50 protein-coding genes and 2 pseudogenes (2 of these 52 cut by a window edge) are annotated in these 56,499 nt (G+C 70.4%); 21 read left to right on the top strand and 31 right to left on the bottom strand.

Annotation, left to right across the window (positions count from 1 at the left end):
- Positions 1–129, bottom strand: partial view of a YchJ family protein gene (locus tag PWG71_RS18195; RefSeq protein WP_274811006.1) — the start only. The gene continues 294 nt to the left of window position 1, outside the view; 129 of the gene's 423 nt are visible here — the first part of the coding sequence; the start codon lies at positions 127–129; its stop codon lies off the left edge, out of view.
- A gap of 256 nt (positions 130–385) precedes the next feature.
- Here PWG71_RS18195 and PWG71_RS18190 point away from each other — a divergent pair, with 256 nt between their 5' ends.
- Positions 386–859, top strand: coding sequence for a hypothetical protein (locus PWG71_RS18190; RefSeq protein WP_274811005.1), 474 nt, complete (start codon positions 386–388; stop codon positions 857–859).
- Between the two features lie 76 nt (positions 860–935).
- On the opposite strand, the gene PWG71_RS18185 is transcribed toward PWG71_RS18190, so the two are convergent.
- A complete protein-coding gene (locus PWG71_RS18185) occupies positions 936–2,507 on the bottom strand; it encodes a hypothetical protein (RefSeq protein ID WP_274811004.1) in 1,572 nt (523 codons plus the stop codon).
- A 135-nt stretch (positions 2,508–2,642) separates the two neighbouring features.
- The gene (locus PWG71_RS18180) at positions 2,643–4,277 is read right to left on the bottom strand and encodes a hypothetical protein (RefSeq protein WP_274811002.1); all 1,635 of its coding nucleotides are present in this window, start codon (positions 4,275–4,277) and stop codon (positions 2,643–2,645) included.
- A 593-nt stretch (positions 4,278–4,870) separates the two neighbouring features.
- Between PWG71_RS18180 and PWG71_RS18175 the strand changes: the two genes are divergently transcribed.
- From PWG71_RS18175 to PWG71_RS18165, 3 genes are all read left to right on the top strand, one after another.
- Positions 4,871–5,602 (top strand): class I SAM-dependent methyltransferase, encoded by a 732-nt coding sequence (locus PWG71_RS18175; protein WP_274811001.1) that lies wholly within the window; start codon positions 4,871–4,873, stop codon positions 5,600–5,602.
- Positions 5,603–6,079: 477 nt separating this feature from the next.
- Positions 6,080–7,300 (top strand): chromate efflux transporter, encoded by a 1,221-nt coding sequence (gene chrA / locus PWG71_RS18170; protein WP_274811000.1) that lies wholly within the window; start codon positions 6,080–6,082, stop codon positions 7,298–7,300.
- Between the two features lie 106 nt (positions 7,301–7,406).
- A complete protein-coding gene (locus PWG71_RS18165) occupies positions 7,407–7,841 on the top strand; it encodes a hypothetical protein (protein WP_274810999.1) in 435 nt (144 codons plus the stop codon).
- A 287-nt stretch (positions 7,842–8,128) separates the two neighbouring features.
- On the opposite strand, the gene PWG71_RS18160 is transcribed toward PWG71_RS18165, so the two are convergent.
- Complete coding sequence (locus PWG71_RS18160) at positions 8,129–8,413, bottom strand: hypothetical protein (protein WP_274810998.1); 285 nt, start codon at positions 8,411–8,413, stop codon at positions 8,129–8,131.
- Positions 8,414–8,742: 329 nt separating this feature from the next.
- Between PWG71_RS18160 and PWG71_RS18155 the strand changes: the two genes are divergently transcribed.
- Complete coding sequence (locus tag PWG71_RS18155) at positions 8,743–9,414, top strand: hypothetical protein (protein WP_274810997.1); 672 nt, start codon at positions 8,743–8,745, stop codon at positions 9,412–9,414.
- 58 nt (positions 9,415–9,472) lie between these two features.
- On the top strand, positions 9,473–10,576 hold the full coding sequence (locus PWG71_RS18150) for a helix-turn-helix domain-containing protein (protein WP_274810996.1): 1,104 nt from the start codon (positions 9,473–9,475) through the stop codon (positions 10,574–10,576).
- Between the two features lie 22 nt (positions 10,577–10,598).
- On the opposite strand, the gene PWG71_RS18145 is transcribed toward PWG71_RS18150, so the two are convergent.
- On the bottom strand, positions 10,599–10,958 hold the full coding sequence (locus tag PWG71_RS18145; RefSeq protein ID WP_274810995.1) for an MmcQ/YjbR family DNA-binding protein: 360 nt from the start codon (positions 10,956–10,958) through the stop codon (positions 10,599–10,601).
- 579 nt (positions 10,959–11,537) lie between these two features.
- Here PWG71_RS18145 and thpD point away from each other — a divergent pair.
- Positions 11,538–12,446 (top strand): ectoine hydroxylase, encoded by a 909-nt coding sequence (gene thpD, locus PWG71_RS18140; protein ID WP_274810994.1) that lies wholly within the window; start codon positions 11,538–11,540, stop codon positions 12,444–12,446.
- 151 nt (positions 12,447–12,597) lie between these two features.
- On the opposite strand, the gene PWG71_RS18135 is transcribed toward thpD, so the two are convergent.
- Complete coding sequence (locus PWG71_RS18135) at positions 12,598–13,242, bottom strand: hypothetical protein (RefSeq protein ID WP_274810993.1); 645 nt, start codon at positions 13,240–13,242, stop codon at positions 12,598–12,600.
- Positions 13,243–13,499: 257 nt separating this feature from the next.
- Here PWG71_RS18135 and PWG71_RS18130 point away from each other — a divergent pair, with 257 nt between their 5' ends.
- The 3 genes from PWG71_RS18130 to PWG71_RS18120 all read left to right on the top strand — a co-directional run bounded on the left by PWG71_RS18130 (position 13,500) and on the right by PWG71_RS18120 (position 16,091).
- Positions 13,500–14,819, top strand: coding sequence for a sensor histidine kinase (locus tag PWG71_RS18130; protein WP_274810992.1), 1,320 nt, complete (start codon positions 13,500–13,502; stop codon positions 14,817–14,819).
- 47 nt (positions 14,820–14,866) lie between these two features.
- Positions 14,867–15,541: a response regulator gene (locus tag PWG71_RS18125; RefSeq protein ID WP_274810990.1), complete on the top strand. Its 675-nt coding sequence runs from the start codon at positions 14,867–14,869 to the stop codon at positions 15,539–15,541.
- 220 nt (positions 15,542–15,761) lie between these two features.
- Positions 15,762–16,091: a hypothetical protein gene (locus tag PWG71_RS18120; RefSeq protein ID WP_274810988.1), complete on the top strand. Its 330-nt coding sequence runs from the start codon at positions 15,762–15,764 to the stop codon at positions 16,089–16,091.
- On the opposite strand, the gene PWG71_RS18115 is transcribed toward PWG71_RS18120, so the two are convergent.
- The 4 genes from PWG71_RS18115 to PWG71_RS18100 all read right to left on the bottom strand — a co-directional run bounded on the left by PWG71_RS18115 (position 16,045) and on the right by PWG71_RS18100 (position 20,757).
- Positions 16,045–18,216, bottom strand: coding sequence for a DUF262 domain-containing protein (locus PWG71_RS18115; RefSeq protein ID WP_274810986.1), 2,172 nt, complete (start codon positions 18,214–18,216; stop codon positions 16,045–16,047). The genes PWG71_RS18120 and PWG71_RS18115 overlap by 47 nt on opposite strands.
- A 111-nt stretch (positions 18,217–18,327) precedes the next feature.
- On the bottom strand, positions 18,328–18,975 hold the full coding sequence (locus tag PWG71_RS18110) for a hypothetical protein (RefSeq protein ID WP_274810985.1): 648 nt from the start codon (positions 18,973–18,975) through the stop codon (positions 18,328–18,330).
- A 58-nt stretch (positions 18,976–19,033) separates the two neighbouring features.
- Positions 19,034–20,170 (bottom strand): hypothetical protein, encoded by a 1,137-nt coding sequence (locus tag PWG71_RS18105; RefSeq protein ID WP_274810984.1) that lies wholly within the window; start codon positions 20,168–20,170, stop codon positions 19,034–19,036.
- A 380-nt stretch (positions 20,171–20,550) separates the two neighbouring features.
- A complete protein-coding gene (locus PWG71_RS18100) occupies positions 20,551–20,757 on the bottom strand; it encodes a hypothetical protein (protein WP_274810982.1) in 207 nt (68 codons plus the stop codon).
- 336 nt (positions 20,758–21,093) lie between these two features.
- Between PWG71_RS18100 and PWG71_RS18095 the strand changes: the two genes are divergently transcribed.
- A complete protein-coding gene (locus tag PWG71_RS18095) occupies positions 21,094–21,435 on the top strand; it encodes a hypothetical protein (protein ID WP_274810981.1) in 342 nt (113 codons plus the stop codon).
- Positions 21,436–21,484: 49 nt separating this feature from the next.
- The gene (locus tag PWG71_RS18090) at positions 21,485–21,694 is read left to right on the top strand and encodes a hypothetical protein (protein ID WP_274810980.1); all 210 of its coding nucleotides are present in this window, start codon (positions 21,485–21,487) and stop codon (positions 21,692–21,694) included.
- A 517-nt stretch (positions 21,695–22,211) separates the two neighbouring features.
- On the opposite strand, the gene PWG71_RS18085 is transcribed toward PWG71_RS18090, so the two are convergent.
- The 5 genes and pseudogenes from PWG71_RS18085 to PWG71_RS18065 all read right to left on the bottom strand — a co-directional run bounded on the left by PWG71_RS18085 (position 22,212) and on the right by PWG71_RS18065 (position 26,266).
- Positions 22,212–23,393, bottom strand: coding sequence for a hypothetical protein (locus PWG71_RS18085; RefSeq protein WP_274810979.1), 1,182 nt, complete (start codon positions 23,391–23,393; stop codon positions 22,212–22,214).
- Positions 23,390–23,737, bottom strand: a complete 348-nt coding sequence (locus PWG71_RS18080; protein WP_274810978.1) for a hypothetical protein — start codon at positions 23,735–23,737, stop codon at positions 23,390–23,392. Before PWG71_RS18080 ends, PWG71_RS18085 begins: the two co-directional genes overlap by 4 nt.
- Positions 23,738–23,791: 54 nt before the next feature.
- Complete coding sequence (locus tag PWG71_RS18075; protein ID WP_274810977.1) at positions 23,792–24,451, bottom strand: hypothetical protein; 660 nt, start codon at positions 24,449–24,451, stop codon at positions 23,792–23,794.
- A 99-nt stretch (positions 24,452–24,550) separates the two neighbouring features.
- Positions 24,551–24,796, bottom strand: a pseudogene (locus PWG71_RS28830) (hypothetical protein); the annotation flags it as partial.
- Between the two features lie 1,113 nt (positions 24,797–25,909).
- On the bottom strand, positions 25,910–26,266 hold the full coding sequence (locus PWG71_RS18065; RefSeq protein ID WP_274810974.1) for a hypothetical protein: 357 nt from the start codon (positions 26,264–26,266) through the stop codon (positions 25,910–25,912).
- Between the two features lie 420 nt (positions 26,267–26,686).
- On the opposite strand from PWG71_RS18065, the gene PWG71_RS28825 reads away from it, so the two are divergent.
- From PWG71_RS28825 to PWG71_RS18050, 4 genes are read left to right on the top strand one after another with little or no spacing between them, the layout of a single operon-like run.
- Positions 26,687–27,034 carry an asparagine synthase-related protein gene (locus tag PWG71_RS28825; protein WP_446725049.1) on the top strand — a complete coding sequence of 116 codons (348 nt, stop codon included), beginning with the start codon at positions 26,687–26,689 and terminating at the stop codon, positions 27,032–27,034.
- Positions 27,018–27,224, top strand: coding sequence for a hypothetical protein (locus PWG71_RS18060; RefSeq protein WP_274810973.1), 207 nt, complete (start codon positions 27,018–27,020; stop codon positions 27,222–27,224). Before PWG71_RS28825 ends, PWG71_RS18060 begins: the two co-directional genes overlap by 17 nt.
- Positions 27,224–27,940 carry a lasso peptide biosynthesis B2 protein gene (locus PWG71_RS18055; RefSeq protein ID WP_274810971.1) on the top strand — a complete coding sequence of 239 codons (717 nt, stop codon included), beginning with the start codon at positions 27,224–27,226 and terminating at the stop codon, positions 27,938–27,940. The genes PWG71_RS18060 and PWG71_RS18055 overlap by 1 nt, the downstream gene beginning before the upstream one ends.
- Positions 27,933–28,523, top strand: a complete 591-nt coding sequence (locus PWG71_RS18050; protein ID WP_274810970.1) for a GNAT family N-acetyltransferase — start codon at positions 27,933–27,935, stop codon at positions 28,521–28,523. The genes PWG71_RS18055 and PWG71_RS18050 overlap by 8 nt, the downstream gene beginning before the upstream one ends.
- Before the next feature lie 137 nt (positions 28,524–28,660).
- Here PWG71_RS18050 and PWG71_RS18045 read toward each other — a convergent pair whose 3' ends face one another.
- Entirely contained in the window at positions 28,661–30,361 is a 1,701-nt protein-coding gene (locus PWG71_RS18045) for a hypothetical protein (RefSeq protein ID WP_274810969.1), read from the bottom strand.
- Between the two features lie 95 nt (positions 30,362–30,456).
- On the opposite strand from PWG71_RS18045, the gene PWG71_RS18040 reads away from it, so the two are divergent.
- On the top strand, positions 30,457–31,002 hold the full coding sequence (locus PWG71_RS18040) for a winged helix-turn-helix domain-containing protein (RefSeq protein WP_274810968.1): 546 nt from the start codon (positions 30,457–30,459) through the stop codon (positions 31,000–31,002).
- Positions 30,927–31,562, top strand: coding sequence for a transposase (locus PWG71_RS18035; RefSeq protein WP_274810967.1), 636 nt, complete (start codon positions 30,927–30,929; stop codon positions 31,560–31,562). The genes PWG71_RS18040 and PWG71_RS18035 overlap by 76 nt, the downstream gene beginning before the upstream one ends.
- Here PWG71_RS18035 and PWG71_RS18030 read toward each other — a convergent pair.
- Positions 31,554–32,387: a DEAD/DEAH box helicase gene (locus tag PWG71_RS18030; RefSeq protein ID WP_274810965.1), complete on the bottom strand. Its 834-nt coding sequence runs from the start codon at positions 32,385–32,387 to the stop codon at positions 31,554–31,556. The two genes, PWG71_RS18035 and PWG71_RS18030, sit on opposite strands and share 9 nt — an antisense overlap.
- Positions 32,388–32,448: 61 nt before the next feature.
- Positions 32,449–33,156 (bottom strand): annotated as a pseudogene (locus PWG71_RS18025) (serine/threonine-protein kinase); the annotation flags it as partial.
- A 565-nt stretch (positions 33,157–33,721) separates the two neighbouring features.
- Here PWG71_RS18025 and PWG71_RS18020 point away from each other — a divergent pair.
- Positions 33,722–35,386, top strand: a complete 1,665-nt coding sequence (locus PWG71_RS18020) for an HsdM family class I SAM-dependent methyltransferase (RefSeq protein WP_274810963.1) — start codon at positions 33,722–33,724, stop codon at positions 35,384–35,386.
- Between the two features lie 44 nt (positions 35,387–35,430).
- Here the strand turns inward: PWG71_RS18020 and PWG71_RS18015 are convergent, their stop codons facing one another.
- From PWG71_RS18015 to PWG71_RS17995, 5 genes are all read right to left on the bottom strand, one after another.
- Positions 35,431–36,885: a DUF6177 family protein gene (locus PWG71_RS18015; RefSeq protein WP_274810961.1), complete on the bottom strand. Its 1,455-nt coding sequence runs from the start codon at positions 36,883–36,885 to the stop codon at positions 35,431–35,433.
- Positions 36,882–37,394 (bottom strand): hypothetical protein, encoded by a 513-nt coding sequence (locus PWG71_RS18010; RefSeq protein WP_274810960.1) that lies wholly within the window; start codon positions 37,392–37,394, stop codon positions 36,882–36,884. The genes PWG71_RS18015 and PWG71_RS18010 overlap by 4 nt, the downstream gene beginning before the upstream one ends.
- Positions 37,395–37,716: 322 nt before the next feature.
- Positions 37,717–40,413 (bottom strand): ADP-ribosyltransferase, encoded by a 2,697-nt coding sequence (locus PWG71_RS18005; protein ID WP_274810959.1) that lies wholly within the window; start codon positions 40,411–40,413, stop codon positions 37,717–37,719.
- A gap of 38 nt (positions 40,414–40,451) precedes the next feature.
- Positions 40,452–40,817: a DUF6507 family protein gene (locus PWG71_RS18000; protein WP_274810958.1), complete on the bottom strand. Its 366-nt coding sequence runs from the start codon at positions 40,815–40,817 to the stop codon at positions 40,452–40,454.
- A 690-nt stretch (positions 40,818–41,507) separates the two neighbouring features.
- Complete coding sequence (locus PWG71_RS17995) at positions 41,508–42,368, bottom strand: alpha/beta hydrolase (protein WP_274810957.1); 861 nt, start codon at positions 42,366–42,368, stop codon at positions 41,508–41,510.
- Between the two features lie 225 nt (positions 42,369–42,593).
- Here PWG71_RS17995 and PWG71_RS17990 point away from each other — a divergent pair, with 225 nt between their 5' ends.
- Positions 42,594–43,103: a hypothetical protein gene (locus tag PWG71_RS17990; protein WP_274810954.1), complete on the top strand. Its 510-nt coding sequence runs from the start codon at positions 42,594–42,596 to the stop codon at positions 43,101–43,103.
- Here PWG71_RS17990 and PWG71_RS17985 read toward each other — a convergent pair.
- The 7 genes from PWG71_RS17985 to PWG71_RS17955 all read right to left on the bottom strand — a co-directional run bounded on the left by PWG71_RS17985 (position 43,091) and on the right by PWG71_RS17955 (position 53,730).
- Positions 43,091–43,282, bottom strand: coding sequence for a hypothetical protein (locus PWG71_RS17985; RefSeq protein WP_274810953.1), 192 nt, complete (start codon positions 43,280–43,282; stop codon positions 43,091–43,093). The two genes, PWG71_RS17990 and PWG71_RS17985, sit on opposite strands and share 13 nt — an antisense overlap.
- 118 nt (positions 43,283–43,400) lie before the next feature.
- Positions 43,401–44,351: a bile acid:sodium symporter family protein gene (locus PWG71_RS17980; RefSeq protein ID WP_274810951.1), complete on the bottom strand. Its 951-nt coding sequence runs from the start codon at positions 44,349–44,351 to the stop codon at positions 43,401–43,403.
- 103 nt (positions 44,352–44,454) lie between these two features.
- Entirely contained in the window at positions 44,455–44,847 is a 393-nt protein-coding gene (locus PWG71_RS17975; protein ID WP_274810950.1) for a hypothetical protein, read from the bottom strand.
- A 247-nt stretch (positions 44,848–45,094) separates the two neighbouring features.
- Positions 45,095–46,375 carry a TIGR02679 family protein gene (locus PWG71_RS17970; protein ID WP_274810948.1) on the bottom strand — a complete coding sequence of 427 codons (1,281 nt, stop codon included), beginning with the start codon at positions 46,373–46,375 and terminating at the stop codon, positions 45,095–45,097.
- 14 nt (positions 46,376–46,389) lie between these two features.
- Positions 46,390–50,622 carry a TIGR02680 family protein gene (locus PWG71_RS17965; RefSeq protein ID WP_274810947.1) on the bottom strand — a complete coding sequence of 1,411 codons (4,233 nt, stop codon included), beginning with the start codon at positions 50,620–50,622 and terminating at the stop codon, positions 46,390–46,392.
- A complete protein-coding gene (locus PWG71_RS17960; RefSeq protein WP_274810946.1) occupies positions 50,622–51,989 on the bottom strand; it encodes a DUF2398 family protein in 1,368 nt (455 codons plus the stop codon). The genes PWG71_RS17965 and PWG71_RS17960 overlap by 1 nt, the downstream gene beginning before the upstream one ends.
- Positions 51,990–52,194: 205 nt before the next feature.
- On the bottom strand, positions 52,195–53,730 hold the full coding sequence (locus PWG71_RS17955) for a TIGR02677 family protein (protein WP_274810944.1): 1,536 nt from the start codon (positions 53,728–53,730) through the stop codon (positions 52,195–52,197).
- A 312-nt stretch (positions 53,731–54,042) separates the two neighbouring features.
- Between PWG71_RS17955 and PWG71_RS17950 the strand changes: the two genes are divergently transcribed.
- Positions 54,043–55,728 (top strand): ATP-binding cassette domain-containing protein, encoded by a 1,686-nt coding sequence (locus tag PWG71_RS17950; protein ID WP_274810943.1) that lies wholly within the window; start codon positions 54,043–54,045, stop codon positions 55,726–55,728.
- A 15-nt stretch (positions 55,729–55,743) separates the two neighbouring features.
- On the opposite strand, the gene PWG71_RS17945 is transcribed toward PWG71_RS17950, so the two are convergent.
- Positions 55,744–56,499: the 3' portion of a hypothetical protein gene (locus tag PWG71_RS17945; protein WP_274810942.1), read on the bottom strand. Its footprint extends 150 nt past the window's final position; 756 of the gene's 906 nt are visible here — the last part of the coding sequence; its start codon lies beyond the right edge, outside the window; the stop codon is at positions 55,744–55,746.

Raw genomic sequence — 56,499 nt, 5'->3', positions numbered from 1 at the left:
GTTCGCGGCCCACGTCCCGTGATGCGCCCGACCGCAACAGGAGCCGTACTCCCCGCCCCCGCACGGGCAGGGGTCGGTGTCCCCGGGGCGGGCCGGAAGGGTGCGTTGACGTGATCCGCGTTGCGACATCCCCCCATTGTGGCCTCACCGGCGCGGCCGGGGAAAACCACCGGCGTCCACCGTCCGCCCCTCCAGGGGCGCCCGCGTCCCGCGGCCCCTGGACGGGGCCCGCACACCGACGCTGTACCCGGGTGCGGCCACGACCCTGGCCGGAACCACCGCCCTCCCCAGCCGCCCGCACACCCGCGGGGCCCCACCCCGCCATGACCTCCCGACACGGCACGGAGCGGATCGGCCGCCACCGTCGGTCGGGGACACTGGTCCCATGACCTCTCCCCTGGACGACGACCCCCTGGAGCTGCTGTCCGGCCCCTCACTCCTGCCCGACCGCGCCGAGGAGTACGCGGAGGCCGTCCGCGACCTGGTGCGCGAGGTCGCCGCGCTGTCGGACCTCGGCGAGTGGACGGCCGCCGAGTCCCTGGCCCGCCGCGCCATCGTGCTGATCGACCGCACCGCCCCGATGCTGACCGACCCCGCGCTCCCGTCCGCCGAGGCGTCGGCCCTGGTCCCCCTGCACGCCACCGCCTGCGCGCGGGCGGGGGTCGACCCGCACGAGGTGGCGCGGTGGCTGCTGGCCGCGCAGGCCAACGGCCAGGACGTCCCCGCCGTGTCGGTGGAGGCCTACGCCGACGCACTCGGCCCGGAGGGGCTTGCGGCCTACACCGCCTCCGTGACCGCCCTGGACGAACTCGACCCTCCCGCCACCCGCCACGGCGAACGGCACACCCCGTCAGCGTGACCCGGACCTGAGGGACCGGGCTCGGAGGGAGGTGCCCGGGCCGCCGGGCGGGCTCCCCCTGAACCGACGACGGCGATCACACCAGCGAGCGCACCAGGGAATCGAACTCCTCGTCGGAGGTGAGCAGCGTCGCCTCCCCCACCACGTGGTCGACGCGCACCCCCACCTCCCTCGGCTCCGGCGGGCGTCCCAGGTTCCGGCCCCACTCCGACGGGTGCCACCAGTACAGCCGTCCCGCGCTCCGCGCCCCGGGGTCGCCCACCCCCGCCAGGCGGTCCGCGATCGCGTTCATCACCTGCATCGCCGTGACCGGGCTCCCCTGCCCCAGCGGGTGCGCGTACATCACGTACGGCGTCGGGAACATCACGACCGCCCCGTGCGGCATCTCCCCCGCGTACCTCGGCAACACGTACGCCTGCGCGGCCACGTAGGGGTGCTCCCCACCGATGCACAGCAACCGCGTACCGTCGGCCCCGCGCTCGCGCACCCGCACCGGCTCGTTCACCGAGGACTCGACCGCCTCGGCGAACACCCGCGCCTCCGACCGCCCCTCCCAGGCGAACACCGCCCGGTCGACGGGCGACGCCGACTCCGCTCCCGGCCCCTCCAACACCACCGCCTGCCACAGCCCCGGAGCGACCTCCCGGACCTGCGCCCGCTCCCGGTCGGCCTCCGGCGACTCCGGACCGCGCAGTAGCCGGACCCGCCACCGGCCGGCGAAACCGCCGCCGTCCACCGTCCGGCGGGCCCCGCGCCGATCCCACCACCGGGTCCGCTCCCGGACGAACGCGGCGGCCTCCCGCGCCAGCTCCTCGGGGGGCAGACCGCCGAAGGCGGAGCGGAACCCCTCGACGTCGGCCCATTCCCGCCGGCCGTTGCCGAAGACGACCTTCACCACACCCAGCGCGCCGAGCGAGGCACGCGCCCCCAACCGCGCGAACGCCGCGACCAGGGCCTCGACGGCCGGCCCGCCGCCCTCGACGCGCCGGAAGACGGACGCGGCGAACCCGGCCGCGGCGGACCCCAGGGCACCCGGCTCCGCCACCGCCCTCTCGAACTCCTCGCGCAGGTCCTCCCGCAGGATCAGGCGCCCGTCGCGGGTGAGCACCTGAAGCGAGGTCGGCGGCCGGTACCCGACCACCCCGCCCTCCGCCTCGAACTCACGCGCCACCAGCGCCGCGTACTCGGCGTACAGGGCGTCCACGTCCACCGAACGTGCCTGTTCCAGCCGTTCCCGCCACCACCCGGGAACGTGCTCCTCATCGCGGGGGAACCGCTCCAGCTCCTGCCGGAACACCACCGGTGCCACCCCCGACGGCAGCGTCGGCTCCGCGTCGCGGTCGTAGGACACCCCGAACCGCCCGGACGGGTCGACCGTGAACTCCAACGACGTCCAGGTCCCCTCACCCCTCCGGTGGCAGGCCCGTTTCAGACCGGCGACCGCGTCGGACACCGCCCGGGGGATCCACGCCTCGGACACCGTACCGTCGGCGTCCACCACCGACAACGTCTCGTGCGAGAACCCGCCCACGGACACCACCCGATGGACCATCTCCCGCCACCCCTGGGGGGCCACCGACAACAGGACGCGTGCCGTCTCCTCGGCCTGCTCGACCCGACGCATCGGTCCGGGGGGCGCGGTCGTCATGGGGGCTCTCCGTGTTCATCTGGTCGGGGGGTGCGGACCCCTCGCCGAAGGGCGGGGAGGAGGTCGACGGTTCGCACCGATCACCCCCTTTCCTATCGGTTCCCGGCGGCACCGGCGTCCCGGGAACCGTCCGGCTCACATCAAGGAGGGGATCAGCGTCGTGAACTCCTCATCGGAGGTGAGCAGGGACACCGACCTGAGCCCGTGGTCGACCTTCACCCCGACCGGGCGCAGATCCGGAAGGTCGGTCTCGTCGGCCCGCTCCCGGGACGAGGGGTGCCACCAGTACGACCGGGTCGCGTCGACCTCCCAGCCCACCTCCCTCGGCCACTGGGCCAGCAGACCGTTGAGCCCCTCCATGGCCGCGATCGGATCGCCCTGACCCAGCGGGTGCGCGAGCACCGTCCGCGCGTCGGGGAACGCCACGATCGCCCCGTGCGCCAGTTCCCCGGTGTGCCGCTCCAGCACGTGCGTCTGCGCCGCCACGTACGGGTGCGCCCCCTTCACCGTGACCAGACGTGCTCCGTCGACCCACCCCTGCACGGTCTCGACCGGCTCCGCGATCGAACGCCGCACCGCCTCGGCGTGCACCTCGGCGTACGGCCGCGCCGAATCCCCGTACACCGTCCCCTCCAGGTCCCCGGGGCCCAACGGGCCGTCCAGTACCACCCACTGGTACAGACCCGTCTCCGGGCGCAGACCCCGGTCGGGGAACAGGCGAAAGGGCGCTCTCCCCGTCCTGAGGGACACCCGCAGCCGGTGATCGAAGGGCTCCGCGCCCTCCTCCGCCCGCGAGCGCCCGAACCACGCCGTCACCCGGTCCGCGTACCAGGACGCGGCCTCCTCCACTCGCCCCTCGAAAGCGTCCCGCGCCCGTTCGCGGAACGGGGTGAGGTCGGTGCGCGCGCCAGGGCCGTCGACCCCGGAGAGGACGAGCACGTCGGCGTCGGTGACGAACGACCGCACACCCCGGCGCGCCAGCTCGGCCACCACCGCGCCGACCGCCGTGTCCGGGCCATCGCCCCGGTGTCCCCGGCCCCGGTCACGGGCCCTCCGCAGAACGGCGCGCACGAACTTCGCGGCCGTGTCCCGCGCCAGGGGGGCGTTCGGCTCGGGGGCGGGGCCGGTGAAGAGCCGGTCGGGCAAGGTCCGGACGAACAACGGGTCGATGTCGTGCAGGGCGAGTGGGCGTCCCTCGGGGGTGAGCAGGCGCAGCGACGACGTCCGCCGGCCCAGGACTGTCAGCCCCTCGTGCTCCAACGCCCCCGTCACCAGGGCGGCGAACTCGCCCCGCAGGGCCTCGACGTCCAGGCCGCGGACCTTCTCCAGGGTCTCCCGCCACCACCGCGGTACGTGCTCCTCATCGCGCGGGTACCTCTCCCACTCCCACAACGACAGGACCGGGTAGGCCTCCGCCGGCGGCGGGCAGCCGACGTGGTCGTACTCCACGGTGTGGCGGCCCGGCGCCTCGATCACCAGACGCATGTCCAGCCACGTGCCCTCGCCCGGCACGTACCAGAGGTCCTTCAGCCGCTCGACCACGGGATTCAGGGAGACCGGCGGCACCGGGGCGGTCTCGCGTCCCTCGGCGGTGACCACCCCCAGCCGCCCCCACTCGGGTCCGCCGACGGGCGCGGCCCGGTAGGAGATCATCCGCCACCCCGCGGGCGCCTCCGCCACCAGCAGCCGGACCAACTCCTCCAGCAGCGCGTCCTCCCGCTCCGGGTCGGGTACGGGCCGAGGTGTCGGGGCGGGGGGCGCGGTGGTCATGAGGGCTCTCCGTGTTCGTACGTGTGCGGGGACCGCCCTCTTTCCTATCGTCTCCCGGCGCCACCCCGTACCACCCGGGTCACGTCGCGCGCGTCCGTACCCCGGTCGGCCCTGCTCGTCGCGCGGCCTCCGGGACATGACGCGCACGATGCGTCATCGGCACCCCGTCGACCGGCTGGGATGAGGATTCAATGACCGATATGCCATCTTTATAGCGTAGATCACATGTTTTCATGATCTTTTTTGGGAAAATCGCGCGAGGCCGTCCTGAAACCACTACGTTCGATCACGTGAACGCCTCTTCCGCCGGAAAGGGACGGCGGGACTTGGCCGCGCGACCTCCGCGCACCGGCGCGGCGTCGGCGATCGCCTTGAACCACGGGCGGCGCGCCCCGGAACGACACGGATCCCAGAACGCCGCACCGCCCGACCGGGCGGCGAAAGCCCGCGTCAGGGCGTCGTGGGAACAGGTGGATTCCACCGGGGAAAGAAGAGAGAACACCTTTCCGCTTCATCGACTGTAGGCTGCGAACCGCACTTTCTCCCATCGAGGAAAATGTGCATCAGCCGAAAAAGCACAAGGAAGAGAAGAAATGCCCACCGTCGAATGGAATCGCAGCACATGGGGTAAAAAGCACTCCTGGGACAAGAACGGCGACGAGTGGTCCTTCATGGCGGCCCACTGCGGACAGCCCTACGAGGAGTGGAAGTCCTCGCTCATCGACGCCCTGCTCGTCCCGGGCGCCTCCCGAGGCGCCTCCCTGGAGATCGGCCCCGGCCACGGCCGATGGACCGAGCACCTGCTGGACCACTCCCCGTACGTGTGGATCGTCGACGTCAACGAGACCTGCCTCGACCACTGCCGCGAACGGTTCGCCGACCGCCCCGGCCTGCGCGTCCACCACACCGCCGACAGCGGCATGGACCCCGTCTCCGACGCCTCCATCGCGTTCGTGTGGTCCTTCGACGTCTTCGTCCACCTGGACCCGGACGTCATCACCGGCTATCTCGGAGAGATGGCCCGGGTCATGGCCCCGGGGGCGACAGCGGTCGTCCACCACGCCGGCAAGCCCGACTGGTCGCTGCGCCTGGCCCCATTGACCCGACGCACCGGCCGTCCGGGCCACGTCGCCCAACGCTGGATCAGCCAGCGGCGCTGGCGCGACGACGGCAACCGTTCCGACGTCTCCCCCGAGGCCTTCGCCCGCTGGGCGACCGACGCCGGCCTGGAGGTCGTCGAACAGCGTCGTTCGTGGGGCGAGCGCGACCAGTACACGGTCGCCAGGTACCGCGACGGCATCACCGTCCTGCGCAAACCCGCCTGACCACCCCGGTGCCATCGCCCCTCGGCGAAGGCATCGGGCGGCCGCGTCCACGCGCGGGCCACCGGGATCCGCACCCCCGGGGACACGTGCCGGTCGGTGATCTCCCCACGCCCCGGGCGACCTGCCCGACGACCGGCATCGCTCATGCGGCTCCAGCAACAGGTGATCGTTCACCTCCGATTTCGTGGCGTGCCGTGTCCACGCCACCTCGACCGACCCGTCGATGTGGGAACGTCGGGGCGACGCCGTTCGTCGGCCACCGTCGTCCGCGCCGGGGGCGGCTCCGCCCGCGTCGATCACGAGGGGAGCGAGGCCCTCGGCCGCGTCCGGCGCCCCCGTTCGACGGCCCCACGCTCCAGGTCGATATCGTCCGACGACATCGGACCAGGTGTCCGCAGAGGACGTCGCCCCGAGAAGGAGCCCTACCGTGCACTCATCACCGACGCCTTCGGGGTCCGCTCCGCCGAGGGTGCGCGGATGAGCGGGGAGACCGTGGAGGAGCGCCCCGGGACCGGGCGCGGAAGCGCCGGCGAGGTGTTCCGCGCCTTCCTGGTGCTGGGGTCGACCTCGTTCGGCGGGCCGGTGGCGCACCTGGGCTACTTCCGCGAGGCGTTCGTGGTGCGGCGCCGCTGGATGACCGAGGAGGCCTACGCGGACCTGGTGGCGCTGTGTCAGTTCCTGCCCGGCCCCGCCTCCAGCCAGGCCGGTATGGCCATCGGCCTGCGCCGGGCCGGATACGCGGGGATGGCCGCGGCCTGGGTGGCCTTCACCCTGCCCTCGGCGGTGCTGCTGGTGGCCTTCGCCTTGGGCGTGCAGGCCGTGGGCGCCGAGCCGGGGGCCGGCTGGTTGCTGGGGTTGAAGGCGGCTGCGGTGGCCGTGGTCGCCCACGCCGTGGTGGGCATGGCCGGCAGCCTGGCGGCGGGAAAACGGCAGGCCGCGATCGCCGTGGTGGCCCTGGTCCTGGTCCTGCTGCTGCCCTCCGCCCTCAGCCAGGTCGCGGCGATCCTCGTGGGCGGCGTGCTGGGCCTGTTCTGGCTGCGCGCGACCGGTTCCCCCGAGAACGGGGCGGACGCCGGCGATGTCCCCGTGGGGCGCGGGACCGCCGTGATGTGCCTTGCGGTCTTCGCCGCCCTGCTGGTGGGCCTGCCCGTGCTCGCCGCGCTGACCACGGGTCCCGCCGTGGGGCTGGCGGACGGCTTCTACCGGGCCGGATCGCTGGTCTTCGGCGGCGGACACGTCGTGCTGCCGCTGTTGGAGGCCGAGGTGGTGGGCACCGGCCGGGTGGACCACGAGTCCTTCCTCGCGGGCTACGGTGCGGCCCAGGCCGTACCCGGACCGCTGTTCACCTTCTCCGCCTACCTGGGCGCGCTGACACCCGTGGCCGGGAGCCCGCTCCTGGGCGCGGCGATCGCCCTGACCGCGATCTTCCTGCCCTCGGCGCTGCTGCTCGTGGGCACGCTGCCCCTGTGGGAACGGCTGCGCACCGCCACGCGTGCGCGTGGCGCCGTGGCCGGAGCCGGTGCGGCGGTCGTGGGGATCCTCGGCGCCGCCCTGTACGACCCGGTCTTCACCCAGGGCGTGGTCTCACCGGCCACGATGGCGGTGGCCTCCGTCGCGTTCGTGGCGCTGGCCGTGTGGCGCACGCCCGCCTGGGCGGTGGTCCTGGGCGCCAGCGCGGTCGGGTTCCTGGCGCTGTGACTTCCTCCCCCTCCCGAAGGAGGGGGATTCCGACCGCCCCAACGTGCGCGGAATCCGCCCTGTGGACAACCCGATCCGGCCCGATCCGCGCGCACATACTCAGAACATGCTCACCTCACGTGCCCGCATCCTGTTGTCCGCGCTCCTGCGGGATCTGCCCGGCCGACACCACATCCTCACCCTGCACACCGGCCATACGATGTCCACCACGATCGCCCTCCGCCACGGAGGGTGGGACCTCGGCCACCCCCCGGTGGTGGAACGGCTGACCACCACCCTCGCCGGCGGCCGAACGGCGGCGCTGATCATGCGCACCTTCACCGACCGGATCTCCCACACCCTCCCGAACGGGGTCGACATCCCGGTCAAGATCGTCCGCGGCTGGCGGGTCGCCGCCCACACCCTCGTCCCCCTCGACGAGGCCGAGATGTTCGACGCCCACTGCACCGACGCCGCCTCGGGCGAACCCCTGCCACCCGAACTCGGCGTCGAGTTCACGGCCGCGCCGCCCATCGACCTCGCGGACTTCCACACCCGCTGACCGGAGCACGACGCCGGGAGAACGGTGGCATCCTCCTCACGGCCACCCCGTCACCGGACGGAGGCGACGGGTCCGCTCCCCGGTCACGGCCCTGAACGGCACGGTCGAACCGGAGGAGGCCTCCCGGGTCGCCCTCCACCCCCGATAGCGCTCCATGCCGGCGGCCGAGGGCACGAAACCGGTCGCGTGGCACGGGGACCACCGAGGGCGTACGACCACGGCCCGTGGCGAAGGGCGACCTCCGGCCTCCGCCACGAGTCCCACGGGAGCACGGCGCCGCCGATCCCTCACACCCGGGCCGGGATCCGGGCCAGGTCGCCTGGGGCACCGTCGCTTCGCGCGGCGATCTCCCGCAGCGGCCCGGGATGCCCGGTGCCGCGCGCGAGCGCGCACACCACCGCCATCGCGTCCTCCTCACACCTGTCCGCGAGAGCCGCATCGGCCGTGATCCGGCCGAAGACCCGGGTGTCGGTTCGCGTTCCCGGGCTCCCGTCCCTCCCCTCGTTGACGGGTCGCGCGGCGAGGCGCTCGGCGGTGTCGACCCTGGCGGCCCCGGGATGATCGCCGCCCACGGGCCGGACCCTTCTTCCGAACCGCCTGGCCGACCCGGGCCGGGGCGGCGGCGACCGCTCGGGCGGGTGACCGACGACCTTCTCGTCTCCACGGACGGTCCCACCCGGGCGGGCGTCCCCCGCTCGCAGGTTCGGAATCGCCGGAGACCCCGCGCCCCGGAATCCGGAAGGGACCGCCCCTCCCCGGTCAACGGCGTTCGGCGGCGGATCGTCGGAGGCGCGGGGCATCATGGACGGCACCGACGCCCCCACTCCGCCTTCCACTTGAAGAAATCCGACCACGATCGCGGTAGGATTTCTTCAAGTGCACAGACTTCGAGAGGTGTCCCTTGCCGATCGCCGCACACGAAGCCCCACGACGGGACGACCGACTCGCCCTCCTGGGCACCTCCTGGCCGGTCATGGAGAAGGCCCTGCGCATGAGCGAGGCGGGTCTGCGCCGGGTGACCGAGAGCCACGGCAGGACCGCCTCCGGCCAGTACGCCTACCACGAACGGCTCGCCGCCCTGCGGTCCGAGCAGAAGGTCCGGTACGGCTGGGAGAACGTCAGCCACCTCCAGATCGACCTCACCGTCAACCCCGAGCGCACCATCGGCTTCCAGACCCTGAGCGGCGACGCCAACACCGGAAAACCGGACGCGGTGCCGCACAGTCAGCACCCGCGCGGCCCCAACGGACGCCACCTCCTCACGGACGAGACCGCGTTCGAGCAACTCTCCCTACCCGGCCTGCCCGAGGCGCTCCTCCCGCCCCCGGCGGAACCCTCCGACCTGGACGGGCTGGAGGTGTGGATCCTCTTGACCCACCGCAGGCCTGTGCCCGACAGCGACCTCGTGGTCTGGCATAGTGAACTGTCCCGCCCGCGCCCGCCCGACGAGCGTGGGTACATCACCTCCTGGCACGACCGCATCCTGTTCCCCGAAGTGACGATCGGGAGCGTGGTCTTCCCGGAGAGCGGTGCGGGGATGGAGCCGATCGACGTCCCCGTCGACTTCCGTTAGCGACGAACAGCCCGGTGGCGGCCCCGCCGGGCCCACAACCGACAGGGCAGCGCACACCATGGTCACGCCGTCACGCATCCGACTCGCACGGGAGCGCCGGGCGCTCACCCTGACGCGGTTGTCGGGTCTGACGGGGATATCGCAGCAGAGCCTGTCCAACTACGAGAACGCCCGAGCCGTTCCCACCGAGGAGACGCTGGGGAGGATCGCCGACGCCCTGGGCTTCCCGGTGGGGTTCTTCGCCGCGGACGAGGTCGAGGAGGTGGCCTCCGAGGCGGTCGCGTTCCGGGCCCGGACCAAGACCTCGATGCGCAAACAGAAGGCCGTCCGCTCCCAGGCCGCGCTGGCGATCGAGTTCAACGACTGGCTCGGCGGGCACTTCTCCCTGCCCGCCTCGAACGTCCCCACCTACGGCAGGCCCTCCCCAGAGGACGCGGCGGAGACGGTGCGCGCGCTGTGGGAGCTGGGCGACACCGCGACCCCGAACACGGTGCACCTCCTGGAGGCACAGGGCATCCGCGTGTTCTCCCTGGACACCGAGCACCACGAGGTGGACGCGTTCGGCTTCTGGCGCGACGCGGTGCCCTACGTCTTCCTCAACACCGGCAAGAGCGGTGAGCGCGGGCGCTTCGACTGCGCGCACGAACTCGGCCATCTGGTCATGCACGGGGACGAACGGCCGCTCGGCGGCCCGGAGGCCGAGCGGGAGGCCAATCGGTTCGCCAGCGCCTTCCTCATGCCCCGGGACGACGTCGTGGCCCGCATGCCCGCGGGGGCCCAGGTCGACCAGATCCTCAAGGCCAAGTCGATCTGGCGGGTCTCCGCCATGGCGCTGACCCACCGGCTGCACGACCTGGAACTGCTCACCGACTGGCAGTACCGGTCCACCTGCCGCCGGTTGGCGGAGATGGGGTACCGCACCGCCGAGCCGGACGGGATCGCCCGCGAGACCTCCCAGCTCCTGCCCAAGGTGTTCTCGCTGCTCCGTGGCAGGGGCACCACGCCGGGAAGGGTGGCCGAGGAACTGCGCATCCCGCTCTCGGAGCTCGACTCCCTCGTGTTCGGGTTGTCCTTCACCGCCCGGACCGGCGGGGGAGGCGGCACCGGAGTCCGCCGGGACCGGGACCGCCCCGCCCTGCGCGTGGTCCCCGCCCCCCGGTGACGGCCACCGCCCACCCCGACCGTCAGGCCTGGACCAGCTCCCCGGGGGTGGGCTGAGCGGTGTGCAGGTCCTCCGGCGCGGTCAGGAACCAGGCCTCCAGGACGAGCTCGCTCAGCTCGTCCAGGTCGATCCCGTCGAGGTGGACGACCACCCACCCGAACCCGCCCGCGGTGAACTGCACCTCGAACACCTCGGGACGTTCGGCCACGAGGGCGGTCTGCTCCAGCAGGGTCTGTTTCAGCCCCACCGTGGCGGTGCGCGGCCACAGGTAGCCGAACGGCTTCCCTCGCACGCGGAACGTCGTGTACTCGTCCCCCTGCCGCTGTTCGCACTCCGGTAGCGCCTTCACCAATCGCAGGAACCGCTCGATCTCGACACCCATGGGACGAGACAACCACATACCGCCGACACGGCGATGCCGGGAGGGAGCCCCGGCGCACCTCGGGGAACGGCGGCCCGTGCCCGGACTCCGATCCGCGAGAACCGCAGGAGAAAGCCGCCGACGAACAGCGACAAGGGTCGCTCCACCGACTTCGTGGAGAAAAGCGGAGGTGTCACGAAGAACCGAACGGCGGACAGAGATTCTGCACCACAAGCTGAATCAGATTGATGTGAACCAGAGCACAACACGATTCCGCATCGCCGCATCGAGCCGTCCGATCCGCATCCCGCACCGCGACGAGCTGGGGTGATGACCCGAGGCGGCACACTCCGCACCCCGGGTGATTTTCGCAGGTAAACCGGTTCATTTCCCGTGGAGTAGATACCAGGGGGCATGGACGAAAGCCTCCACGAAGAACTTCTCCCCATAGAGTAATCGGGCCCTACCCGGCAGATCATCCGACAAACACACAGTCCCCCGGGCACGGATCGAGAAGCCTCTCCTCTTTGTTAGGTTCACGTTTCGGCAGGAAAAACCGTCGACCTCGGAGAGGATGAGACCCCGCCAGGGGATTCGGCCATGACTCTGCAGATGGATCTTCCGGCATCGACCGCGGACGAGTACCCGACCCGCAAAACCCCCGAACCAGCGCTGCTGGACCGCAAGGACCCCACCGTCTGGGGCTCCGGCGACGGACCCTTCTCCTCCCGGGAACTCGAAGGGTACGAGCGTCGCGGCTACACACAGATCGAAGCCTTCGTCAGCGACGCCGAGGTCACCGCCTACCGGGCCGAACTGGACCGGCTCGCCCGCGACCCCGCGCTGCGCGGCGACGAACGCCTGATCGTCGAGCCCTCCTCCGAGGAGGTGCGCTCGGTGTTCGACGTGCACAAGATCAGCACGGTGTTCTCCGACCTGGTGAACGACCCCCGTCTGGTGGAGCGCGCGCGTCAGATCCTCGGCTCGGACGTGTACGTGCACCAGAGCCGTGTCAACTACAAGCCGGGCTTCGGCGGCGGCTCGTTCTACTGGCACTCCGACTTCGAGACCTGGCACGCCGAGGACGGCATGCCCAGGATGCGGGCGTGCAGCTTCTCGGTGGCCCTGACCGACAACTTCACGCACAACGGCGCGCTGATGATCATGCCCGGCTCGCACCGGACGTTCGTCTCGTGCGTGGGCGAGACCCCGGAGGACCACTACCGGGCCTCGCTGAGGAGCCAGCACGTGGGCACCCCCGACGAGGCGTCCCTGTCCCGCCTGTCCGGCCGGCACGGCATCGACGTGCTCACCGGTCCGGCGGGCGGGGTGACCGTGTTCGACTCCAACTGCATGCACGGCTCGGGCGGCAACATCACGCCGTACCCGCGCTCGAACGTCTTCATCGTGTTCAACAGCGTGGAGAACGCCTGCGTGAAGCCGTTCAGCGCGCCCTCCCCGCGCCCGGAGTTCCTCGCCTCGCGCGACTTCGCCCCTGTGGGCCGCTGACCCGGGCCCGGTGCGGACGGGTTCGGAACCCGCCCGCACCGGGCCCGGCCGTGTCGGAACCCGGGGTGCTCCGCTCGGCGGCACCGGCCCGGACGGGGTGGACGGCCGAGTGGGCACCGGGCAGGCGATCGGCCTTCCGACCGACGTTCGCTCAGCCCGCGGTCCCCGGAACGGCCGAGGAGTCCGGCGCTGCCGACTCCGCGACGCTCAGCGCCCCGGGATCGGTGGTGCCGGGCAGCGGAGTCTTCGACCACAGCGACACCGCGAGCCAGACCAGCGACGCACCGGCCACCACATGGATCCCGAGGGTCAGCGGCGAGTCGGGAAGGGGCGCCGCGAGCGCGAGCGCGGCGGGGAACACCGTGTACGCCCAGGCGGGGACGCGCGGATGGACGCGGGCGCGCACCATCGAGACACCGAACAGCACCGAACCGAGGGCGAAGACGACGGCCGAGCCGAGCACGATCGGGCCCGCCACGCCGCCCATGAGTTCCGCGAGGACCGCCCCGTCGAGGTGGTACAGCATGATGTTCAGGCTGAAGGCGACAGCGCCGAACAGACCGAGACCCAGCAGGTTCACCACATAGGCCACCGCGCCGAACACTCCGGCGGCGCGGCTCTGCCCCAGGTACAGGGCCACGAGCAGGGGAACGGCCAGCGACGGGGACAGACCGAGGAAGAAACCGGTCAGGGCCGTCTCGCCGGTCACGGCCTCGACGGCGGCCGGACCGGCCATGAAGGCGCCGGAGAGCACGCCGAGAACGGCGCTCGTGCGGAACAGTGCTGACGAGTACATGTGAGGTCCTCCTGCGGTCGGGGGTTCGCCGCGTGCGGATCGGCTCGCGGCACCGGGTGATGCGACCCTAGGAACGGCGGTAGGGCACCCGGAAGTACCGGTCGACCACACTTCCGCCCGACCGGCACGTGCCGGTCGGCCACACTCGGCGCCCGCCGCCCACGGACACGGATCGGACCTCCCGGAACCGGGACCGCTCGCCTACGCTCGTCCGTGTGGGCGCCGCCCACGGCGTACGGGCACGGGAGGGTGGGCGGATGAGCGAAGCCGCGGTCACCGGGCGGGGCGACGCTCCGCCGGGGCGGGCCGTGCCCTGGGTGTCGGCCGTGGTCTACGGCGTCGTGGGGTTCGCCGGCCTGTACTACGCGATCGCCGACCTGGGCGGCGACGGTCCGGTGGCACCGGTCCGCGTGGTCGGCTTCACGGCCTGCGTCGCGCTGCTGTTCGCGTTGGAGTTCGTCGAGCGTCGCCTCTTCCCCGTGCGCACCCCGACCGGTCCGGCGATCGCGTTCTTCGCCGTACGGCCGACGCTGTTCGTGGCGGTGGCCGCGCTCGACCCCTCGGGCCTGTCGCGGGTGCTGTTCGTCCTGGTGCCCTTCTCCGCCTACCTGGCCTTCGGCCGAGCGGCGAGCCTGACGCTGGGGGCCCTGTGCCTTCTCCTGCTGCTCGGCGGACACGCGCTCTGGGTCCCCGGCTGGTACACCGACGCCACCTACGTCTCCGACGTCCTGATGTTCTCCGTGGGGTTGGTGCTGGCCATCGCCATGGCGGGGATCGCGGTCCGCGAACAGCAGGGGCGCAGACGCCTGGAGGAGGCCTTGGGCGACCTGGAGGAGTCCCACGCCCGGCTCACCGCCTACGCCGACCAGGTCGCGGAGCTGTCGGCGACGGCCGAGCGCAACCGGATGGCGAGGGACATCCACGACGGTCTCGGCCACCACCTCACCGCGATCGCGGTCCAGCTGGAGAAGGCGGCGGAGTTCCGCGACCGCGACCCGGCGGCCGCGGGGCAGGCGTTGGCCGACGCCCGGGGGTCGGCCCGGCGGGCCTTGGAGGACGTACGCCACTCGGTGCGGGCCCTGCGCGGCGGAGAAGCCGGATTCCGGATCCGCCCCGCTCTGGCCGATCTGGTGCGGCACGCCGACCGGGGGCGGCCGGCCGTCACCCTGTCCGTCGTCGGGGAGGAGGACGGTTTCGGAGAGGCTGCGCTGACCACGCTCTACCGTGCCTGCCAGGAGGCGCTGACCAACGCCCGCCGCCACGCCGGGGCCGGGCTCGTGTCGGTGACGGTGGTCTTCGACGCCGTGGAGGCGCGGCTGGTGGTCCAGGACGACGGCGTCGGACCGCCCACGGCGCCGCCCGACCTCCTCACCCGCTCCCCCGGCGTCGGGCTGGCGGGTATGCGGGAGCGGGCCGCGCTCGTCGGAGGGCGCGTGGACCTGCACGGCGTGCCGGGGGAGGGCACCCGCGTGACGGTGACGGTCCCCCGCGGCGACGTTCGGCCGTGCGCGGACGTGGGCGTCCGCGAGAGGATCGGTGCGCCGGGGGCGTCCGTGGACGACGGGCAACAGGGATGAACCCCGGGAGCGGTCAGGACCAGCGCGCGGCGAGCGGGGACGGGGGTGTGCCCGATGCCCGGCCGGTGGGCGTCCTGGTCGTCGACGACCAGCGGCTGGTCCGCGAGGGCATCGCGTCGCTGCTCGGCATCCAGCCGGGTATCACCGTCGTCGGCACCGCCGTGGACGGCGGGGACGCCGTCGAGAAGACCCTCGCCCTGCGACCCGACGTGGTGCTGATGGACGTGCGGATGCCGGAGATGGACGGGGTCGAGGCCGTCGGTGTGCTCCGGCACCGGGCGCCCGACTGCCGGATCGTGATGCTCACGACCTTCGACGACGAGGAGTACGTCGTGCGGGCGCTCCAGGCCGGTGCGTCGGGCTACCTGCTCAAGGACCTTCCGGCACGGGAGTTGGCCGAGGCCGTGCGGCTGGCGCACGCGGGTGTGGCCCAGTTCGACCCCTCGGCCGTGCAGCGCCTGGCCGCCGCCCTGGCCCGCCCGGCCCCTCCGGTCGGCGATGCGCGCGAGGACGCCGTCCCCCGATCCGGGGGCGCGCTGACCGACCGTGAGGTCCAGGTGCTGCGGCTCGTCGCCGGGGGCGCGACCAACCGTGAGATCGCCGGTGCCCTCCACCTCAGTGAGGGCACCGTCAAGAACCACCTCTCCCGCATCCTGACCCGGCTCGGCCTGCGGGACCGGACCCACGCCGCGGTCCACGCACGCGACCACGGCCTGATCTGACCCCGCCCGCCTGTTCCCCCCACCGGACACTCGAAGAGAATCCTTCACAGAAGCGATCACCCTGATCTCCGGGAAAGAGAAGGTTCGACCGATGTCAAGCTCGAATCGTCTCCTTGGATCAGGTGCCGATTCTTCGCCCCTCGGAGGTTCGATATGTCCGCCCTCCCGCACGAACTCCCGAGAACGCATCTCTCTTTCTCCCGGGACCGTCGACGGACTGATGTGCGGCTTCGTCAGTGAGGTCACCGATGTACTGCGCCGGGGCGGAGCCGAGGAGGACCAGCTGCGCGCCCCGGTGAAGAACCTCATCCAGGTTCTCGGGGCGGCGATGGGGCTGCCGGTCGTCGTCTGCGGGGAAGTGCGCCTGCCCTGGCCGCGGGCGAGGCCGGACTACGGCGTGGACCTGTCCGGGGTCGGGCCGGGGCCGCACAGCCATGTCGGTTACATCGAGATCGAACGCCCTGGTCGAGGGGCCCTCCGCAGCATCGGACGCGGATCCGAGGTCACCCCTCCGGGTCGGAGCGGACGAAGCAGACGGTCCTGGTGTTGAGGTTCACCTTCGTTGCGCGCCAACCGGCGTCGCGAATGGCCCTGCACAGGGCGCTCCCCTCGTAGGAGTGCCAGTGAGGTACATGGTCGTAGGCCGAATCGGGCAGTGGGACCCCGGTCGCCTCGGCCACCTCGGCGAAGTCCATCGGGATCCGGTCGCCGTCCTGGTCCCGCAGCCAGCGCCACAGCTCCCGGTACTTGCCGTGGTGGTCGGCGGCGGCGGTGCTCCCACCGGCGGTCCCGTGCCCCTCCCCCACAGCGGTGTTCTCCGTGACCACCGCGGTACCCGGCCCCTCCTGCTCGGGCCGGGGCCAGATCCGGACGATGTGGTCGACGAGTTCTTCGGTGCGGCGGTCGATGTCCGCCTCGGTCCACTCCTTCTCGTGGCCGACGGCCAGGAGCGCGTTGAGCTTGAGGGTGCTGTACCCCAGCAGCAGCGACCGCTTGCCCTTGCCGTTGATCCCCCGCGCCGCCGTGGTCCCGTCGGTCCAGGGGCGGTTGGACAATGCGGGGTTGAGCTTGTCGTTGACCAGGGTCAGGTTGCCCAGGACGTGAACGTGCTCTTCCCTGGTCCGCTCCGCCTCCGGATCACCGAACACGTCCTCGCCCCAGTGCTCCGCCCACTGCTGGGGCATCACGTGCTCGACGGTGAGCTGGCGTGGACAGGGCTGCCCCTCGCCCCACGGCCCGCGCAGGGAGTCCTCCACCGCCTCCAGGACCATGCGCATGCGGGGTCGGGTGAGCTGCCGGTACAGCGGTGCGGTCCGAAGGATCGTGCGCAACTGCTCGTCGTCGATCCAGTACCGGGAGGAGGCGGTCTGCCGCTCCAGCTCCCGGAGCACCGCCGTGCCCGCCTGCCCGGGGCCCGCCTCGTGCGCGGCCCTGAGGAGGACGACGATCAGGCGGTTGATGTCCTTGACCGTCGCCCGGCACAGGGAGCGGCGCACGATCCAGCTCTCCAGCGCCCCCAGTGCCAGGTGCCGCTGTTCCTCGGGCATGTCCGTCTCGTCCCAGCGCATGAGCCACAGCTGCAACGGCGCCACGACCGCGGTGTCCAGGGCCCGGACCACCCGGTAGTGGAAGAGGCCCTCGACGGAGTGGTACGGGGCGTCCGCCATGCCCTGGTACACCCCTGCGTCGGCGGCGATCTCCTCCATCAGGGCGGCGGCCGTCGGCCCCCCGGTGGCCAGCAGTTCCCGGAACTCCACGAAAAGCCGGTCCTGGAGGACCTCACGGCGCAGTCGCATGGTCAGCCACGCCTGGAAGAACATGTCGATCCGGGGGCGCTTGCGCCGCCCCTGGCTGACCTCCTCCCGCCACCGGTCGCCGTCCAGCGGCGCCCAGTGGTCCCGGTACAGGCCCTCGACGTCGGCGCCCTGCTGCTCCGCGACCTGGAACAGCAGGTTCTTGATGAGGTCGGCGGCCAGCAGCGGGCTGCCGCGGTGGTTGAGGGTCTCGAAGATGACCTGGGCGTTGTCCCCGGGTTCGAGGTCGATGACGACCAGGCGCAGGTGGTCGCGGACCGTGCGCACCAGAGTGGTCAGCCGCTCCTGAGGGGACCCGCCGGGCGCCCCCTCACCGTCGTCCAGGGCCCAGCGGGTGATCTCCTCGACGAAGAAGTCGTGCGCCCGCACCAGGGGGGAGTCCTCCTGGCCGGGGACCTCCTCCTCCCCCATCGCCGCCCGGAAGCCGTCCCGGTCCCGATCGGTCGGCCAGACCTTGAAGATCTCGGAAGAGTCCCCGGCGATCTGGGCCTCGTTGCGCACCAGGATCCTCAGCGCCGGCTCGTCAGCGGGCAGGCCGTGCGACCGGACGACCCTGCGCACCGCGTCCAGGAGGAGCTGTAGGGTGGTCAGCCGCTGCTGCCCGTCGATGACCCGGCGCACCGCGATGTACCCGGTGGGGATGCTCTGCTGGTCCAGGACCACGGCCCCGAGGAAGTGCGGTGCCGGAGGGGCGATCAGGACCTGGGGTTCCAGCAGGCGCTCGGCGACCGATCGCACGTCCTGCCAGAGCGGTTCCCACTGCTCGTCGCGGTTCCAGACGTAGGGCCGCTGGAAGAGGGGGACGACGTACCGGGTGTGGCTGCCGAAGATCGCGGTCGGACTGTAGGTGTTGGACTGCACCGGGTCTCCTGTGCACTCGGGGGTGGGGGCGATACTGCGGGAGCGGGGTGAGCACACGGCTTTCCGCCATGATGTCAGCCGTCGTGGACGGCCGGGGACGGATCGCACGCCTCATTCATCAGAGGGTCGGGCGGGGATGTGGGCGATGTAGTCACCCAGGTGGCGGGCGAAGCGCGCGGCGGTCTCGGGGTCCGCCACCAGGGCCAGGGCCTCGTCGACCCGGGCTCTCAACAGCGCATCTTCCCGCGTCTCCGTGACGGCGTGTTCGCGACGCAGTGCGGCGACCAGCTCCCCGTGGCTCTCGATGAGCTCCCTGGTCCACTGCGCCGGGCCGGCCGCCCCCTGCGATGTCCCGTTCCGTTCCAGCCACCACACCAGGCCCAGGTCCTGGGACAGCACCCGCTCGCGCAGCACCTGGAGTCGCATGATCCGTTCGTCCTCCTCCCGGCGCACGCGTTCGGCCGCTAAGTGGCGGGCACGGGCCCGCGCCTCGGTGTCCGCCGAGATCCCCAGGCGCACGTGCCCGACGACGGTGATCCGGTCATCGGTGGTGATCTCACGCGAGAGTTCCCTGTTGGCCGCGCTCTGGGCCTCGTCGACGTGCAGGACCGGGTGCTCGGCCGTCGCGGCGCGGACGGCCCCGAGGAGGAGGCTGCGGGCCACCTCGTCGGGGTGCAGGATGGGACCGGCGCCCTCTTCGAGCGTCCACCCGTAGGAGAGGGACGCCTCGAAGTACAGCCCGGCGTCGGCACTGTCCACGCGCGCCGTGCGCACGCGGTCGAACGACGGCGATCCCGGGACCGGGCCCGTGGGCCTCCTACGACGGAACATCCGCACGCTCTCCGTCGGGTCGCGCCCCATCGCGCGGCTTCTTCCAGAAGCCCCTGCGGAGCCGGATCCCCACACTCCCGGGCACCGTGATGACACGATCGACGTCCTCGTCGATCTCTGCGGATTCGGACACGACCGAGAGCACAGAAAGCCCCCTGTCGAACGGGACCTCCCCCTTCTCCACGGCGGCGGCCCACAGAGCCAGTACGTGGCTCGCGTTCTGGCGCAGCGCCGGTTGACGCCATATGCACGTCCACGCCCTCCGGAACAGCAGCAGAGCCTGCTCCCCCTCATCACCGGCGGGGGTGAGCAGCCCGCGCGCCGGATCGGGCCCGGCGCCCCCGTCGGCGTTCGGAATGCCCCCGAACAGGTCGAGGAAGAGGAGTCCGCCGTCGAGAACGGTCCGCTCGTCCTCGATCCAGTCGACCAGGACCTTCAGTGCCGCCGGCCGCTCATGCCGTCCGGGTTCGAAGCGCTCGGCCACGGCGGCCACGGCCTCCCGGCGCAACTCTGGGTCCCGGGCGGTCTGTACGACGTAGCGCAGTCGCATCAGCGCCTGTTCGGGGTACTGCTCCCCGAACCGCCCCCGGCACACCCCGATGACGGCCCGCTGCCGTTCCGGGGTACCCGAACCCTTGGCCCAGTTGCGCAGGTCCACCACGCGCACCCGCGGTCCGAGGTCCTCGTGCTGGGTGAGCTTCTGGAGGACGTCGACCACGAAGGCCATCCGCTGCGGTGCGTCCTGCTTCAACCACTCCTCCAACAGGGAGAGAACCGTCGCGCTCCCCCGCGCCACCGCGACCTCGGCCAGTACCTCCGAGAGCCGGTCCAGGCAGTCTCCGGCGACCCCGCCGGGAGCACTGATCTCGGTCAGCCACCCGGCGAGCCGGTCCGCGACAGAACGCCGGCGGTCCCAGAGGTAACGGATCAGCGCGAGGTCGACCCCCTTTCGGCCGTCGTCGGTGATGTAGACGCGACCGTCTCGCAGGGTCGGGTCTGCGGCGAGGCCGCGTGCCCGGTCGTCGGGGGCGGCCAGACTGTGGTGGCCGGCTGGCCGTCGAGGAAGGAGGCAGCGATGCGCAAGCTCCTGACCTCGGCGCCTTTGGGGTTCTCCCCCGCACATCGGTGGAGAACCAGCCCTGGATCAGTTCTTGCCAGTTCGAGAAGGAGCCCGGCACGTTCGTGTCGTTCTTGTCGGCCGCTTGCAGTACGGCCTCGGCGAGGGCGACTCCTCGGGCAGGAAGGGCTTCAGGCGCCACCAGTCCGCGGAAGACCCCCTCCGGGTCGTCGACCCACTTCTCCCGTTGCCACCGGTCGGGCCTGTCGGAGGTCCTGATCCTGCGCTTGGCCACGTCCACCGCGTCCGGACGCCGGTGCTCCCTGATGACGACCCCGTCCCGGTCGCCGATCCGGGAGAGTTTCCTGCCCACCTCGTCGTGTCCGAGGATGAAGAGCAGCGGTCCGTGCTCTTGGGCCACCGCCTCCTTGGCATACCGGGCCAGGTCATCGGCGAACCGTTCGGGGGAGCGCTTCGCCGGTGCCGGTGAGGTCGAGCAGGTAGCCGTACCGGGGGTCGACGGGAATGCGGTCCATATCGGGCTCGTCCCAGTCGGGCGTGCGGAACTCGCGGAGTCCGTCAGCTTGCGGCAGCGTGCCCAGAGTGCGCAGCCCGACCGTGCGGCACCCGGTGTGGGGAGGGCCGATGAGCACCTGCACACCACTCCGGACGCCTTCGGTGTTCCCGATAGGGGAGAAGCACTCGGCAGAGGGGATCTCGTCGCAGCCGAGGACACCGCTCCTGCCGCTTCACGAAGACCAGCCGGCACCCTACCGTCGAGCCCCAGCCTGACGAAGGCCACACCGTGTGTCCGCGGTTGGCCCAAGGCGGTCACCGGTTCCACGGGGAACTCAGGTCGCAACCCATAACCCACCGGGGCGAATCCATTGCCCTCAGTGCGGGGCGAAAACTTATGGCGACAGACAGGAGTCTGGCGACACAAGGTTCACGAGAGGCTGTACCGCCCCCTTGGCAAGGTCACATCTCGTATGAGCAGTGGGATCGGTGCGAATCCGAACGAGGCGCGGCAGGGCGGTGAGGACGCCGAGGCACTCGCCACGGCTATGGCCGGGCTGACCGGCGCGTTCGAGCTGACGATCGACGACGCGATCCGGGTGGCGGGCGAGGAGGAGGTCAAGGCGGGGTGGCGGTCCTTCCACGAGTGTCACCTCCAGGGGTTAGTGGAGGTCCAGGGCCACGGACCGCAACTGGCCGACGACGTCCAGGCGGGGGCAGGCGAGATCGTCCTCAACGACCCGGAGGGCTCCGAGGAGCTGTCCACCGCCGCCCGGCACCCGCCTTCCGGCCCGGGCAACGTCGACTTCTACTGACCCGAATCGCCCCTACCCTCCCCTGGCCGCTTTCCGGATGAGGACCCCCGTGGCTTCTTTCGATCTCCCCCTCACCCCGCACACCACCGACGCCATCTCCGCCCTGATCCGGGCCAGGTCCAGCGACTTCGAGGGGTTGGACGCCCGCGTACCGGGCGACCTGACGGCACGTGCGGAAGACCACCGACTGCTCACCCTGCGGACGCCCACCCTGTGCCCGAGGCGGCCTCGTGACTTCCGAAAGAGCCGGGACACGTGATCGTGGATGGCACCCTCGTCGCCTGCGACCGCATAGCGCCCGACCGGCCGTTCTCCTCGGGCGAGCACAGGTAGCACGGCATGGAACGTCCAGACGACGTCCGCACCCAACGGAGGAACCGCTGTTGACCTCCTGGTCACCGCCCGGGGCAGTGCATGAAATCCGAGGCGTGGGTGTGGCAGATCGCCGAGCACGTCGAGGCCGCAGGTCTGGCCGGCTTGGGCGGTACGGGGTGCGTCGGGCTCCCTGCCGTGGTGTTCTGCCCGTGCACGAGTCGTGGCAGGACGCAGTGGAAGAAGGACGCCGACTCCGGGCACGCCGATCTCCGCTCACCTATTGGAAGGGGATCGTCCGGTTCAAGAGCTGGAGCGTCCTGCGCCACCTACCCGGCCGCCCTGACCGGACCGAGGAGATCACCGGGCCGCCCTGGTCCTTCAGCTTCGAGAACCAGGATGACAAGGACTGCAAGTGTGGTTGTCCGCCGGTCCGGGGCTGACCGGCGGGATGGTGTCGGTTCTCAGCCTTCTATGGAGCGCAACGCATCCACGATTCCGTTCCGGGTCACGTCGCTGAAGAACTGCACATCCTCCATGGGAGTGTAGAAGCGCGGAACTCCGTTCTCTTCGGCATATGCGACATCATCGATGGCGTCGAAGGTGAGAAGACCCTGATCCATGAGCAGGGAGGCCGCTCCGTGTACGGCGAAGGCTTCCAAGTTCGTCTCGGTTCCCATGAGGAAAACCTTGGGGATCTCGTTCTCTTCCGGAAGTGACAGATGCTGGATCACGGGTGCAACGGTCAGCGACTCAGGGGTGTACGGATTCCCATCACCGGATTCCACGTAGCGATACCCGCCAGAGAATTCGCCTTGCAGGACCCGTTGAACGATGTCCCTCTCGGGACCGTCCGGGTCGGTGGAGTCAACGATGAAGACCTCTGGCGCGGCCTCTCCTCCATCGAAGAAACCCTCCCATACCATCTCACCGGTCTCCAGAGAGAGAGCGACCAGCCGCCCGTCCGCCCCGGAGCCACAGAGAATGGACAGATAAAGTCGCTCCGCGTCGGAGGCCAGAGTGAAATCTGCGGCCGAGGCATCGGTTCCACCACACCAGGCCCCCAGGTCGGCCGTCCAGGATTCGCCGGATTCCTCACGAATTTGCGCAGACACTCCATCCTGAACAGTGATACGCGTTTCCGTGTTCCCCAGCTCCGGATCCGGCGGGTTCTTTGAGAATATCTCGGAAGAGAAAGCAATCTCCCCGTTTTCGGGGTCCAGAACGACTTCAGTCATTCTTGAAGAGTTTTCTTCGACCGGGTGAACAAGGACGATCGCATCTGTTCCCCGGGGGAAACCCACCTCGACATCTTCGGATACCAGGTATCGCCAGCGCTCTCGGCCGTCAGGCCCTACACCGACCACCCCCCGGCCAGTCACCGCGATGGCATGATCGTCCCGCCGCACCAGCCTCTCTCCCTGGTTGTCCCGGGTGCTTCTCAACTCCTCGAATTCCTGAATGCTTTCAAGGGATCCTCCGCCCTCAAGTCCCAGATCCCCGGCCGTTCGATGGTCTATTTCCACTGCCCCGGACACCGAGATGGGGGAACCAGAACACGCTGAAGCAGCAAGCAGAACGATAGAAACGGAAGCGAGTTTTTTCTTGAAGCCCGACATCGACACCAAAACCTTCACCATCATCAATACCTATTCACGTCCCTTTCTTGCATACTCTCCTTGTAGCCGGTCGTGTAAGTTTCGATGACTTTCTCGACATCTACTTCCGGATGCGTTTCACTCAAGGCCTCGCTAATGGCACCGATGAGTTCGTTCCCCTTGCTTGAATGACCGATGATCCAGTCATTGGGGGACAAGGGAAGGTAGATGTCACCGCCCGCTCCTTCAACGACGGCCCCTATCCCCTCAAGGTCATCCAGGGAAATAACACCTTCATTGAGCAGTACGTGTGCTACTTGGAGTTGGATGTGCCAGCGGGCTTCGTCTTCTCCCCCCATGACCGGCCCATGCAGGTCTTCACCGGAATCCAAACCCCTCCTGAACTCCTCGATCTCTTCCTCGATCTGCTCGGAAACATAGTTCTTTTACGGTTCTTCCATAAAGGCCGTGAACATGTCGAATCCCGTGGCGGCGACATCACCGGCGACCGGCACCATACCTGTTGCGCCAGATCCGAGAGCCGCCACTACCTTGTACGCCGTCTCCCATTTTGCTTGGGCCTCCTTCGCCGCTTCCTCCGAAGCCTTGTCCGATTCGGAGATCCGGGATTCTATTTCCGCGACAAGGGCTCCGTCGACCAGATCCCTCAACCTGCCGGACTCGTTGCTGTAGGTGTCCGGATCGTACCGGCCGTCAAATATCGCCCCTTCGATCGTTCTCTGCTCATGCCCGACGGCCGAAGCCAGAACATTGGGAGAAACCTGTTCGTTGGCCATCAGCAACTGCAAGAATCCCTGTCTCTGACCTTCGGGGACAAAGATAGCTATATCCCCCTCCTCAAAGAGAGGCATGTGCTCTGCCTGCTCGACGCTCAGGACCTCATAATCAGCACCGGATCCGGTGTAGGAAAGCCCGAAACTATCGATATAGGAGTAGAAAATCCGACTGAAACTGCCCGCCAGCGCCCCGTTCAACTCGGTGACTGCGGCGTTCGGATTACCGCCGACCTGGAATCCCGTGTCCAGGAAGTCACTTTCATGTTCTCCGAGCGTTTTGATCAGCGAAACAGCGGCTTCCGCCGCCATCTCGGCCTCGTCTCCACCTGATTCCGCATACTCCCATATCCAATCGGTGAGAGATGCGACCACATCCCCGTCGTCCCGCCAGTCGAAGGAGTAGAGTCCGCGAAGCGTCTCCCGGGAGTTCTCTCCATCGATGACGGCGAAATTCGCCTCTTCGTTCCGCAAGGAGACGTCCAGAAGGTTTTCCAGCTCCCCCGGCTCGAAAGGAACGCTCTCCGAACCGCCTTCCGCAGAATCCAGCTCACGAGCAACGGTCTCGGTGAGGTTGGCAGAGAACTGCCGACCCCCCTCAGGTAAGGATTCGCATGTTCCATCATCAGCGAAAGGGCTTGAGCGTTCGATATCCATGAGGTGCGCGGGTAGGCTCCGTCCGGATCAGGTCCCTCTACCGTGTTTCTAATGCTCTCGGGGAGAAGTGAGTAAGCGCCTCCCACACTCTCACTGGAGAGTGCGAGGATACCATCGCCGAGAGCCCCGAGGATCTTTTCCCTCATGGCTTCATCGATCTCAGGGTTCTCGGGTATCCGATTGACTATCCCAAGAACTCCCGGATAGAATTCATCTTCCCCTCCTGCTTCTTCGAGGGCCTCATAGAAATTCGTCAGAAATAGGACCTGGTCGCTGCTTAGCCCACTCCCCTCCTGCTGACTCCTCATGGCGGCGAGTCCGATATTGCCCAGGACGGCCGTGACCAGGGTTATATCTCCGTCGTATCCCTCGGGATCGTCCAGGTAATCGACCAGCTCCTCGGCCATTTCATCAGGATCGACCTCGACCGGAGCGGATTCCACCTCGCCACCGAGGTTGAAGTACGACCAATTGATATAGCCGTTCTCGATGAGGCGCTGGACGGCTTCGGGAGTGGGGCCGTTCTTGAGGTCCTGGAGGAGGTCGATGGAGATCGAGTCCAGGTCCCTGTAAGCAGTGGACTCCTCTCCTTCCAGTTCCTCTTTGAGCGCGCGGAGGGCTGCGCCGGCCTTCTGTGCCGGGGTCTCCATCCAGACGAACCTGAAGGCCACCTCGGTCTTCTCCAGGTCCTCCTCGTATGCGGGGGCCTCCTCGTTCCAGCGGTTGATGATCCGGCGGCGCTCCCGCTTGTACTCACTGACGGCGTCCGCCCACTCCTCAGTGATGGCCGCGCAGAAGCGGAGTGTGGAGGTGACCTCCATCCAGACGGCCAGATCCTCTGCACTCAAAGCAGAGATGTCCCACTTGACGACCTCGGTGAACTCCTTAGCCGCATCGTCGAAGCCGTCGTTCATCCCGTCGGCACGGCCGAGGATCCTTCGTTCCAGCATGTTGAGATCCTCGGCTCCGCCACGGATCTCGGAGACCTTCATGGCGGGGTCGTAGTTCATCTCCAAGGTGTAGGAAGCCCACCATCACGGCCTCGATGGTCTCACCGCTGTAGGTCACGTCTCGTTGGGACACGGGGTGCGTTCCTTCGGTCGGGGACAGAGGTCAGAAGCGTTCGGTGCCGTCAGGCCGGTCGTCCTTGAAGTTCACCTCGGGCATCTCCCCCCAGGCCTCGGTGAACCGGTCGCCCGCCTCATAGTCGTTCTGCGCGACCTCCGAGGCGCCGGCCTGGATGTTGTTGGCGAGCGAGATTCCGTTCTGCTGCACCTTGTGCACCTCGGGCTGGAGTTCGTCCCGTACGGCCACGTAGCCGGAGGAGATCCATCCCGCGTAGCTCGCCAGATCGTCCATGAGCATGGTGAAGGTCTCCTCCAAGCCGACCATGGCCTCCGCCATGGCCTCAGCCTGGACGCCCTTGTCCATGGCTGCCCAGGTGTTGGCGCCGACTTCTTCTGTGCTCACGTAGCGTTTCCTTCCCGATTGAGAGAGGGACCGGGGATCCATCGGTGCGGGGTTCCGACTGGCAGGGCGCACGATGGCCTAGTCGAGGAATATTGAACAGGATTGTTATCACTCCCCGTGCCCGCAGGGGGACCCTTAGGGCCAAATACGCAGTTTGAAGGAACAGCGATGTCCAGAACCGGCCAGCGAGGTCCAGCGCTAGAACAGCGGAAGACCCATGACCGGTAAAACCGGCCACAGGTCGGCACCGACAGAACAAGCGAGCGCAGAAGGGGCCTGCTTCGGGTACGCACACATGTCTCTGGAGGGCAACAGGCACACGTTGAGGAAGTTGGGCGTTCCCCCGCGGGACTGCTGCGACAGTCGGCCCGGGGCGGGAACAGGTTCTCCTGCCGTTGGCTCACCCCGAAGGCACAGACCATGACGGCCCTCGGAGGCGGCCGTGGTGTGCTGGACCTCCTGCGCTCGGACGCGGAACTCCTCACGTTGCGCGGCATCGGGCACACCGCCCACGCCGACGCGCAGTTCGCCGAGGCCTTCGGGGTCCGCCTGGAAGCCCCGTTCCTGGACAGATCCGTGGTGGAGGCCGCACTGGCCTTCCGTGTCACGGATCGGGGGTCGCCCTGGAGTTACAAACCGCAGCTGGCGGAGGCGATGCGAGACGTCCTACCGGAAGCGATCACGCGACGCCGTACCAAGGGGGGGTACCGATGCCGACCACTACCTGGGGTTGCGCGCACATCTTCCAGAAGTGTCCGACCTCCTTGACGGGTGGTTGGCCGGTCACGGCCTGATCGACCCGCAGGAACTGCGCAGAGAACTCCACATGGCGGCGCTGGGCAGAGACTCCCCCTGGGGGCTGCTGGAGCCGGTGATCTCCGCCGAGGTGTGGGGGCGTGCGGTCGAGGCAAGCCCTCCAGCCGCGTGGACGCGGAGCCGAGCACGGAAGGAGGCGTGATGACGGCACTTCCGCCGCACCTTGTTCCGGCCCCGCAGCTGCGGCTGATCTGTTTCCCGTCCGCCTGCGTCGCCCTGGACGCGGAGACGGGGGCGGTGCGGCTGTTCTCGGGGGAGGCCGCTGAGGTCATCTCGTGTTTGGAAGGTGCGGGAGGTGTGGTCTCGGCTCTGTCCGTCCCGGGGCGGGGACGGACGGTTGCGGCCTTGGTGAACGCCGGGGTCCTCACCGAGGGAGAAGATCCCCGGGCCTGGGGCAGGGTGAGGCCGGGAGTGTCTTCCTCGCCCAGTTGGGGGACGCGGGAGAGCCCTGCCGCGCTCGCGCCGGTTCCCCGTTCATCACTGCCTTGGTATGCGTTGGGAGCCTGTGCGCTGTCCCTCGTCGTGAGCGTTGGAGTGCTCGGCCGTACGAGAGCGTTCGCCCGTACCCGGCGTCTGGTCGGGCGGACGGCGACGGGTTCTCCCGATCGTGCCGCGGCGGAGGCGGCGGCGTACGCGGTGAGGAGGATCGGCCGCCTGTTGCCGCTGCGCGTGGCATGTTGGGAGGAGGCTGCAGCGACCTCCGTCGCCCTGCGCTGGGCGGGATACCGGGCCGTGTTCCGGCACGGTGCGGCCACCGATCCGGTGCGGCTGCACGCTTGGATCGAGGTCGGAGGCCGACCGATTGCCGAGTCAGACGACATCATCGACTACACACCCTTCGAGGAGTCCCGTGAGTGATAACGCCGATCCCGTCCTGTGGGTGCAGGTCGAGGGCATCGCGTTGGGGGCACTGCGCGCCGACCTGGCCCATGAGTACTGGCGGTGGGAGAGTGACCCGGGCGCGGTACTCGGGTACGGGCGGCAGGTGCCCGAGAGCGCGGAGTCGCGGGCCGAAGGGCTGGAACACCAACTGCGCGGGGCACCCGACCAGGCCCGGTTCACCGTGTACGACACACGAGAAGGCGGATCGGTCCCGTGCGGGCTGGCCAGTCTGCTCATCGACCACCAGGTGCGCACGGCGGAGTTCATTCTGGTCGTCGCGCCCGAGAGCCGCGGCCGAGGTGTGGGGACGGCGGCCACGCGGTTGACACTGGACTACGCCTTCCACGTCATCGGGTTGGAGATGGTCTGGCTCAAAGTGCTCGAACCCAATGCCGCCGGGCGCACCGCCTATGCCAAGGCTGGGTTCCGGGAGGTGGGTATCCTGCGCAGCGCCGGGGCCTGGAAGGGGCGGCGCTGCGGGGAGGTGGTCATGGACGCCCTACCTGAGGACTTCCCCTGGCCCTCGGTGGTCGCGGGTGACAGCAACGAGAAGAGGTAGCTGGAAGGTCCCGGGGCAACGCGGTCGGAGAAGTCATCACTGCTACCCGAAGCACATGGAGTGCGCGTCCATGACGAGACCCGACTGCTGAGTGCTGGCGCCCCGCCCCGAAGCGTTCAGGACGGGGCGCAGTCACATCAGGAAGCGGGCGCGTGCCTGGGGCCGTGGCCGGGCGGCGGGGTCAACTCGGAGATGAAGTTCTCACCATCGACCAGCGGGGTGCCCTGAGAGACCCCAGCCTCCGCCATCCGGTCGTAGATCTCCAGGATGCGCTCCTTGGTGCGGTAGGCGCCGTACTTGGCCACATCCTTCTTCTTCACGATCGGGAAGGTCTCCATGATGTAGTCCGCATCATCACGATCGATCCCGTACAGGTGGAAGAAGAGCGCATCCAGCTCCGCGCGGATCGCCGCGCGCCGCCCTTCATCCCACCGAAACGGACCTCCCGAGTCACCCAAAACACGATTGAATGACCCCATAGAAGTAGAAGTGAATACCATTTCCAATACGCGCCTGGAAATGAATCCAGAAACCCCCTTCAGAGCCCCTTCTTTCAAGACAGGGAGTTGCATGAATTGAAAGAAGTTGAGGTTGGTGCCACCGAGCTTCTGGCGAAGAAAATAGTCCAAAGCAAAAGATACGGTGACGGCATACAAAAGATGAGAATTTGCCTTTTCGGAAATTATCACATTCCCCGAATCCCCAATACCGCCCTCCGGGAAGACGAAGCTGACAATCGTCCGCTCGTCAGTACTTCGACAAATCTTTCGAAATCCCATAAACCAAGATTGATCCCATGACCTGTTTTTTCTAGCATCGGAGACCTCAACCTCCCCCACCCAGTAGCGGGGCATGACCACGGCGTTCGGGTCCTGTTTCTCTTCGAGGGTGAGGTCACGGGTGCCGCCGCCCTCGGTGTATGTGGCCCACCGGTGGTCGTAGTGGTGGAGCATCTTCGCCTCATAGAGGGGTAGCATCCGCTTGCCATCTCGGACGAAGACGTTGCCCTCCAAATTCCATCCATCGTTTTCAAGCTGGCGGCGTGTATGGAATTTATCCGAGTCCGTGTTCATCATGAACATCAGCTGGAATGACACGCCCCACGGATTCCCATTCGGATCCCCCTCCTTCACCAGGATTGGGACTCGGCGATAGATATCCAAAGTGATCTCTGCGTCACGGCGAGAACGGAAGACTGGGCAGGTGCCCGTATTGGGATTGAGGAGGGTGATCTCCTCCGGAGTCATGATAAACGCCTTATCGGCGCCATCCAGTTCAGCCGGGTCATACAAGAAGAAGGCAAACCATGCCTTTGACTCTCGCAGACCTCGCCCAACCAGGGAAAGAATGCAGAACTTGAACGATCGATGCACGCTCGGAAACAGAGGAGATGAGTTCTCAAAATCATAGAGAGCCGCGATTGAACCCTTCTGAACCAGATCCTTGAAGAAGTACTGATTGAACGAGTCGGTAGCAATTCCCGAAGGGATGATCTGCGCAGTTCTCCCCGATTCAGAAACAAGCCAGCGAACCGCTTCGGCAAAAAGCGAGTATGTGTTCAATCGCCCATAAGAGGTAAGCGGGAAACGACCGGAAGCATGAGCAAAATGCTTGAACCCGTCGTTTCCACGCTTTTCTTCATTGTAAGCCCACAAGAGCTCAGGATCCTCATTTTCAAGTTTCCCAATCATGCTGTTGCGCGATGTCATGTTCGCAGCTTCAGCAATGTCAGGCCTCCTAGAGGCGAAGAACTCCCGAGCATCGACTTGTACTTGGTCCCACGGAGGATTGCCCAGCACGCAGTCGAAGCCACCAGCCCAGCCGGTATCCTCCGCCACGCCTTTCTCGTTCTCCGGGACGGTAAATACTCAGCTTGAACTCGTGGTGTCCGGTACCTGGTGACATCGGTCGGCCACCGAGGTACGACGTCCTCATGAGGTACGCGCAAGGGGGCGGACTCACGCCCCAAGAGCAACAGCGGCGAGAACGGCTGCGGATGCAGGCGGCCGAGCACTTCGCCCGCGGTACCAAGACCGGGGTCATCGCGCGGGAGCTACGGGTGAGCGAGCGGTCGGTGCGGCGCTGGCGGCGGGCGTGGGAACAGGGCGGCGTGGACGCGCTGCGCTCTCGGGGTCCGGTCTCGGCCGAACGGCTGAGCCCGGGGCAGTGGGAGCGCCTGGAGAGGGAGCTGGAGCGCGGCCCGCTCGCGCACGGGTGGGGCGATGAGTTTCAGGGGTGGACGCTGGCGCGGGTGAAACTGCTGATCGGGCGGATGTTCCACACCGGCTACACCGTCCAGGGTGTGTGGAGGCTGCTGCGTCGGCACGGCTGGTCCGTCCAGGTGCCCGTGCGGCGGGCGCTGGAGCGCGACGACGAGGCGATCGAGGTGTGGAAGAGGGAGGTGTGGCCGCGGGTAAAAAGACCGCGGCGGACCTGGGCGCCTACGTCTGTTTCGAGGACGAGGCGGGGCAGGAGCTGAGGCCGCCCAGGGGGCGCACCTGGGCCCCGCGCGGGCGGCGGCCGGTGGTGCGGGTGCGCGGCCGGGGCGCGGGGCGGGTCAACGTGGCCGGTGTGGTGTGCTACCGGCCCGGTGACCGCTCCCGTTTCTTCTACACGCCGCACCTCTACCACGGCCGCAAGGGTGAGCCCAAGGCGTTCTCCTGGCGGCGTTACCGAGATCTGATCGTCATGACCCATCTGCGGTTGGGCGCCCCGGTGGTGTGGTGCTGGGACAACCTGAACGTGCACCTGGTGCGGGAGCTGGTGGAGTTCGCCCAGGAGCACCAGGACTGGCTGCGCATCGTCCAGTTGCCCCGCTACGCGCCGGAGTTGAACCCGGCCGAGGGGATCTGGTCGCTGCTCACACGGTCTCTGGCCGACTTCGCCGCCGCTGATCTGGTGCATCTGACCCGGGTGGTCAAGCGGAAGCTGAAGAAGATCCAGTACCGGCCCCACCTCATCGACGGCTGTCTGTCGCCCACCGGCCTGACCATGGAGCCCGACACGGTCACATCATCGGACATCACCAGTTCAAGCTGAGTAGTTGGTGAGCAGGATGTCCGGCGGGTCGTCGCGCAGGCGCTTGCGGGCCTCCTCGCTCTCCTGGCCGGTGTAACGGGCGAAGGTGACGGGTTCGCGGCCCTGCCCGTAGCCGTCGACGAGGAACTTGCGCAGCTCGTTGAGCTGGCTGTTGGCCAGGGCGTTCATGGGGTGCACGATGATGGCGCGCACCCGCTTGGAGTGGTTCCCCCCGGCTTTCTCTCGGTCGCGCTCCTTCAGGACACGGTCGACGATGGGGACGATGTAGGAGAGGGACTTGCCCGAGCCGGTGCCGGTGGTCAGGACGTAGGAGCGGCCGCTCTGGGCGGTCTCGATCGCCTCGCGCTGGTGGCGGTGCAGGGTGAGGGGGCGGCCGTCGCAGACGGTGCTCCCCTCCTTCTTCTGCGCCTGGAAGATCCGGGCGGTCTCCGGGTGCAGCAGGCCCTCGCTGACGAGTTCGGGGACGGTGCCGCCGGAGGCGAAGAACGGGTTGAGGGACAGCCAGGGGTCGGGCCACTGGGATTTGGCGTCCAAGTCCTGCTTGAGGTACGCGGCGATGCGCTCGTCGCGCAGGACGGTGCCGCCCTGGGTGAAGTCCCGGTACTCGGAGATGAGCTGCTCGTGGAGGGAGAACACGTCCATGACGCCGAGCGGGGCGTCGTGGATCCGGTGCACGGTGGTGCTGTCGGGCAGGACGGGGGCGGGGGCGGGCACCGGCAGGTGGGCGCGGGGGTCGAAGTCGGCCCAGGCATCGACGGTGGGGGCGGTGCCGGGGGCCGGAGGCCGCTGCCAGGGTGCGCAGGGTGTCGCGGACCTCGGCGGCATCGCCCGTGCGATCGGCCGGGTTTTTCTTGAGCAGGTGCTCGATGAGGTGGGTGAAGGGGCCCGGGAGGTCGGCGCGCAGCATGCCCAGGGGCGGGATGTCGTCGTTATTGTGCTTGTAGCCGAGCTCGAAGTTGGTGACGCCGTCGAAGGGCGGGGCCCCGGTGAGGAGCTCGTACAGGACACAGCCCAGGGCGTAGAGGTCGGCGGCGTAGGTGACCTTGGCGCCCTGGAACTGTTCGGGGGCCATGTAGCGAGCGGTGCCGACGGTGGTGTGGGTACTGGTGAGCTTGGTGAGGTCGGGATCGTCGACGATCCGTCCCATGCCGAAGTCCAGGACCTTGACCAGGCCGCCACGGGTGATCATGACGTTGGCGGGCTTGAGGTCGCGGTGGACGACCCCCTCTGCGTGGGCGGTGTAGAGGGCGTCGGAGATCTGGGCGCCGATGGCGGCCGCCCAGGAGACGGGCACCTGGGGGACCTCGTCGCTCAGGTCGCGCAGGGTGCGCCCGTCCAGGAGCTCCATGGCGAGGTAGGGAAGATGGTCGCCGCCGGTGGTGTCCATCCCGCCGTCGACCACCCGGGGGATGCGCGGGTGCTCGAAGCGGCGCATGATGTCCACCTCGCGCAGGAAACGCTTGACGGACTTGTCCCCGGGGTCGACCGGGGCGCCAGAGCGGCGGCGCAGGATGAGCTTGACGGCGACGCGGCGGTCCTGTTCGGGAGTGCCCTCGGGTGGTCGGGTGTCCTCGGCCCGGTGGACCTCGCCCATGTTGCCGCGGTCGATGATCCCGTCGAGGCGGAAGCGGTCCGCCACGTACTGCCGTTCCATCGCTCTGTCCCTTGCGCTTCGCTGTGTCGCTGTGCCGTCCGGGGTGTGCACTCACCGTACGCCCGCGGGACCGAGGTCCGGGGGGAACGGGAAGGCGGCCCGGCCGGTTCCAGGCGACCTCCGGAGGCAGGCCCGGAGCCGAGGGCCGGGACGCCGGCCCGGACCGGGGAGGGCCGCACTCGAGTACACAGTTCTTGAATACTTGAGAACCTGAATGCTGTTTACTTCGCAAACATATACAGCATGGTGGAGTGTGGCAAGCCTCAATGGGAACCAGGGTGATCCAGGGGAGCGACTACCGATCGGATCCGGGTTCCACTTTCCCTTGTGGAGGCGAGGACGCGCGAACGCCCGGCGAGGATGGCACCCGAGACCCGTTCGTCACATGCCCCCGAGGAGCAGCGGGCCGACGACCGGGGCAAGGATCCCTTGCCGAAAAGGGGCGTTGACAACGCAAACAAGCGCCTCTCCGGAGGGCGATATCCGGCCGTGTACTGTGACCTCCATGGATTCCCGGGACCGGACCGCCACAGACGAACAGCAGGTCACCGCCGCCGACATCGCGCGGCTGGCCGGTGTCACCCGCGCCGCCGTCTCCAACTGGCGCCGACGCCACGACGACTTCCCTTCCCCCGTCGGCGGGACCTCGTCCAGTCCCCTGTTCTCCCTGACCGGCGTCCGTGCCTGGTTGGAGAGCCAGAACAAGGGGGTCGAGGAGTCCACCGAGGTGCGGCTGTGGCACACCCTGCGCGGCGACCACCCCAGGCGGATGCTCCTCGCGCTGGCCGACACCGTCGGGTATCTGCTGGACGGGGACCGGGGCGGGCTGGGCGACGAGGCGGTGCGGCTCCTCGGGGAGCTCGTCGCCGAGTCCTCCCCCGCCGAGGTCTCCCGAGCCCTGACCGAGCGATTCCTCAACGCCGGGGAGCGCGCGGGCACCCCGTCCGGTTCGACCACGCGGCTGGTGAGGGCACTGGCGGCGCTGACCGGCCGTACGGCGGCCCGCGTGTTCGACCCCGCCTGCGGGACCGGGACTCTGCTGTTCGGGGTCGGTGCGCCGGACGCGGAGCGCACCGGGCAGGACATCGACCCCGACGCGGTACGGCTCGCTCGCGCCCGGTCGGAGCTGGAACTCGGGGATGGGGCCGACATCCGGGTCGGCGACGCACTGCGTTCGGATCAGTGGGAGGGCCACCGGGTGCCGCTGGTGGTGTGCGACCCGCCGCCCGCGACCACCGACTGGGGGCGCGAGGAACTGCTCATGGACCCGCGCTGGGAGCTGGCGGTGCCGCCCAAGGCGGAGAGCGAGCTGGCGTGGCTACAGCACGCGTACGCGCACACCGGGCCCGGCGGGCAGGCGGCCGTGGTGCTGTCCACCTCGTGCGCCTACCGGCGCACCGGGCGGCGCACCCGAGCCGAACTGATCCGGCGCGGACTGCTCACGGACGTGGTCGCGCTGCCGGCCGGGCTGGCCGCGGCGCACGCCCAGCCGGTGCACCTGTGGCTGCTCAGACGCCCGACCGGGACCGATGACGCGGCCCGGTCGGTGCGGATGTGGGACCTGACAGGTGTGGATCCGGACGGCCCGTGGGCGTGGCCGGAGCAGGGGTGGGCCGAGGTACCGCTCATCGACCTGCTCGACGACGAGGTGGACCTGACACCGGGCCGGTACCTGGCGCCCGGATCGGAGGACCTGGCCGAGGTGGTGACGGCGCTGCGGGAGGAGCTGCGCCGGTCGGCGGAGGGCATCGACGGCCTGCTGCCGGAGGTGTCCGCGGCCGGTTCGGTGGAATGGTCGGGAACACAGGTGCGGGTGGGCGACCTGGTCGACGCGGGGCTGGTGGACGTGGCGGGCGAGGCGCCGCACGCGGTGGACGAGCGGCTGGACACCGACTTCCTGCGGGGGTTCATGGCAGCGGCCGCCAACACGCGGCGCTCCACGAGCGCCAGCGGCACCCACCGGACCGATGTCCGTTCGGCGCGCGTGCCTCAGATGGGCACGGACGACCAGCGCCGGTACGGGGCGGCGTTCCGGGCGCTGGAGGAGTTCGAGCGGCGGGCGGAGGAGCTGGCGGCACTGGCCCGCAGAGCGGCGGAGCTCACCAGGGAGGGGCTCGCCTCGGGCGCCCTGGTCCCGGAGGACGGCGGCCCTCGCTCCATCGATCGATAAGGGTGGTCGGCGGTCTCAGCTTGATGTTCGACCTGTGCCCTCGGTCAGCTCGTTGAGCGGACCGTCGGCGCCGGGGACAGGTGGCGGTGGAGCAGGCGCAGGCGGTTCCAGTCCTCGGGGCGGGTGCCGTCACCGGTCCGGTACCAGGCGGTGGGGTTGAGCGAGGGGCCCAACAGGCTCACCGGGACCGGGGCGGTCGCGGGGTCGGTGACGCGGAGTTCGGTGATGCCCTCAGGGCCCAGGGCGAGGCCGACGGGGGCGGGGAACCCGGTCCAGCGGGGTTCGGGGCGGGTGCCGGGGCGACGGGCGACCGACATGCTCCGGATCAGGCCCCGGGAGGCGAGTGCAGCGACGGCGCGTGGGATCGCGTCGAGGTCGGGTTGGGCTTCCGGCGGGTGGACGACGGTGAGGCAGACGGTCTCCTTGACGCCCTCCTGTACCCGCTGGACGCGCAGGAGGCCGTGGAAGCCGAGGGTGTTCGGATCGCGGACGGAGTCGGGCATCCCCGAGAACGGCAGGAGCGAGGCGGCCGGCGCGCGGTTCCGGCACAGGCGGGTGAGGGCGTGCGGGTCCCAGGGCAGGAAGAGGGGTTCGCCGGTGTCGAAGAGGGCGATCCGCCCACCGGCCAGGTGCGCGGCGAGGAGTTCGGCGGCCTCGCCGAGCAGCAGGTCATCGGTGGCCGGGTGGAGCGTGGTGAGCTCGACGGTGAGCCGCCACCCCGGGGCCTGCCGCCCCTCTGCGGGCAGGTGGTCGGGGTGGGGACCGTGTTCCCGCAGCGCGTGGGTGTCGGTGACGAAGCCGTGGCGGTCGTCCCAGACCAGGGGCTCACCGGTGAGGGCGTCGTGGTGGGTGCCATCGTTGCTGATGACCCAGCGGAACAGGGGTCCGGTGGCGAGGAAGGCCGCCAGCAGCGGGGTGACGGTGCTGCCCGGCGGGGTGACGATCTGAACGGCGCGCCCCTCGGGCCCGTGGGTGGCGAGGGCGTCGGCCAGCATCGCGGAGAAAGGGATGAGCGGTCGGTCGTCGGCGGCGAGGAGGGTGTGTTCGGTGGCGGCGATGAGGGCCGGGTGGGGTGCGGGGGTCGCGATCGGCGGAGCGGTCGCGTCGGAGGGCGTGGTGCGGACGGTCCCGCCGTAGCGCGTGGTCAGGGCGGCGGCGAAAGCCGTCAGCGCGGTGAAGGCGTCGGGATGGGAGGCACGGGCCTCCACCCACCAGGGCTGGGCCGGAACGTCCTCGTCGTCGAGCGGGCCGAGCAGGCGTTCGGCCTCCGCGAGGACGCTGACGTGCCGGGCCGCCTGGACGGCGGCGACGGTCCGGTCGGCGGCGTCGCGCAGCTCGATGAGCACGCCGCCGGCCACCGGGTGTGGGCACAGACCGGTGGCGCGCAGGGCGTCGAACAGGCCGTGGACGGCCGGTCGGTCGTGGAGCAGGGCCACCAGGGTCCGGCCTGCGGGCAGGGGCGGGGCAGTGGGGGCGATGGCGGTGGGCGCCGTGGTCATCGGCGGGCGATCTCCTTGAGGGCGTCCAGGCTGGGGGCGGTGCGCTCCTCGGCATCGGAGTCGATCCGACCACCCTTGGGATCCTCCGGCGCACCGACACGCGAGCGCAGGGCCTGGAGCGGAGGTACGCCGCTCTCCTGGAGCTGCATCATCTCGTCGATCCACCAGGCGTTGGCCCGAAAACCGACCGGGTCACCCGGAAGGAGGAACTGGAAGGCGGCCGCGTCGTCGGTGACCGACGCCCACAGGTATCCGATCAGCTCGTCTCCGAGGCGCACCGGAAGGTATCGGACCGGCTCATCGGTGCGGGGCCGGTAGGTCTTCCCGATGGTCACCGGCGCGAAGTCGTCCCACCGCTGCCATTCCCAATCCTTCTCGGCCTGCTCCATAGTGGGGATCGGTTCACCGCTGTCCCCCCATGTGAACGGCCGGTCCTCAAGTCCGGGGTTGGCGACCTCGTCCAAGGCGTCGAGACTCGGCAGCTCCTCAAGAGACGCGTCCCGCGGCACACCACCGGCCTCCGGGTGGGCAGGAGTCCGCCTCCACTCCTCCAGTGCTTCCCGGGGAGGGAGCCCTTGCCGAGCCGAGTCATGGGAACGGCGAGCCCAGACCGCCAGGGCTTTGACGCGATCCTCGTATTCCAGCGCCGAGACGACCATGATGTACCCTGCGGCAAATTCGGACGGATTCGCGGAACACCAGATATGAGCGATTCGCTCCCCGTTCAAGAACACCGGATAGTGGAGCACCGCACCTTCACTGGAAGAGTGGTAGTCGCCTCCGACACCAAAGGGAAAATTCACGGGAACTCCACAAGAAGAAAACCGAACATCAATAACCGACGATCCTGACATCGAGAACGTACCCTCCGCCCACGGGCTCGACCCGGTCCACGATGTACTGGGTTCCTCTCGGAAGGATGAGTTCTCTCTGGAACGGGTAAACGCTCCTCTCTCCCATCCACAGGCCCCGCGCCTCGGTGTCGAAAGTCAGATTCATAACATACGGGAAGGGTTTCCCGTCGACCCTGGTGGGCTGGGAACCAAGCGAGGTCGACATGTACCCATGCTCGGTCTGAAGCTCACCCTCCACACCTTTGGGGTCCTTCGGGTCGAATCCCACCATGTGGTTGATGCCGTGCATCCCGCGCACCAGCTCGACGCTCTCGGGAAGCGGGCGGTCGGTCGCGGCGTCCAAGCCGGTGAGAAGGCCGTCAACGGCAGCCGCATCAGGGTACGTCCCCCCGTTCATCTCGGCGGCCAGACCCGCGTATCCAGATCTCTTCAGCCAGCCGGAGAGGCGATCTTTCGGGCTCCCGTCGGTAAGAATGTCTTGGATCAGAGTTCTCTGGTTGGCCGTGAGGTCGGTTCTTGTACTCGCGGCCATCAGGTCGGCCACCGTAGGACGGACGCGACCATTGAGTTCGTACAGCTCCCACCCCACACTCGACCCGTCTCCCGCTGCGATCCTGCTCTGGGTGTAGTCGACCATCCTGTCGAGAATCCTCTGCACCTCTGTGGGAGAGCCGGCCCTGGCAACGCTGTTGATCCATGAGTTCCTCGTGTAACCGAGAGCGAGTTCACGCTGTTCGGCGGGCAGGTTGTCGAAGGCGTGCGGGTTGGCGGTCGGGTCCAGCAGCACCTGCTGCGCGTAGGCGTCCACCTCGGACTCGTCGGCGAAGCGCCGGATGCCATCCACGTCCAGATGCCCGGGGTAGAACGCGGTCGGGTCGGGCGGCGGCACGGGCACCGGGTGCGTGGTGGTGCTGTCGGTCGGAGAGGTACCGGTACCGCTGTTGGAGCCGCCCTGCTGGCCGCCGTTCGGGTCCTGGCCGCCTGTGACGGCCTGGGGGTCGCCTCCACCGTTCCCGCCTCCGTCGGGGCCGGATCCCGGGTCGACGGTGGCGGGATCGGGGGCGTTCGCGTCGACCGTGCCGGTACCGTGCGCGACGCTCGCCGTACCCGTGCCGCCGGCCCACCGGGTTCCGTTCGTGCCTTCGGTGCGTGCCGAGGGATCGGCCCCGTTCGTGGTGTTCGCAGTGGGCGCCGGGTCGGTGCCGTTGACGGGTGCGGCGGTCCACGGGTCGTTCGCGTTCCTGTCGGTGTCCCCTGCGACCGACGTGGAAGGCGAGGTCGTATCGGCCGTTCCGGAGGGTGTGGTCAGGATGTCGGTGTCCGCTCCGGACGTGCCTTGACCATTCGAGGTACCGGAATCGACGGGTCCCGTCCCCGTGGAGTGCGGTGCCTCGGTGCGGTCGGCCCCGTTCAGGTCGTTGAGGTCGCTCAGCGTCTGCCGGACCTCGTTCAGGGAGGGCGCGCCGTCGTTCCCCGCGCCGAAGCCCTCCTGTCCGGGGAGTGAGGAGGCACCGGGACGGTCTCCGGAGGAGAGGCCACCGTTTCCGGACGACCCCTCACCGCCCCGTGAGGAGTCGGAGGGGCCGTCCGGTCCACCGCCCAGCCCTGACGGGCCATCGAGAAGGAACTTGAACACTCCGACCCCGCTGGCCATGAGTGCCGCGTTGGCGACCCCGGTGGTGATCGAGTAGGCGGGACGCTCCTCCCACTGGTCGTAGGCGACCAGCGATCCCAGGAGCTCACCCGCGGGCCCCCTGAAATGCGCGTACCACTCGTCCACCGACTCATGGCCGGTCCACTGCCCGTCGACGTAGAAACCGGTGAGGGTCGCGTACCCCTCCTTCAGGTCCCCGAAGTGGGCACCCATGTTCTCCTGCCACTCGGTTCCGAAGGGGTAGGCCGCCCTCCCGTCCCGGTAGACACCGGAGGCCGCGCCGAGACCGAGCAGCGCCCCCATGCCCATGTCGCCCAGTGCGGCCATCCCATCGCCGAGGACACCGCCGGCCGGCGGCGCGTCCACCGGGCTCCCCCACGGGTTGACCGCGTCGACCAAGGGCTTGAAGGAGCCGTAGTAGACCTTTTCTCGACCGTCGCCCGTGCGGCCTGGAACCTCGGGCGACAACTCGGACCACCCCGCGAAGTAGGTGCCGCCGAAGAGGCGGGTGATCTTGTTGGCGCAGTTCCGTTCCGCGTACTGGTAGTCGAAGACCGCCGAGGCGATCCGGTTGTTGAGGGAGTTGTTGCGGTCCCGCAGGTCGTCGTCCTCGGCCCAGTCCTCGTCCGTGCCGATGTCGGCGCGCAGGGTCTCGGCCTGGCTCTTGAGGGAGACGAGCTTGCTCTTGGCCTCCCGGGCGTCGGCGGCGAATTCCGACAGGGCGTCGGCCACGGTCTCCACCGCCTCTTGGGCGTCGAGCGTGTGGGAGCCGACCGGGTCCATCTTCGCGAAGAGGGTCTCGGCTTCGGGTGCGCTGTAGACGCCGCCGAGGCCGGCCCAGGAGGCGGTGATGTCGCTACCGGACCGCCCGATATCGCCCGCGGTCCCGGTGAGCCGGGTGGCCGTGGTCTCCAGTTCGTCGGGGTCCACGTCGGGGATGGGGATCAGCGAGGGGTCGACGGCGCCGTTGGGAAGACAGGCGTAGGCGCCGCCGCTGTCCCAGGGGGAGGAAGTGGTCATGTGCTCTCGGGGATCGGGGGTGGGGGGCTGCGGGCGGATCAGTGGAGGGTGACCCCGGGTGGTCTCTCTTCCTCCAGGTCCGCGGCGATCACGGCGTCCTGTGCCTCCGCGGCCATCTCCAGGTTCCCGTTGACGTAGTGGAGGGTCGCCTCTCCCGCCCCGTTGACCGCGCCGGAGGCCAGGCCGATCGCCTCCCCCAGGACACCGAAGTAGTGTTCGGCGAACTCGCTCAGTGCCTGACCGATCGGGGCGCTGGCGGCGTGGGTGTCGGCGTCGACCAGGTGATCTCCGAGGTCGACCGTGTCCCCGGTCAGGCCGCTGGTTCCCTCCTCGTCCCCGATGTGGGAGAACACGGTGTCGAGGATGGCGCCGACCTCGGCCGGCTGGATGTTCCAGGTGGACATGGGTTCGCTCCGTTTCACCGTCTGGGCCCGGGGTGGCGCTCCATTCGCTACCGAGACGGGTGATCCGAGAGCAGAATGTATCGGAAGCCTGAGACGGGGTTCCGGTACCCCTCGCGTTCCGTGGTCCGGCCACGGTGGCGCGATCTGGGCGCCCTCGCGGCGGAACACCGGCCCCACCTGGCACGGGACCGGGGCGCGCACGTCCTCGTGTGCCGGGCCGCCGCTCAGGGCACGTCCGGATCCGGCCATTTCCGTGGGGGACGGCACAGGTTCCGCGACATGGGGGCCGAGAGCGGTGTGGATGGTCATGGGTGCGGGAGCGCGCTCGATGGTCTCGTTCGGGAGGCGGGGCACGCGCTCCGGGAATGCCCTCGGAGTCAGGCCCGCACGAAACGGCGTGGGCCGCCGAACGTACCCGAGGTGTCGGAGGGGTGCGCGAACCCGTGGGAGCGGGGACGGCCGGCCCCGACCGTGGAGGCGCTCGTGTCGTGGCCGGGGTTCGCGCCGCTGTTCACCGAGGAGGCGTCGGAGCGGGTGTGCGGCCGCCTGGAGCGGTTCGGTTGCCGGTTCCCGGGCGAGTAGGGCGAGGCCCGACCCTGGTGAGGGCCGGGCCTGGGCCTCGGCGGGGTCCGGCGTCGAGGCCGTTCGATCCGTGCGGCCGTGCCGGTGGGCGGCGCGGCCGCACGGGGGTCAGGACCAGTTCTTGCGGTCGATGTCCCAGTCGGTGGAGCACAGGCCGCAGGCGTCGCCGACGAACTCGGCGCGGGCCGTGGGGTCGTCCTTGAGGTGCCAGCGGAGCCAGGCGGCGCCGACCCGGCCGTACTCGCCGCCGTTGGGTTCGGCGAAGGTGCCGTAGTGGCCGACGTCGAGGTGGCCGATGAAGGCGGGCAGCCCGGCGGGGAGCTTTCCGTAGTCGTCCAGGGCGTTGGCGTAGGCGATGTCGCTCGGACCGCCGGTGAAGTAGGCCACGGGCGCGTGCAGGTCGTCGAGGAGGTGGTCGTCGCGGTCGGTGAGCAGGCCGCTGTTCCAGAGCACGGTGGTGGTGATCCGGGGGTCGTCGGCGACCTCGTAGGTCTCCAGTCCGCCGCAGGACTGGCCCATGACGGCGATGTGACCGGTGTCGATGCGGCCCCGGTACTCGCCGAAGAGGCGGGTGTTCTCGGCGACGGCCCAGTCGATGGCCTCGGTGAGCATCTCCGCGTCGGTGCGGCCGGTGCCGCCGGGGCGGCCGTTGGCGATGACGAGGAAGCCGTGGGAGGCGAACTCGGTGAGCACGTTCTCGAACCAGGTGCCGTCCGCGCGGCAGGCTCCGTTGCCCCACACGACGATGGGCAGGGTCTCGTTCGTGGGCAGGGTCAGGGGACGGTAGACGGTGTGGTCGCGCAGGCGCCAGGTGGTGACGTATCCCGCGTCGTAGGGGCCGGTGCCGCCGGCGGCCTCGACGACGTTCTGCGCCGAGGCGGTGGTCGAGGCGGCCGGGAGCAGGGCGAGGGCCGTCAGCGCTCCCAGGATCAGGGCCGCGAGGCGGCGTGGTGCTCGTCGTCGGTGCATGGGGGTCCTCTGGCAGGGGGGGCGGGTGTGCAGCGCGCTGGTTCCCGAATATCGATCCCCCGTGAGCGGGTGTCAACGGTGGGTGACCGAGGACGGGTCGTTTCCCTGATCCCGGGGGCGGCCGGGAAGGGCCGAACCGACGGGGGCCCGGGGGCGTCGGATGAGAGCGGAGACGGACGGACGGGAACGGGGTGGACGGTGGGACGGGGTCCGGGGGCGCACGAGGTGACCTCGCCGATAGGGCGGGCGGGGTTGGCGCTGGTCGCCGGGGTGCTGGCGTATTTCCTCCTTCAGGTGGGCGCTCAGGTGGTCGGGTACGAGTGGGCGTCGTTGGGGGCCGCGTACGGGTTCTCCGGGGAGACCGGGCGGGTGACGGTGACCCACGAGGAGCGGGTGCGGAACAGGGAGGTGTGCCACGGGACGTTCGAGCCCGACGGCGACGGCCTCGCACGGGAGGGGGTGCGGGTGCACTCCTCCGGTCCGTGCGAGGCCGGGCGGGTGGACGAGGCGCGCCTGCTACCCGGCGAGGACACGTGGATGTCGATGACCGAGCGGGATCGCGCCTACGTCGACGCGGGTTTCGGCAGCGGGGCGGGGACGTCGATCGTGATGCTGGTGCTGATCGGCGCGTTCTGTTCCGGGCTGGGCGGGCTGTTCGCCCTGGGGGCGTTGGTCGTGGGCGGACAGCTGGTGGTGGACGTGCTGCGGAGGGTGTTCCGTCCTCAGTCGAGGTGACAGCGCGGGTGGGGGATCCGTCGGCGGCGACGGGGTCCGGGGCGGCGGACGGGTTCGTGCGCGCGGGTCCGGGCGGGTGCCGCCAGGGCGGGGGCGGGCGGCGGGGCCGGGGTGAGGGGGACGTGGGCGCCGGTCGTGGTCAGGGACAGGGCGAGAAGGCCGGAGAGGATGCGAGGCATGGGCACCAGCCTGCCAAGCATCACTCTCCGATGTCAGATGATCACCCGGAGAATACTGTCCGGTTGAGGACATCGAGTACAGGTGTGGTCGTGATCGTGCCCGGGTAGGCGGTTGTGATCACGGGGACGGGACCGGGGCGTTCCTCGGCGAGCGGCGGGCCCAGTAGGTGGCCAGGACCGAACCGGACATGTTGTGCCAGACGGAGAACAGCGCCCCCGGCAGGGCGGCGAGCGGGGAGAAGTGGGCGGTGGCCAGGGCGACGGCCAGTCCGGAGTTCTGCATCCCCACCTCGACGGCGACCGCTCGGCGGGCGGTGTCGGGCAGACGACCGATCACGGCGACCAGGTAGCCCAGGCCCAGACCGCACGTGTTGTGCAGGATGACGGCGAGCGCCACGAGCAGGCCGGTGCCCAGCACCGCGTCGGCGTTGGCCCCCACGATGCCGGCGACGACGATGACGATGCCCGAGACCGAGACCAGGGGCATCGCCGGCAGGAGGCGTTCGACCAGGGCGGGCACGGCCATGCGCAGGAGGAGGCCGGCGATGACGGGGCCCAGGACGATCTGGAGGATCGACAGGAACAGGGCGCCCGCGGGGACCGGGAGGGTCGAGTTCGCCAGGGTCAGGACCAGGAGCGGGGTCAGGAACGGGGCGAGCATCGTGGAGACGGAGGTCATCGCGACCGAGAGGGCGACGTCCCCGCGGGCCAGGTAGACGATGACGTTGGAGGCGGTGCCGCCGGGGGCGGCGCCGACCAGGATCATGCCGACGGCGAGCATCGGCGGCAGGTCGAGCAGGTGGGCGATGCCCCAGGCCAGGGTCGGCATGACCGTGTACTGCACCAGTACGCCCAGGAGGACGGCCCTGGGGTGGCGGGCGACGATCGCGAAGTCGGACGGGCGCATGGTGAGGCCCATCCCGAACATGATCACGCCGAGCAGAAGCGGTGTGTACGGGGCGATGTGCGCGGTCTGTTCCGGCAGGAGGAGGCCGAACACGGCCCCGCCGAGGACGAGCAGGGCGAACCATCGGCCGGCGAAGTCGGCGATGTTCTTGATGAGGGTCATCGGTTCGCTTCCCAGTGTGTTCCCCGGGGTGGACGGGACGTCCCCCGGGCGGTCGCCGCCCCGGTCGGGGTCGACACCGCCACGTCAGGGTAGTCCTCGGGGGTCAGTGGGCGACCAGCTGGGTGTCCAGTCCGTCGTCGGGGTGGTAACTCCAGGTCGCCTCGATGCCGTCCCATTCCAGGCGCTGGCGGCCGTCCAGGGCACGGGTCTGGCCCATCTCGACGAAGAGGCTGTCGGGGGCGTCCAGTTCGGTGAGGACGCAGTCGAGTTCGTCGTCGGTGAGACCGGTGACGTCGGTGGCGCCCTGGTGCTGGAGGAACAGGGAGCGCCCCTCGTCACCGACCTGGGCGTCGGGGTGATCGGTGAGGCCGCACGTGTCCAGGGCCGCCTCGAAGGGACGTGGGCGCAGGTCCAGGGAGGTGAACAGGAGGGTGGCGCCCACGCCCAGGAGCAGACCGCTCAGGAGTCCGATGACGAGGGTGAGCAGCGGGGGCACACCCTTGGCGGGCGGAGGGGGCGGGGTCGGGACCCCGCCCGGTCCCCCGACCGGGACACCGGGCGGTACCGGTCCGCCGGGCGGCGGCGGAACGCTCCAGCCCGGGCCGGGGGCCGAGGGCGTGACGGGCGGCGGCGGGGCCCAGCGTGGCGGCCGACCCGCTCCGGGTCCCTCCTCCGGGGGTGGGTGTCCGTCCATGCGCCCGCCTTCCCTGTACTCCGCGCTCAGGAACTCATGCCCGGTGGGGTCACATCGCATCCTCCGGCGCGGGCAAAGCCGGTGCCGGATCCCGGACCAGGTCCCGTAGGAGATCGTCGTCGACGGACTCCTCGTGGACGGCGCGTCCGTGTCGGGTCATCGCCTGGGCGAGCGCCGGATCCCAGGGGGTGGGCCCGGCGCCGGTGAGTGCGGGGAACACGTCGTCGACGTGGGCGGTGTAGTCGGCGGCCGACATGCGCCACGGGGAGGCGCCGTGGCGGTCGATCGCGTACCGGGCCATCGCGATTCCGGCGGCGTCGAAGTCGCCGTGGTAGCGCAGCCGGCCCCCGCCGGCGCGGATGGCGGCGGCCAGGCGGTGGAAGGCCGCCGAGGGCCAGCCCTCGGTGCACAGCAGCGGGGCGCAGGCGGCGCCGAGCCCGTCGGCGGCGCGACGCAGGACCGCGGGGTTCTCACAGACGGACACGACCGGGGCGGTCACCGTGATCGGCAGGGTGACGAGCTGGTGGAGGGTGACCTGGAAGGGGACGCCCCGGGCGGCGGCGTCGGTGAGCCACTCCCCCAGTCCGGCTCCCTCGGCGGGCAGGCCCAGGACCAGGACACGGCTGGCGAGGTCGTCGCCGATGACACCGTGGGCCTCCCACAGGGCGCGGGTCGCCTCGGCCGTGTCGGCCCGGGGCAGGCCGGTGCGCTCGACGAGAGCGCTCAGGACGAGGGTGGCCAGCGGGGTGCGGTGTTCCAGGGCCTTGGTGTCGCCGGTGGCCGTGGCCGCCAGGGACGGCAGGGGCAGCGGTGGCGCGGTGTCGGTGCGGGCGTCGACGACCTCCAGGATCCGCACGGCCCGGCGCAGCCGATCGGTATCGCCCCGGTTCGCGAGTTTGGTGACCGTGCCGTCGCCGGAGATCCGCTCCAGCCAGGTCCGGTACCAGTCGGCGGCGTTGAGGGGGCTGTCGCGGGCGGGGGCGAGGATCTGCTCGCGGAGCCGTCGCCGCTCCCCCTCCTCGTCGCGGGGGCGGCGCAGGGGTGGGCCGACGGTCTCCAGGATCTCGATGAGCCCCTGCCCGGTGGCACGGCGCACGCTCGTGTCCAGGCGGTCCAGTGACACGACGATGCTCTTGGCGCCGGGGAGGTGATCGCTGCCGAGGAGGCCGCTGACGGCGGCGCACTCGGCGTCGGTGGGAGCGGGGACCGTGGCCCTGCCTCCGAGTTCGGCGTTGCGTCGTTCCAGGGTGCGCCGGGCCGACTCCAGGAGGCGGGCGTAATCGGGACGGCCCAGGGGGTGGTCGGGACGGCCCAGGGGGTGGGGCGACATGGGGGTCCTTCGGATCAGACGGGGTCGAGGGCCTCGGGGGCGTCGTCGACCGCCACGGGCAGCGTGCCCTCGGTGGCCAGGGGGACGAACCGGCTCGGGGTGATGCCGAGCAGGTGGGAGGACAGGGCGTCGTTGCCGGAGAACCCGGCGTCGGCGTCGATGACCTGGGCGCCGTCCCACAGCATGAACATGGCGGAGACGGTGTGGGAGGCCTTGTCGTGGTGCATGTCGTAGTGGGCGGCCATGGGGACGCTGTCGTAGTGCACCCACAGGTCGTGCCCGGTCATGAACACGTCGAGGTCGAAGGTGACGGTGAGGCCCATCAGTTCGGGCTTGTAGCGGTCGTCGATCCCGGCGAACGCCTCGTCCAGGGCGATGAGGCGCGGGCAGGTGGCGCGGGCCGAGGAGTACAGGGCGTTGGCGGCGGCGAACAGGGGCAGGTGGATGGCGGCGGACTTCTCACCGCCGGACATCTCCTCGTGCTTGGCCTTGGTGAGGCGGGCCTCGTCCTGGCCGGGGACGGCCTTGCGCAGTTCGAACCGGTACCACTCGCGGTAGTCGAGGACGGCGGCCAGGACCTGCTTGTAGGTGGCGCGCGGGTGGGCGGCGTGGTACTCGCGGATCAGTTCGCGCAGGAGGCCGCGCAGTTCGGTCAGGCCGCCCTGGCCCAGGCCGACGGAGTCGCGGCGCAGGAGGTCGGCGACGGCGCGGCGGCGGTCGGTGAGGTGGTCGGCGCGGGTCCACCGGATGCCGATCCGGGTACCGGAGGTCATGGGGCGCGACCGGGTGTCGGCGTCCATGCTGCGGACCAGGTCGCGGGCGGTGCGGACGCGTTCGTGGATCTGCTGGGCGATGGCGGAGAGGAGTTCGTCCTCCAGGACGCCGCGCTCCTCCCTGCGGAGCAGGGCGTCCTGTTCCTCGACGCGTTCGGCGATGGTGCGGGCGAAGGCGGGCAGCGGGTTGCGTCCGGTCTCGTCCCCGACGTGGACGGTGATGATCCCGCCCGGGTCGGCCTCGTGGTCGACCCGGTAGCCGTCGACGGTGGTGGCGAGGGTGTCGGTGAACACGCGCAGCGCCTCGGACATGCGGGTGGCCGCGGACTTGAGGGCGGTGTCGGTGACGGGGGCGGTGCCGACGCTCTCGGCGAAGGCGTCCAGTGTCGCGGGGACCCCCGGGGGCAGGACGGCGCGCAGCGTCCCGTTGGGGTCGCCCCCGCCGGTGACGGCGGCGGTGATCCGGTCGGCGGCCTCCTGGGCGTCGGGCCACAGGGTCGGGGCCGGCCAGGCGTGGTCGCCGTCGATGCCCAGGAGGACGCGCGGCCCCGGTCGGGTGAGGGGGGTCAGCCCGGCGCAGTGATCGAGCACCGACTCCAGTGCGAGCAGGAGCGAGGAGCGACCGCTCTCGATGCCGGTCTCGGCTCGGACGACGCCGTCCCGGGCGGCGGCGGCCCGCTCGCGCAGGTCGGTCAGGACGGAGCGGCCGTGCACGAGGTCGTCCTCGGTGCGGCGCAGCCGGTCGATGATCTCCTGGGCGGAGGCGTCGATACCGTCCCTGCGGGTCTGGAGGCGCAGAAGGGTCTCGGCGTGTTCGGCGGTGCGCTCCTCGTGGGCCCGGGTGCCGCTCCGGTGTTCCTCGGTGAGACGCCCGATGGTGGAGGTGCGCTCGGTGAGGTCGTGTTCGGTGCGGGCGATGTCGGCCCGGGTCTCGTGCAGGGTGCGGTGGGCGGCCCGGAACACGTCGAGGGCGGCGGCCACGGCGTCCACGTCGGCGGGGGCGGTGGGCATGGAGCGTTCGGCGGCGACCGCGCGCAGGCGCGTGCGGTGGGCGTCGACGTCGGCGGTGGCCGAGTCCAGGCGCAGGCGGGCCTGTGCGCGTGCGGTGCGGGCGCCCGCGACGAGGGTGGCGTGGTGTTCGACGGTCTTGACGGCGCGGGCGACGGGGGTGACCTCGGGGAGGTCGCCCCGGGCGATGGCGAACACCTTGACCCGGTCGGCGGCCCGGTCGAGGCGGCGCCCGAGGTCGGCGAGGTCGGCGGTGAGCGCCTCGACGCGGGCGTCGAGTGCGGTGAGGCGCTCGCGGCGGCGCGCGGCCCGGTTGGTGGCGCCGATGAACTCGGGGGCGGCCTTGGGGCCCGCGCCGACCAGGACGCCGTGGCCGAAGCGGGCGTCGAGGGTGACGTGGGGGGTGCCGGCGGTGGGGGCGTCGGCGGGATCGAGGAGGGCGATGGAGGCGAGCAGGGCGTCGATGGTCCGGGTGGGGACGTGGTCCTGTTCCTCGGCGAGGAGGACGTCGGCGAGGGTCCGCGGGGCGTGCCCGGCCGGGGCGGGGAGCAGGTAGGCGTCGGAGGTGCCGTCGGCGAGGGCGGCATGGGTGAGGTCGGGGTCGGGGTGGACCCAGGCGGTGAGCAGTCCGGCGGCGTCCAGGGCTCCCTCGACGGCGGCGGCGTGCGCGGGGTCGAGGTGATCGGCGAAGCGGACCAGGCGCCACAGCGGAGCGCCGGGGCGGCCCTCGCGGGAGGCCGTGCGGGCACGGTCGGCGGGTGGCGCGTCATCGCGTTCCGCGGCGATCTCGGCGTGTTCGGCGCGCACGGCGGCGAGGTCGGCGGTCAGGGCCTCGTGGTCGGCGGTGAGACGGTGTTCGTGGCGGATCGCCTCGGTGCGCGCCGGGTCGGTGATCTCGGTGAACACCTCGGGAAGAGTGGGTGCGCCGGGCTCGCCGCAGGTGTCCAGGACCCCGATGAGGGTGTCGGCGTCGGCGGGGGCGCAGACACCGTCGGGGCCGTCGGTCCAGCGGTGGGCCCAGGCGCGCAGGGCGTCGGTGACCTGGGCGCGGACGTCGGCGAGCCCGGCCTCGGCACGGGCGCATTCCGCCTCGGCGTCGGCGAGGTCGGTCCCGGCGCGGGCGGCGTCGGCGTCGGCGCGGGCGCGTTCGGTCTCGACGCGGTGCAGTTCGGTCAGGTGCGCGCGGATCTCGTGGACGTCGGCCTCGCGGGCGGCGGCGCGGGCTCGGGCGGTGGTGAGGTCGGTGTCGGCGGGGCCCTCGCCGTCGACCGTGACGCCGGCCCGGTCCGCGCTCTCCCGGACCTCGGCGACCAGGTCGGCGATGGCGGCTCGTTGGCGGTCGATGTGCAGGCCGACGCCTCGGGCCTCGGCGGTCAGGTGGTCGATCTCCTCGCTCTGGCGCTGGAGTCGGCGCGCCTCCTCGGTGAGGTCGCGGCCGATGCGGTCGTTGTGCCGCAGTTCGATCTCCAGGGCGCGGGCGTCGCGCAGGGCCTCGCTCTCCTCCAGGCCCTTGCGCACCGCCTCCAGGCCGTTCACCTCCTCCTCGACGCGACGGACCTCGGCGGTGAGGTGTTCGGTCTCGGCGGTGGCGGTGGTCAGCGCGCCGGTGTGCCCGGCGAGGGTGGTGACGTGCTCCTCGGCGCGGTTCAGGGCGGTGGCGATGCCGGCCGACCGGTGGCGGGCGTGGGCGGTGAGGTAGGCGGTGTAGGAGGTGGTGAAGGCCTCGACGGCGGTGTGGGCGGTGGTGGCGTCGTCGAAGCGGCGCTGGACCGCGGAGAGGTTGGCGAAGTCGCGGGCGGCCTGGTCGATGAGTTCCTCGTCGATGGGGCTGAGCCCGGCGGTGAGGGTGTCGGAGACCTTCTCGGGGTCCAGGTCCTTGGCGAGCAGGGGGCGGCGCAGGGCCAGGAGCAGGTCGAGGAGTTGGACGTAGCGGTCGCCGAGACCGAACAGGCGGGCGTCGACGGCGGCCCGGTAGTCGGCGGCGGAGGTGTGGTGGGAGCCTTCGCCCAGGGCGGCCTTGAGCTGGCGTTCGGTGAGGGGGCGGTTGTCGGTCGCCAGCAGGCCGAAGTCGACGCCCAGGCGCTTGTCGGTGACGAAGAAGGAGGTGGCGACGCCGTCGCGGTGCTGTTGGGCGCGCAGGCCGATGATGAGGGTGACGGTCTCGGGGCGGGGGCCCTCTCCGGGGCGGGCGAACTCCATCCACACGAACCCGTACTCGGCGTCCTGCCCCCGGTAGAGGAGGTTGGACTTCATGGTGCGGTTCTGGCCGCTGAAGGGGTCCAGGCGGCGCGGGTCGGTGTGACCGTCCAGGACGAACGGGAACAGCACCTCCAGGGCCTTGGTCTTGCCGGAACCGTTGTGGCCGCGCAGGACCAGGCGTCCGTCGGCGAAGGTGAACTCCTCGTCGAGGTAGTCCCAGACGTTGATCACCCCGGCCCGGGTGGGCTTGAAGCGGTCGTGGGACATCAGGTTCCTTCCGGTTCGAGGCCCAGGGGCAGCATGCCGGTGTCGGGACGCTGTGGGAGCGCGCCCTGGATGTTGCGGTAGCGCAGGGCGGCGGGCAGAACGAGGACGCCGCCGGGGACGGGGCGCAGCAGGGACAGGTCGGTGAGCAGTTCGAGGGCGGCGTCGAGCAGGCCGCGGGGGTCGCGCTGCCAGGCGGCGGTGAAGGAGGCGGCGCCGAACTCGGCGAACAGGTCGTCGACCATCGCCTCCAGGCGACCCTGTTCGATGAGCGGGGCCGTGGCCGGTTCGGGGGTCGCGGCGGTAGTGGCGGGGGCGGTCCAGGCCAGGGCCTCGACCACACCCTCGCGGGGCAGCGCGGAGTCGACGCGGGCGATGAGGTCGGCGTGGGCGGTCGGGGCGGCGGTCAGGGGCAGGTGCGTGAGGGCCGCCCGCGCGGTCTCCATGCGGTCGGCGATCTTGGCCAGCAGGAGCCCCGCGGTGCGGTTGACGGCGCTGCCGCGACCGGGGAAGGGGCGGTCGGTGAACAGGCCGCCGGAGTCGGCGAGCAGGACGCCCTCGGATCGGCGTTCGACGGCCAGTCCGGTGAGGTGGGCGACCTCCTCGGCGACGCCGGGGACCCGCAGGGCGTCGGCGACGTCGGGGGTGACGTCGGCGTAGTGGACGACGGGGTGTTCGACGAGGAGTCGGCGGGCGCGGCGGGCGGTCTGTTCGCGGGTGGGCTCGTCGGGGTGGTGGGCGAGCAGGCCGGCGACACCGGTGACGTGCTGGACGGGGCGCGAGGGGCGGAACAGCACCTCGCAGATCTCGTGGTCGATGTCGAAGAGGGCGTCGGCCTGGCCGTGGCCGCCGGCCCACGCCTCCAGGGAGCCGTCGGAGACGTGCAGGGCGCCGTGGTCGACGAGCCAGGAGCACACGTCGACGAGGGCGGCCTTGTGGGTGCCGTCGGTGGGGTCGTAGCCCAGGCCCTCGATGGCGTTGGCGGAGGGGGCGAAGTGGCGGATGAGGTCGGCCAGGCTCACCTCGACCTGGGAGCGCTGGAAGGAGGCGAGCAGCAGGCACAGGTAGGCCAGGCGGCGTCGGTCGAAGGGACGGCCGGCGCGGGCGAAGACCTGGCGCTGGGTGGGGTCGAGGACGTCGGGTTCGCGAACCAGGCGGACGTGTTCGGTGGTGGCGATGAGGGTGTGGCCGAACAGCTCGCGCAGGTCGTCGGAGAGTTCGTCGGCCCAGCGCAGGACGTGGGAGAGCACACCGGGCCGGGGGCGGGAGCGGGTGATGAGGTCGCAGGTGAGGACCCGGCGCATCGCCTGCTGGTAGGAGCCCAGGTCGGCGGGGTCGATCCGGTGCGCGGGACGGTGTCGTCGGCTCATCGCCCCTCCTCGGGGACACGGATCGGGCGGAGGGCCACCGAGGATCGGCGCCGTCCGGCGGAGGCCGGGAAACGGGCGGCGGTGGAACGTCCGCACACCCCTCGGGCGGCGGTGGAACGCCCACGCATCGGCCGGACGGCCGTGGGACACCCGCGCACCGGCCGGGGGTCGCGTCCATGCGCGGAGGCGGAGCGGTGCGCGGGGCTCATCGGGCGGCTCCTCGGAGGCGGGCGCGGGGGGCGAGTTCCAGACGCATGCCGGGCAGGTGGAGCAGGCCTCGGGTGGTACGGACGGTGCTGCCGGTGTCGCTGGGGACCAGGCGCACCAGGGTGCCCTCGTCGGTGCCGGTGGCCGACGACAGCCGGCCGGCCACGACGGCGCGCGATTCGAGGGCGCGGGTGATCAGGCGCAGCAGCACACGGGTGTCGACCTCGTCCAGGACCCGGTCGTGGGCGCCCTCCTCGGCCAGCCGGGCGGCGGCCTGCCGGTCGGCGGCGCGGTCGGCGGCCTGGCGGCGGCGCAGTTCGGCGCGGGCGCCGGGGTTGCGGCGCACCGGCTTGGGCACCCCCGCGGTGGGCGCCTTGCCGCTGCGGAACAGTGTCACCGACACCTCCACGCCGGGGGCGTCCCACCAGGTGGTGTTCGGGGAGATCTGCTCGTCGTCCTCGTGGGCGACGCCCAGGTGGCGGGCGGAGCGGACGTTGAACGCGGCGCCCATGAGGGCGTGCGCGGCCCCGTCGTCGGGGGTGTCGAACACCCATTGCGCCAGGTGGCGGAGCTGGGTGGCGCGGTTGACGCCGCCGCGTCTGGCCTCGGTGAGCTGGCGCAGCAGCGCGATGACCCCCGAGGTCGCCGAGCGGGTGGCGGTGTGCAGTTCGGCGGCGCGGGTGGGCGCGCCGCCCTCGGTGGTGAACCAGGCGCGCAGTGCCGCCCAACGCCGCCGCCAGTCGTCGAGTCGCTCGTCTCGGTCCATGAACAGGCGTTCGTCGGTGTCGGCGGCACGGGCCAGCAGCGTGGTCAGGCCGGTGTCCTCCACCTCGCGCACCGCCCGCTCCAGGCGGGGCTGGTAGCGATCGAGTTCGGCCATGAACTCGGTCATGTGGACGAGCAGGGCGTTCTTGTACTTGAGGAACGTGTCCGGGGACGCGTCGGTGGAGCGCAGGATCTCACCCAGGGTGACGTGGAACTGGGCGGAGCGGCGGCCCATGTCCTCCATCACCGAGTCCAGGCGGGACAGCCGACGGTAGACCTGTTCGGCGCGGCCGGTGAGGTTGGCGTCGGCCAGTGCGCGCAGGTCCTCCAGGACGTCGGAGAAGACCAGGCGGGACAGGTTGACGTCCTCGCTGCGGGCGTTGAGGACGCCCTCGACCGCCCGGTAGGCCCGGTAGCCGAGTTCGCTGAACTGGTAGACGGACTGGCGGTTGCGGTAGCGGGCGAGGTTGCCGGCGCGGGAGGCGTCGTCGAAGCGGTGCACGACCCGGTCGGCGTACAGCTCGTCGAGGCGGTTGCGCAGGTCGGCGGTGTCCGGGGAGGGCACCCCGTCGTGGGCGGCGGCGAGTTCGCGCAGGGTGGCGGCGAGGTCCTCGGCACCGGCCTGCACCCGGTGGACCTCGCGCAGCCGGTCCAGGGCGCGCAGGATCCACAGGTAGGTCACGTGGTCGTCGCGCCGGGTGAAGTTGAACAGCTGGAAGCGGTCGCTGATCGTGAGCGCGTCCAGGTCGAGAGCGCTGCGCTCGGCCACCCGTGGTTCCCCGTTCCCGTGTTCCCGTACGTCGTCGCGACCGCGCGACGGCGGTCGCCCCGTGCGGTCGGAATCGCCCCCGCCCGGCCGCCGGGCATTGGCCATTATCGCAGCGTGTGACGGCGTTCCGTCCCGGAGCGGGGGAACCTGTGGACAAGGGCTCTCGCGGTGGGTGTGACCTGGGGTTTCGGAGGTGTACGGGGGTGGAAAACCGGTTGCCCGTGGGTTCGGGCGCGTGACAGCCTGCCGGGGTGCGGCCGGACCGGGGACGGGCGCCGGGCCCTGTCGCCGATCCCCGGAGGGGTCACGGCCGTGGGCCACATCGACGTCAACCGGATCGGTCACACCCTGCCCGACGGGAGGGTGCTGCTGGACGAGGTCTCCTTCCGGGTCGGTGAGGGTTCCACCACCGCCCTGATCGGCGCGAACGGGTCGGGCAAGAGCACCCTGCTGCGGATCGTGCGCGGTGAGGTGCGCCCGCGGTCCGGCGCGGTCACCCTGGACGGCGATCTGGCGGTGATGGACCAGTTCGTCGGGCACGTGCGCGATGGGACCACGGTGCACGAACTGCTGGTGTCGGTGTCACCGGCGCCGGTGCGCGCGGCGCACTCCGACCTGGAGGCGGCCGAGGCCGCGATGATGGTCGACGACGGCGAGAAGACGCAGATGCGCTACGCGGATGCGATCGCCCGGTACGGGGACGCCGGCGGGTACGAGGCCGAGGTGGTGTGGGACCGGTGCTGCACGGCGGCGCTGGGTGTCCCCTACGAGCGGTGCCGGTGGCGCGAGGTGCGCACCCTGTCGGGCGGTGAGCAGAAACGGTTGGTGCTGGAGGCCCTGCTGCGGGGACCGGCGCCGTTGCTGCTGCTCGACGAGCCCGACAACTATCTGGACGTGCCCGGCAAGCGCTGGTTGGAGGAGGCGATCCTGGCCACCCCCAAGACGGTGCTGCTGGTCTCCCACGACCGGGAGTTGCTGAGCCGGGTGCCCGACCGAATGGTCACCCTGGAGTTGGGGGCGGCGGGGAACACGGCGTGGACGCACGGCGGCGCGTTCGGGACCTACCACGAGGCGCGTCGGGAGCGGTTCGCGCGGTTGGACGAGCTGCGCAGGCGGTGGGACGACGAGCACGCCAAGCTCAGGGCGCTGGTCGTGATGTACAAGCAGAAGGCGGCGTACAACTCCGACATGGCGTCGCGGTACCAGTCGGCGCAGACCCGGCTGCGCCGGTTCGAGGAGGAGGGGCCGCCGGAGAAGCTGCCCCGGGACCGGAACCTGCGGATACGGCTGAGCGGCGGGCGCACCGGAAAGCGCGCCCTGGTGTGCGCGGGCCTGGGGTTGACGGGGTTGATGCGCCCGTTCGACCTGGAGGTGCACTACGGGGAGCGGGTGGCGGTGCTCGGCTCCAACGGGTCGGGCAAGTCGCACTTCCTGCGGCTGCTGGCCGGGGGCGGGTCCGATCCGGAGGAGACGCCGCTGTCGGAGGAGGAGCGGGCGAAGGTGGCGCCGGTTCCGCACACGGGACGGGCCCGGTTGGGGGCTCGGGTGCTGCCGGGGTGGTTCGCGCAGACCCACGAGCACCCGGAGTTCGCGGGGAGGACGCTGCTGGACATCCTGCACCGGGGCGAGGGGAGCCGGAAGGGCGTTCCCCGGGACGAGGCCGGACGGGCGCTGGACCGCTACGAGCTGGCCCGGTCGGCGGAGCAGACCTTCGACACGTTGTCAGGTGGTCAGCAGGCGCGGTTCCAGATCCTGTTGCTGGAGCGGTCGGGGGCGACGATGCTGCTGCTCGACGAGCCTACGGACAACCTGGACGTGGTGTCGGCGGAGGCGTTGGAGGCGGCGTTGGACGCCTACGAGGGGACGATCCTGGCGGTGACGCACGACCGGTGGTTCGCCAGGGGGTTCGACCGGTTCGTGGTGTTCGGGGCGGACGGGCGGGTCTACGAGGCCGATGAACCGGTATGGGACGAGGGTCGGGTGCGGCGCGCCAGGTGAGGGAACCCCTCGGGTTCAGCGGACCGGGAGTCGGAGGTCGACGAGGGCGGAGCACTCCGCCAGGCAGCCGCCGACGACCAGTTCTCCGCCCGGGAGGGCGTCGGGCAGGTGGAAGACGGCGTGCGTGGCGGTCTCGGCGTCGAGTTCGCGTCGGCCCGCCGCGTCCTCCACGCGCTGCTCGCTCCCGTCCTCCGCCCGGTAGGCGGTCCCCTCCAGGTCGAGGGAGACGTCCTCGGCGGCCTCGAACTCCGCCGTCACCACGAGGGCGTGGTCGACGACGGAGCGGTAGGCGGTGATGAGGGTCGCGTTGACCCCCTCGGAGTCGGCGGTGACGTCCTCGCCCACGATGAGGGACGGTCCGGGGTCGGAGCCGTTGATGTGCAGACCGGTGACCAGCGTGTCGCGGCCGGTGAATCCGGTGTACTCGCCGCAGTCGGGGTCGTTGCCCAGGGCCGGGCACAGCTCGGCGCCGTCGTCGGTGCGGTTGAGCGAGGTCGGCGGGGCGGCAACGCCCCCGTCGCTCCAGGCCTGGGCGATGGAGGAGGTGTGCAGGAGGAGTTCGTGGGCGGCGGAGCCCTCCACGGTCAGGTGGAGGCCTTCGCGCATGCGGTCCGGGTCGTCGGTGGCGGCGAGCGCCTCCAGGTAACCCGTGACGGTCTCGGCGGGGGGTTCGCCGGTGGCGGGCTCCGTGATGTCGGTGGCCGGGGCGGAGGGCGGCGGCGCGGGTTCCCCGGTGGGCGAGGGCGTGACCTCGGGGGCCTGCGGGACGAC

Origin of the sequence: Nocardiopsis sp. N85, from assembly GCF_028882275.1 — a bacterium.
GTDB classification, from domain to species: Bacteria; Actinomycetota; Actinomycetes; order Streptosporangiales; family Streptosporangiaceae; genus Nocardiopsis; species Nocardiopsis lambiniae.
This window is presented reverse-complemented; position numbering and strand designations above follow the sequence as displayed.

Excerpts from the sequence above, each read along its gene's own strand:
- PWG71_RS18190 (WP_274811005.1), top strand. The coding sequence starts at position 386 with ATGACCTCTCCCCTGGACGACGACCCCCTGGAGCTGCTGTCCGGCCCC.
- PWG71_RS18185 (WP_274811004.1), bottom strand. The coding sequence starts at position 2,507 with ATGACGACCGCGCCCCCCGGACCGATGCGTCGGGTCGAGCAGGCCGAG.
- PWG71_RS18180 (WP_274811002.1), bottom strand. The coding sequence starts at position 4,277 with ATGACCACCGCGCCCCCCGCCCCGACACCTCGGCCCGTACCCGACCCG.
- PWG71_RS18175 (WP_274811001.1), top strand. The coding sequence starts at position 4,871 with ATGCCCACCGTCGAATGGAATCGCAGCACATGGGGTAAAAAGCACTCC.
- chrA (WP_274811000.1), top strand. The coding sequence starts at position 6,080 with ATGAGCGGGGAGACCGTGGAGGAGCGCCCCGGGACCGGGCGCGGAAGC.
- PWG71_RS18165 (WP_274810999.1), top strand. The coding sequence starts at position 7,407 with ATGCTCACCTCACGTGCCCGCATCCTGTTGTCCGCGCTCCTGCGGGAT.
- PWG71_RS18150 (WP_274810996.1), top strand. The coding sequence starts at position 9,473 with ATGGTCACGCCGTCACGCATCCGACTCGCACGGGAGCGCCGGGCGCTC.
- PWG71_RS18145 (WP_274810995.1), bottom strand. The coding sequence starts at position 10,958 with ATGGGTGTCGAGATCGAGCGGTTCCTGCGATTGGTGAAGGCGCTACCG.
- thpD (WP_274810994.1), top strand. The coding sequence starts at position 11,538 with ATGACTCTGCAGATGGATCTTCCGGCATCGACCGCGGACGAGTACCCG.
- PWG71_RS18135 (WP_274810993.1), bottom strand. The coding sequence starts at position 13,242 with ATGTACTCGTCAGCACTGTTCCGCACGAGCGCCGTTCTCGGCGTGCTC.
- PWG71_RS18130 (WP_274810992.1), top strand. The coding sequence starts at position 13,500 with ATGAGCGAAGCCGCGGTCACCGGGCGGGGCGACGCTCCGCCGGGGCGG.
- PWG71_RS18120 (WP_274810988.1), top strand. The coding sequence starts at position 15,762 with ATGTGCGGCTTCGTCAGTGAGGTCACCGATGTACTGCGCCGGGGCGGA.
- PWG71_RS18105 (WP_274810984.1), bottom strand. The coding sequence starts at position 20,170 with ATGTGCGGGGGAGAACCCCAAAGGCGCCGAGGTCAGGAGCTTGCGCAT.
- PWG71_RS18095 (WP_274810981.1), top strand. The coding sequence starts at position 21,094 with ATGAGCAGTGGGATCGGTGCGAATCCGAACGAGGCGCGGCAGGGCGGT.
- PWG71_RS18075 (WP_274810977.1), bottom strand. The coding sequence starts at position 24,451 with ATGGCGGCGGAAGCCGCTGTTTCGCTGATCAAAACGCTCGGAGAACAT.
- PWG71_RS28825 (WP_446725049.1), top strand. The coding sequence starts at position 26,687 with ATGACGGCCCTCGGAGGCGGCCGTGGTGTGCTGGACCTCCTGCGCTCG.
- PWG71_RS18055 (WP_274810971.1), top strand. The coding sequence starts at position 27,224 with ATGACGGCACTTCCGCCGCACCTTGTTCCGGCCCCGCAGCTGCGGCTG.
- PWG71_RS18040 (WP_274810968.1), top strand. The coding sequence starts at position 30,457 with ATGAGGTACGCGCAAGGGGGCGGACTCACGCCCCAAGAGCAACAGCGG.
- PWG71_RS18030 (WP_274810965.1), bottom strand. The coding sequence starts at position 32,387 with ATGCCGCCGAGGTCCGCGACACCCTGCGCACCCTGGCAGCGGCCTCCG.
- PWG71_RS18020 (WP_274810963.1), top strand. The coding sequence starts at position 33,722 with ATGGATTCCCGGGACCGGACCGCCACAGACGAACAGCAGGTCACCGCC.
- PWG71_RS18015 (WP_274810961.1), bottom strand. The coding sequence starts at position 36,885 with ATGACCACGGCGCCCACCGCCATCGCCCCCACTGCCCCGCCCCTGCCC.
- PWG71_RS18005 (WP_274810959.1), bottom strand. The coding sequence starts at position 40,413 with ATGACCACTTCCTCCCCCTGGGACAGCGGCGGCGCCTACGCCTGTCTT.
- PWG71_RS18000 (WP_274810958.1), bottom strand. The coding sequence starts at position 40,817 with ATGTCCACCTGGAACATCCAGCCGGCCGAGGTCGGCGCCATCCTCGAC.
- PWG71_RS17995 (WP_274810957.1), bottom strand. The coding sequence starts at position 42,368 with ATGCACCGACGACGAGCACCACGCCGCCTCGCGGCCCTGATCCTGGGA.
- PWG71_RS17985 (WP_274810953.1), bottom strand. The coding sequence starts at position 43,282 with ATGCCTCGCATCCTCTCCGGCCTTCTCGCCCTGTCCCTGACCACGACC.
- PWG71_RS17980 (WP_274810951.1), bottom strand. The coding sequence starts at position 44,351 with ATGACCCTCATCAAGAACATCGCCGACTTCGCCGGCCGATGGTTCGCC.
- PWG71_RS17970 (WP_274810948.1), bottom strand. The coding sequence starts at position 46,375 with ATGTCGCCCCACCCCCTGGGCCGTCCCGACCACCCCCTGGGCCGTCCC.
- PWG71_RS17965 (WP_274810947.1), bottom strand. The coding sequence starts at position 50,622 with ATGTCCCACGACCGCTTCAAGCCCACCCGGGCCGGGGTGATCAACGTC.
- PWG71_RS17960 (WP_274810946.1), bottom strand. The coding sequence starts at position 51,989 with ATGAGCCGACGACACCGTCCCGCGCACCGGATCGACCCCGCCGACCTG.